This is a genomic window from Sanguibacter sp. Z41_6 (assembly GCF_059621145.1).
Genome location: NZ_JCAQIF010000003.1, coordinates 399,147 through 456,817 on the forward strand (window position 1 = coordinate 399,147; position 57,671 = coordinate 456,817).

Here is a 57,671-nt window from a genome sequence, read left to right on the forward strand (position 1 = left end):
ACGACGCCCCGGAGCCACGCCCCGATGCTCGCCTGCGTCTCGCGCTCGAGCCCCGGCAGGCCTGGCAGGACAGCACGTGCCACCTCGCCCAGGTGAGCGGCCGCCGACGGGGCGCCTGGCGGGGCGACGCCCTCGAGCAGCACCCCCGCACGGGAGGTGTCGACGCATCCGCACGACTCCCGGGTGACGAAGGTCGTCTCCGACAGGTGAGCACCGGAGCCCACGTCCTCACCCTCCAGACGGGCGAGCAGGAGGCTCGCTGCGAGCTCTCCGACCCGGTCGTGGTGCGGGTCGACGCTCGACAGACGCGGTCGCGCACGCGCACCCGCCTCGATGCGGTCGAACCCGATGACAGCGTGGTCGGCGGGCAACGACAACCCCTCAGCCCTGAGTCCACGGATGAACCCCAGGGCGTTGCGGTCGGTCGCGGCGATCGTCGCGGTCGTGGGAAAACCGCGGGCGCGGAGCGTCGCCACGGCCGCGGAACCGCTCGCCTCCTGGTTGTCGGCCGTGATGACGACCCAGTCCTCGGCGGGGTCGATCCCGTTCGCGACGAGCGCCGAGCGGTAGGCCTCGTACCTCTCCCGGATGTCCAGCTGCTCCGGGCTGCCGACGAAGCTGATGCGGGTGTGCCCGTGCCCGAGGAGGTGCTCGACCGCCGCCCGGACACCACCCCGGTTGTCGGGTGTGACGACCGGGGCGCGCAGGCCGGCCTCCTGCTCGCTGACGACGACGAGCGGCTTTCCCGAGGCATCGAGCTCGCGCAGGGTGTCCCGGTCGACGGCGGACGTGATGACGATGACGCCGTCCACCGCGTCGAGCCCGACCGTCGCGTCGTAGCGCGGGAGGTTCGGGAAGAGCTCGCGGTCGATGTCGGCCGCGTAGGTCTGCACAGCGACGACCTGGTGACCGCCGGAGCGCAGCGACCGCCCGACGCCCGCCAGGATCTTTCCGAAGTAGAAACCACCGACGACCGGCGAGAGGACGCCGACGGTGAAAGGCCCGGACCGCGCCCTCGGCGGGCTGCTCCCCGCGTGCATCGGCAGTGGTGTCATGGTGACCCAGCCTGGCCCTTCGTCGGGTCGAGGAGATGCGCGCACGCGCCCCGTCGAGCATGCTCTGGTCTCGTGGAATCCGAAACTTCCCCTGAATTTACGCAAGCATCTACGAAACGTCCAACAATCACCGACATCGCCCGGGCCGCCGGCGTCTCGATCGCTGTCGTCTCGTACGCGCTCAACGGGCGACCCGGGGTCTCCGCAGCGACGCGGGACCGCGTGATGCGGATCGCTGACGAGCACGGCTGGCGACCGAGCGCTGCCGCCCGGTCCTTGCGGACCACGTCCCGGTCGATCGGGCTCGCGCTCGTCCGGGGGGACACGGCGACGACCCACCCCGCGCTCTTCATGGACCTCCTCACCGCCGTCCAGGAGACGCTGGCCGCCCACGGGCTCGCCCTCGTGCTCCAGGTGGTGGAGGACCTCGACGCCGCCGTCTCCCTGTACCGGTCGTGGTGGGCGGAGCGGCGCTTCGACGCCTTCGTCGTCACCGACGTCCGCGCGGAGGACCCGCGGGTCGAGACACTGCGCTCCTTGCGCGCACCTGCCGTCGCCGTCGGGCACCCGGACGCGAGCCGCGGGCTCGCCTGCGTGCACGTCGACGACGAGGAGGCGTACGCCCGCATCGGGCGGTTCCTCGCCGGCCTGGGGCACCAGCACGTCGGCCTGGTGACCGGGTCGCCCGACCTCGACACGACCGCGCGGCAGGGGCGCGCCCTGCGGGAGGCCTGCGAGGAGAGCGGCGGCACTCTGCTCGTCGTCGACGGAGCCGCCGACCACGAGAGCGCAGCAGGCGCCACACGGCGCATCCTCCTGCCCGACGACGCCCCGTCGGCGCTCGTGCTCACCACCGACCTGGCGGCCGTCACCGCTCTCGACGTGGCCCGCAGGGTGCACAAGGACGTCCCCTGGGACGTCTCTGTCGTCGCTGGCAACGACTCCGCGTCGTGTCGGCTCGCGACGCCCTCGGTGACCGCCCTGCCCTACCCCGTCACGTTGCTCGGCGCCGCCGTCGGGCGGGCTGTCCTGGCAGTGCTGGACGGCGAGCGTGACGTGCGTTCCACCCTCCCGGTGGGACCGCTCACGGTCCGCGGGACGACCGCTCCGCGCTCGTCCCGCGCTCCCGCGTAGATCACGTTCTGGTAACGGAGCTTGGGCTAAACGTTTCACACCTGTGCCGATTCATACCGGGATGCGACGTTCTATCCCACCGGCGCTCCCGTGCCGGTCCGACCTCTCGCCCCGGCGCGGGGTCGGACGAGCCCGACCACCGGAGGATCCCGTGACCCGACCCCCTCAACGGCTGCGCAAAGGCGCGACAGCCGTCACCGTGGGAGCGCTCCTGGCAGCGCCGTTGATCCTCGCGTCCACGACCACAGCGGTCGGGGCCGAGGCCCACGTCGACAACCCGTACGCCGGAGCAGAGCAGTACGTGAACCCGCAGTGGACCGCGAAGGTCGAGGCCGAGGCTGCTGCCGTCGAGGCCAGCGACCCGGAGCTCGCAGCCCAGATGCGCGCCATCAAGAACGAACCGACCGCCGTGTGGATGGACCGGATCGGAGCGATCGGTGGGAACGTCGACGGCCCCGGCCTGAAGTTCCACCTCGACGAAGCGCTCGAGCAGAAGCAGGGCAGCACGCCCCTCGTGCTCAACCTCGTCATCTACGACCTGCCCGGGCGCGACTGCTTCGCGCTCGCCTCGAACGGCGAGCTCCCCGCGACCGACGCAGGGCTCGAGCGGTACAAGACCGAGTACATCGACGTCATCGCGGACCTCCTCGACAACCCGGAGTACGCCGGGATCCGCATCGCGGCGACCATCGAACCGGACTCCTTGCCGAACCTCACGACGAACATGTCCGACCCCAAGTGCCAGCAGTCTGCCCCCTACTACAAGGAAGGGGTCGCGTACGCGCTGGACCAGCTGCACGACATCCCGAACGTCTACACGTACGTCGACGCCGCCCACTCGGGCTGGCTCGGCTGGCCCGAGAACGCTGCAGGCTCGGTCGCGACGTTCGTCGAGGTCGCCCGGCTCACCGAGGACGGTTTCGCGTCGATCGACGGCTTCGTGACGAACACCGCCAACACCACCCCGCTCGTCGAGCCCTACCTGCCCAACCCGGCCCTGACGGTCGGCGGACAGCCGGTCCGGTCGTCCTCGTACTACGAGTGGAACTCGGACTTCGACGAGATCGACTGGACGGCGAACCTCTACTCACGCCTCGTGGCCGCCGGGTTCCCCTCGACCATCGGCATGCTCATCGACACGTCCCGCAACGGGTGGGGCGGGCCTGACCGCCCCACGGCACCCAGCACCTCGACGAACCTCGACACGTACGTCGACGAGTCGCGCATCGACCGTCGGACCCACCGCGGCGCATGGTGCAACCCGGCAGGCGCGGGCATCGGCGAGCGTCCGCAGGCGACCCCCGCCGGCTACGACGCGTCCCACCTGGACGCGTTCGTCTGGATCAAGCCTCCGGGCGAGTCGGACGGGTCCTCCTCGGAGATTCCGAACGACGAGGGCAAGGGCTTCGACCGGATGTGCGACCCGACCTACGCGTCGGACAAGCTCGGCGGGGAGCTCACCGGAGCGCTCGCCGGGGCTCCTGTCTCCGGCAAGTGGTTCTCGGCGCAGTTCCGCGAGCTCGTGGCGAACGCCTACCCGCTCATCCCCGCGACGGGCGAGCCGACGGACCCGACCGACCCGACGGACCCCACCGATCCGACGGACCCCACGGACCCCACCGATCCGACGGACCCGACTGATCCTACGGACCCCACCGATCCGACGGACCCGACTGATCCCACGGACACCACCTGCGACGTGACCTACACGGCCAACAGCTGGAACACCGGCTTCACCGCGTCGGTGAGGGTCACCAACACCGGCACGTCGGCGCTCAACGGCTGGGCACTGTCGTTCGCGTTCCCGACGGGTCAGCAGGTCACCCAGGCGTGGTCCGGCACGGCGAGCCAGTCGGGCGCCAACGTCTCGATCACGAACGCGTCCTGGAACGGCACGCTCGCACCGGGCGCTTCCGTCGACGTCGGCTTCAACGGTTCCCACTCCGGGACGAACACGGCACCCACCGCGTTCGCGCTCAACGGCGCCGCCTGCAGCTGACGGTCACCTCAGGCACGTCAGGCGCTCGAGGTCGCACACCTCGGGCGCCTGACGTGTGCGCCGCTCCGTGGCCGCTCGACAGGGCGCACCCTCGTCCTGGAGAGGCGTCAGAGCCCGACCCACTCCGCCACACCGTCGGTGAAGTGCTGACGCTTCCAGATCGGCACCTCGGCCTTGATCCGCTCCACGAGCTCGGCGCAGGCAGCGAACGCCTCGGCGCGGTGCCCGCTCGAGACCGCGGCGACGAGCGCGACGTCGCCCACCGCAAGCTCACCGATCCGGTGGACTGCCGCGACACGCAGCCCGGTCCGGGCTGCGACGTCGGCGCAGCACCGAGCGAGGAACTCCTGGGCTGCGGGATGCGCCTCGTAGTCGAGGCCCACCACTGCCCTGTCGCTGTCGTTGTCGCGCACGATCCCGCGGAACGTGACGACCGCGCCGCACTCGTCGGCCTCGACCGACGCCTCGATCGCCCGGACGGCCGCCTCGTCGATGCGGTCGCGGGTGACTGATCCTCGCCCGTCAGCGCCCACCACGGTCCCCCTCGTGGCGGCCGGCGCCACGCACCTGGTCGAGCACGTGCGTGAGCACGTCGTCGACGACGGCGAGACCGTCCCGGACGCCGCCCGGCGAGCCGGGAAGGTTGACGACGAACGTCGACCCCGCGATCCCCGCGAGCGCTCGGCTGAGCACCGCGGTCGCGGTCGCATCCGCACCCCGACGCCGGATCTCCTCCGTGATACCGGGGAGCTCCCGCGTGAGCAGCGCCCGGGTGGCCTCCGGCGTGACGTCCGTCGGAGAGACCCCCGTCCCCCCGGTCGAGATGAGCACGGCAGGACGAGCCAGGAGCTGCTCGCGCAGGGCCTCGGCGACCTGCGCGTCGGGCACGACGACGGGACCGGTGACATCGAAGTCCCGGGCGCGCAGCCATCCGACGATCGCGGGCCCTGTGGTGTCCGTACGATCCCCCGCGGCTCCCGAGGTGGACGCGACGACGACGCACGCGGTCCGACGTCCGGAGCTCGGCGCACCCTGCTCGACGACTGCCTGGGCCGCACCCGTGCGGGCGGTCGGGCGCTCCTCGTCGGCCCCCTCCTCCACACCTCCCGGGACGTCGTGGCGCGCCCAGTCCCCGCTCCTGCCTCCCGTCTTCGTCAGGAGCCGGACACCGTCGAGCGTCGCCGCGGGGTCCACGGCCTTGACCATGTCATGGAGCGTCAGACCCGCGACGGCGACCGCGGTGAGCGCCTCCATCTCGACGCCCGTCGGAGCCGTCGTCCGAGCCGAGACCTCGATGCGGATGGCGGACTCCTCGAGCTCGAACGCCACGTTCACCCCGGACAACGGGATCTGGTGACAGAGCGGGATGAGCTCCCACGTGTGCTTGGCCGCGCTGATCGCGGCGATCCGGGCCGTCGGCAGGACGTCGGCCTTCGGCAGTCCCTCAGCACGGACGAGAGCGACGACCTCTGCCGTCGTGCGCAACCGGCCTTCCGCGACCGCGGTGCGCGAGGTGACCGCCTTGCCACTCACGTCGACCATGCGCGCGCGTCCGTCGGGGTCGAGGTGGGTCAGCTCGCTCATGTCGCCTGCGCTCCGTCGATAGGTGTCGCCGCGCCGGAGGAACGTCGCGACCCGCCATGCTAACCCGGCCCCCGATCGCCCGAACCCGGGATGCGGCATCCCCCCAGATGCGGACCAAACGGACAGGCGGCAGGCTGAAAGGGTCCGGGTTCATCAATGCTCACCGCCAGCACGTGGAGGACGTCATGACCAGTTCCGCCGCCAGCACCTCGGCGGCCACGACCGGCCGGAGGCCGTACCAGTGGCTCGCTCTCGTGTTCGGGATCATCTACCTGCTCGTCGGGATCCTCGGGTTCTTCGTCACCGGGTTCGACGGGTTCGTCGCGCACGACCACGAGGAGGTCCTCGTCATCTTCGCGGTCAACCCGCTGCACAACATCGTGCACCTGATCATCGGCGTCCTGGGTGTGGCGCTGTGGAAGTCGCGCTCCGGAGCCCGGACCTTCGGCTGGATCCTCGCCGTGGTCTACGGCATCGTGTCGATCTACGGCCTCGTCGTCGCGGGCGAGATCGACGGCAACTTCCTCAACATCAACGGCGCCGACAACGGCCTGCACATCGCCACGACGATCGTCGGTTTGATCATCGCACTGTGGCCCGACAACGACACGGCCCGCACATCGCGAGCCTGACGGCCCTGAGGTCATGACCAGACGTGTCCCACGCGTGCGGTGACCGCCACCGCGGGCGGCCCGGCGCACTGCGCGACGAAGCCCGGCAGGATGCCCTGCCGGGCTTCGTCATGCAGCGGTGGTCCGGCCGGACCTGTGTGCGTCAGGAGACGCGGAAGCGCTCCACGAGCTCGTCCAGCACCGCGTCGAACTGCTCGTCGACGACACGCCGCTCCGGGTCGGCGAGGTACCACTCGACGATCTCCCGAGCGCCCTGCTCGAACGGGATCGTCGCGCGGAAGTCGGGGACGATGCCCCGGAGCTTCGAGTTGTCGAAGACCATCGAGTGCGCCTTGTCGCCGAGCAGGCCCGCACCCCAGGCGGGGTCGACCGCAGCGATCGCCTCGGAGGGCACATGCACGATCCGCGGCTCGACGCCCAGCGCGAGACCGAAGGCGCGGGCGATCTGGTCCCAGGTGAGGACATCGTCCGACGTGATGTGGAACGTGTCGCCCACGGCCCGCGGGTGACCCAGGAGTGGCACGAGCCCACGAGCGAAGTCGGCGTGGTGGGTGAGCGTCCACAAGGACGTCCCGTCGCCGTGGACGACGATCTCGGCGCCGCGCTGCATGCGGTCGAGGACGGTCCAGCCGCCGTCGAGCGGGATGGAGGTCTTGTCGTACGTGTGGGACGGACGCACGATCGTCATCGGGAAGCCGGTCTCGCGGTACGCGCGCACGAGCAGGTCCTCGCAGGCGATCTTGTTCCGCGAGTACTCCCAGTGGGGGTTGCGCAACGGGGTCGACTCGACGACCGGGAGACGCTCCGGAGGGGTCTGGTACGCGGATGCGGAGCTGATGAAGACGTACTGGCGGGTCCGGCCGGCGAGCAGGTCCATGCTCGCCTGCACGTGCTCGGGGGTGAACGCCACCCAGTCGACGACGGCGTCGAACTCGAGTCCGTCCAGGGCTGCGCGCGCCGAGGCAGGGTCGCGGATGTCACCGCGCAGACGGGTGACCGCGTCGGGCAGCGGACGCACGCTCGTCTCACCGCGATTGAGGACGTACAGGTCGATGCCGCTGTCGACCGCGAGCTGTGTGCTCGCGGAGCTGATGACGCCGCTGCCACCGATGAAGAGAACTTTGAGAGAGGCCATCACGCCACCCTAGTGCGCGGGGTCGTACCGAGCCGCTCGGCGGCCGCGCCGCAGGCCCTCTGCACGTCGGGGTCCTCGTCGACCCGCGCCGGCCGGGCGTCGAACGCGCGGACATAGGAACTCGCGGACATACAGAGACGGCCCCCGCACTACGTTTCCGTAGTGCGGGGCCCGTCATTCGTAGCGGGGACAGGATTTGAACCTGCGACCTCTGGGTTATGAGCCCAGCGAGCTACCGAGCTGCTCCACCCCGCGTCGATGTCTTTACTCTACGTCAGCGACGCGGATAAGGACAACCGGACAGGGTGTGAGGGCCGTCACTGGCGGCCGTGGACCACCTCGGCGCCGAAGGAGAACGTCCGGGCCGTGCCTGCCGGCAGGCGGACCTCAGCCTCCCGGTCGGGGCGGTTGAACGCGTCCGTGATCGACTCCAGCGGCTCGATGGCGACCGACTCCCGCGGACGGTCGAGCGTCTCGCCGGTGAACACCAGGACGGTGCCGTGCTGCTGCCACACGGCCACGCCGTCGCCCGTGCGCGGGTCGCTGAGGACCGTCCGCACGCGACCGTCGGTCTCCGGCACGAGACGCACCCATGCGTGGTCGTACGCGACCCCCTCGAGCGTCTCGTGGACGAGGTCCGAGTCCCGCTCCTCGTACGCCGCCCCACCCGCGAGCGGGATGAGCCCGTCGTCCATGACGATCGCCGCACGGGCCGGCACGCGCAGCGCGAGCCCGTCGATCGTCGCGTGCCCGGGGATCTGGAAGTACGGGTGCCACCCCGCTGCCACCGGAGCATCCCGGTCCCCGACGTTGCGCACCTCGAGGTGCACGTCGACGGAGCTCGCGGTGAGCTCGAACCGCACGGTCACGTCGAGGGAGAACGGGTAGCTGTCCTCGGGACGGATCGCGCAGGACAGCGTGAGCACGGTCGCGCGCTCGTCGCTCGCGTCCTCGCTGACGACCACCCAGTCGGTCATCCGCACGTTCCCGTGGATGACCTCCTTGTCGACGGGGTACTGCAGACCGACCTCGTGGGTCACCCCGTCGAACGTGTACCGGTCGTCCCGCAACCGGTTCGCGAACGGAAGGAGGATCGCGCTGCGCCCCCCGTGCTGGCGCTCGAAGTCCGCCTGGTCGCGGTACCCGTCGATGAGCTCAGCCGTCCCGTCGCCACCCCACGGAGCACGCCAGGACAGGAGCGTCGCGCCGCGCAGCAGGATCTCCGCCTCGGAACCGCTCGGGCCGTGCCGCAGGATCTTCGTCGGCAGGCTCCCGAAGGTGCCGTCGGTGATCGTGCTCGTTCCTGTCGTCATGCTCGTCCCCATCAGCCGATCTCCGTGTCTGCCGCGATCGCTTCTTCGATCGCGGTCTCCAACCGTGCCTGCGCCTCGCCGTAGGCGGCGAAGTCACCTGCCTCGAGCGCAGTCCTGCTGTCCTGCAACGCCTGGCTGGCGTCAGCCAGAGCCGCGTCCAGACGTGCCTGCGGCGTGTCACCGGTGGCTGGTGGCGTCGGCACGGTCGGGTCCGTCGTCGGCTCGTCCGCGGGTTCCGTCGTCGGGTCCTGCGTCGGCTCGTCCGACGGGGTGTCGGTCGGCTCGTCCACGGGGACGTCGTCGATCGGCACGTCACCGTCGTCGATGGTGCTCGCGTCGCCGGCAACGGCACCCGAGTCACCCTCGAACACCTGGTCGAGGGCCTCGTCCAGGGTGTCCGCGAAGCCGACCTCGTCACCGAAGGCCACGAGGACCTTGCGCAGCAGCGGGAACTGCGTTCCGCTGCTCGACTGGACGTAGACCGGCTGCACGTACAGCAGGCCGCCACCCATGGGCAGGGTCAGGAGGTTGCCGTTGAGCACCGTGGAGTTCCCGGTGCGCAGCAGGTTGAGGGTCGTGGCGATGTTGGAGTCCGAGTCGAACGCGTTCTGCACCTGGCCCGGTCCGGGCACGGTGGAGCCTCGTGGGAGCTCCAACAGACGCAGCTGGCCGTAGTCCTCAGCCGGTTTCCCGGCTGTGTCGCCCGCCTCCGCGTTGACCGCGAGGTACCCCGTGAGCACGTTGCGGTCGCTCGTCCCCCCCGTGATGAACGACGACGAGAGGGAGAATGTCGGCTCGTCCTGGCCCGGCATCTGGAGCGTCTGGTAGTACGGCGGCTGCATCGGCTTGTTGTCACCGGGTGCGGTCGGGTCCTCCGGGTTGCGCCAGAAGTCCTGGCCCGAGAAGAACTCCGACGCCGTGTCCACGTGGTACTGGGTGAGGAGCGTGCGCTGGACCTTGAACATGTCCTCCGGGTACCGGATGTGGCTCATGAGGTCGGCGCTGATCTCGGAGATCGGCTCGATCGTCCCCGGGAACACGCTCTGCCACGCCTGGAGGATGGGGTCCTCGGTGTCCCACGCGTACAGCGTCACCGAGCCGTCGTAGGCGTCGACGGTCGCCTTCACCGAGTTGCGGATGTAGTTGACCTCTTGCGGCTGGAGCGCCGCGACGCTGCCAGCCATCGTCAGCGTGTCGGCCGTGGCGTCCTCGAGGGACTCCGACGCCGAGTACGGGTACTCGTTCGACGTGGTGTACCCGTCGACGATCCACTTGACGCGCCCGTCGACGACGGCCGGGTAGACCCTGCCGTCGAGCGTGAGGTACGGCGCGACCTTCTCGACACGCTCGCGCGGGTCGCGGTCGTACACGATCTGCGACTCGGGCGTGACGCGGTCGGAGAAGAGGATCTCCTCCGCCTGGAACTTCAGCGCGTAGAGCAGCTTGTTGGCGAACGAGCCGACGTCCGGACCGATCGTGACGTCCCTCGTCGGGAAGGTCGTGTCGACCTGCCCGCCCTCGTCGTCGGTCGGGTAGTCAAGCTCCCACGGGTCCGTGCCCTCGGGTGCGCCCACGATCGAGTACGAGGGCGAACGCGGGCTGAAGTAGATGCGCGGCTCGTAGCCGTCAGGCCCCGACTGCTCGGTGAGTCCACCGACGGACGGGATGCCGCCCTCGTAGAACGCGGGGCGCCCGTCGGGACCGATCTGGTTGCCGTAGGCGGCCACCACGCCGAAGCCGTGGGTGTACACGGTGTGGTCGTTCACCCAGTTGCGCTGGTCCGCACCGAGGCCGTCGAGGTCGAGCTCCCGGACCGCGATGAGCGTGTCCCGGCTCTCGCCGTCGATCTCGTAGCGGTCGACGGAAAGGGCATCGGTGAAGTTGTAGTAGCCACGGTTCTGCTGCAGCTGCCGGAACGAGGGGCTGACGATCGTCGGGTCGAGGAGCCTGATGGACGCCGTCGTCTCCGCGTCCTCACGCAGCGCACCAGCCGTCGCATCGGTCTCCGCGTTGTAGGACTCGACCTCCATGCCGTCGAGGCCGAACGCCGTCCGCGTCGCATCGATGTTGCGCTGGATGAACTCGGCCTCGAGCTGCTGCGCGTTCGGCGTGACCTGGAAGCGCTGGACGACGGCCGGGTAGATCCCTCCGACGGCGATGGCGGCGACGACCATGAGACCGACCCCGATGATCGGCAGACGCCACGTCCCGCGGAACGCCGTGACGATGAACAGCGCGGCGACGAGCAGCGCGACCCCCGCGAGGATCGCCTTCGCCGGGATCACCGCGTTGACGTCGGAGAACGACGCCCCTGCGAACTTGTCCCCGCCGGTCTTGAGGATCGTGTACCGGTCCAACCAGTAGTTGGCGCCGATGAGGATCATGAGGACGGCCGCGATCACCGCGAGCTGGATCTGCGCGGCGCGCGTCGTGCGCGCTCCGCCACCGCCGACCTGCAGGCCCCCGTAGAGGTAGAGCGTCGCGATCGTCCCGACGCCGGCGATGACGACGACGGCCATGAGGAAGCTCACGATGAACCGGACGGCCGGCAGCGTGAAGACGTAGAACGAGAGGTCGATCTGGTGCTGCGGGTCCACCGTGCCGAAGGGCACGGAGTTGATCCACAGGAGGAACGTCGTCCACTGCGACGACGCTGCGATCCCGGCGAACAGTCCGAGGAGCGCCGGCGCTCCGATCATCACCACGCGCCGCAGCGGCTCGATGGCCTCGCGGTACTGGTCGAGGGTGGCCTGCTCGGGCGTCGAGGGCGCGTAGATCGGACGGTTCCGGTACGCGAGCTGCAGCGCGAGGAAGACGACCCCCGCCATGACGGCGAACCCGGCCACGAACAGGGCGGCACGTGTCCCCCACTCCGTCCACAGCACGCGGTCGAAGCCGAGCTGGCGGAACCACAGGACCTCGGTCCAGAACTGCGCGAGCAGGAAGACCGCGACGACGAGGGCGACCACCGCGCCGACGGTGATCGCCAACGGGCTCGGCCGTCTCCGCGACCTCCCCGGAGTCGGTGACGGACGGCGCGGATGTGCTGCAAAAGACACGACGGGAAGTCCTCGCTGTAGGTGACACTCTCTGGTGATGCAAACGCGTGCGAGCACCACAAGGTTCCCACAGGTGCACGTCGGGGGCGGCATGGTCGCAGCCGCGGCGATCTGTCATTCTTGCTCCATGACCACCTCAGCCGGAGCCGGCATCCCACCCGCTCAGCGCGCCCTCGCCGACGCCGTCGTCGAGATCGAACGGCACGTCGCGTCGTTCGGGTGGGACGCACCCGCACGGGTGTTCGCCCTCGTCTCGACCCAGGCCGCGCTCCGCGCCGAGCCGGGCCTCGCCGCCCAGCTGCCGGAATCGACCGTTCGCACCGCGCTCGAGGACGCCTCGCACCTGACCTCCGTGGAGCAGGACGACCTGCCGGCCACCGAGTCGCTCGAGGACCTTCTCGCGTCGATCATCTGGCCGGACGCGGTGACGGGAGCCGCCGTCGTCGTCGAGCGCGTCGTGCTGCCCCCGTCGGCCGAGGACGAGCTTCCCGAGGACCCCACGGCTGCACTGGCATACCTGCAGGACCACCCGGACCGGCAGGACGTGCGGCTGGCCGCCGGGGCGCTGCGGGACGGGACCACGTGGTGCGCGCTGCGGAGCCGGTCGAACGACACCGACGACGCCGTCGGTGTGGGACCCGACCTCGTGCCGGGGCTGACCCAGGCGCTGCTCTCGACGTTCGAGTGAGTCCGCGGCGCGGCCGCACTCAGCGTCGCTGCGCGCCCGGCCGCTAGCCGTCCGCGTTCTCGACGTCGGCCGCTGTGCAGGTGGGGAGGTCCGCGCCGGTCCCGGCACCGATGGCGACCATCGCCTCGCGCGCCTCCGCGATCGTCGCGACCTTGACGACCCGCAACCCGACCGGGACGTTCCCGAAGACCTCCCCGCAGTTGTCTGCCGGAGCGAGGAACCACGTGGCGCCGTCACGCAGGGCGCCGTGGAGCTTCTGCCGGATGCCGCCGATCGCCCCGACCTCGCCGTCCATCGACATCGTCCCGGTCCCAGCGATGACCTGTCCGCCCACCTCGTCCTCGGGGGTGAGGAGATCGATGATCCCGAGCGAGAACATCGTGCCGGCGCTCGGTCCGCCGATGTCGTCGATCGCGATGCCGACGTCGACCGGCAGGTCGAACGTGCTGCTCACGAGGACTCCCAGCCGCGACCCCGTCACCTCGGGGCCTTCCGTCGGGCCCTGCTCCGGCGCGGTCGTGGTCACGACCTGCTCGACGACGTCCTCGCCGCGGCGGACCACGACAGGAAGCTCCGTGCCGACGGGGGTGCCGTCCAGGACGTCGAAGAGCGTCCCCTGGTCCGTGACGGGCGTCCCTCCGATGGACAGGACCACGTCCTCAGGCTCCAGGAGCCCCGTGGCGGGCGAACCGTCCGCGAGTCCCTGGACGACGACCTCGACGGGGATGTCGTAGCCGAGCTCGACGAGCGCGGCGTACGCCGCGCTCTGCTGGGACTCCTGCATCTGCTGGTTCGAGCGTTGGTCCGCCTCCTCCTGCGTGATGCCGACGGGGAACGCGGTCTCCGCGGGCGCGACGGCGTCCACCGGGTCGATCCACCCACGGACGGCGTGGACGATGGTGAGCGGGTAGCCCGGACCTCCGGTGACGCCCACGGTCGTCAGCCGCAGCTGGCCGGACGAGTCGTACGTCGGTGCACCCTCGATCGTGATGAGCGGTTCGCCGTCGGCCTCGCCCAGCGTGTCGACGGTCGGCCCCGGGGACTTCACCACGTACGGGCTCGGGACGACGGCGAGACCGCACACGAGCAGGACGGTCGCGAGGAAGGACACCCCGAGCGTGATCCCGCGAGCGGTGACCGCGGGCCGCTCGTCGACGTCGATCACCGGGCGCGGGACGTCCTGGCGCTCATCGACGGGACGTGGGGTGTACGGGTTGGTCGTATCGCTCGGCACTCTCAGGAGTATCCCTGACCCACCTGGATGAACCCTGACGCAGCGGTCACCCGCGTCCGCGCGCCTGTCGCCACAGGGCTGCTGTCCCGAGCAGGGCCACCGCCGCACCAGCGGCACCGAGCGCCGCCGCGTCCCGGCCCCCCACCCTGCGTCCGGCGACCCCGGAACGTCCACGCACCTGATCGAGGAGCACGCGCAGGCACTCCTCGCTCGAGTACGTCGACGTCCAGCCCGCGTCCCGGAGGGTCGCGGCACCCACGGTCCAGGGATAGACCGCGAACGCCATCTCGCTCGCCGGCGAGGGGAGCACTCCGACGCGGTGCAACCGCTCGGCCGTCCCGAACGCGGAGCGCGCCGGCAGGTCGATCGCGCGCATACCGGCGATGCGGGCCACCTCAGCGGGCGCGAGCACGTCCGGCAGCCCGTCACGCAGTGCGCCGACCGTGAGCCGACCCACGAGCTCGCTGTCGACGACCACCTCGACCGCGCTCGCCAGGTCGTCGAGGTGCACGAACTGCCAGTCCCGGACCGCGCCACGGATGGTGAGGATCCGGGGCGCCTCGAAGTGGCGCGTGATGAGGGTGTCGACCTCGGGACCCACGACGGCCGCGGGTCGCAGCATCGTCACCCTGGCCCCGCTCCCGAGCGACAGGCCGACCTGGACGACCGTCTCCTCGAAGGCCTGGAGGTCACCCACGAGACCGTCGTCGGTGACGAGCGCGGCTCCCTCGTCGTCCTCGATGACACCGCGACCCGGGCTCGCACCGTTGACGACGGCCGAGCTCACGGCGACGAGGTGCTCGACGCCGGCGACGATCGCGTCGAGCACGTCGCGGGTCGTCTCGGCGACGAGGTCGCCGCGACGCTCCGCAGCATGTCGGGTGCTCGTGCGCGTGAAGTCCCCCTGGTGCCCGACGACGACGACGGCGCGGGCTCCGGCGAACCGGTCGGGGCCCTCGGTCCCCTGGTCAGGGCTGCGAGCGCCGAGCGCCGCCCGCAGGCCTCGCCCCACCGGCCCGCCGTCGAGCACGACGATGTCCGGCCGGGTGCGCCCAGAGCGAACCGGTCTCCTCGTCATGGCAGACCGGCCTCCTGGGCAGCGTTTTGTGGTTACCGTGGACGGACCTGTTGCTCGCCCCGCAGACATCGTCCCAGGAGACCACATGAGTAGCGACTCGTCCGACACCTCCGGAACGCCCGACCCCGACCCCTCCCCCTGGGAGGACCTCCTGCGCTCCCTGTTCAACGGGGACAACGAGGAGGCGATGCGACAGATGCGCGCGAGCGGGCTCGACCCCCAGGCGCTCGCCGCCGCCTCCGGGATGGTCAACGACCCGAAGATGCTGGAGCAGGTCCTCGCGCAGGTGCAGCGGCTCCTCGCGGCCTCCGGCGGCGCGCCGGTGAACAGCGACGTGGCGCACGACGTCGCCCGGCAGGCCGCGGTCGCGGGCGGTGACCCGTCCGTCGGCCAGCCGGAGACTCGCGCCGTGACGGGCGCCCTGTCCGTCGCCGAGCTCTGGCTCGATGCGGCGACGGACTTTCCGCCGGCTGGTGGGCCGACCTACGCCTGGAGCCGCTCGGAGTGGGTCGAGCACACGCTGCCCGCGTGGAACTCCCTCGCGGAGCCTGTGGCCGCATCCGTCGCCGACGCCCTGTCGTCGGTGCTCCGGGACCAGCTGCCCGACCTCGGCGAGGCGACCGGTCTCCCCGGCGGCCTCCCACCGGGTCTCTTCGGCCCCGGCGCCGGTCTCGATCCCACCCAGATGGTGCGCCAGCTCGGCGCCGCCGTCTTCGGCATGCAGGTGGGGGCGGCGGCGGGCACCCTCTCCCGGGAGGTGTTCGGCGCGACCGACATCGGCGTCCCCCTCCTGTCCGGGGCTGCCACCGTGCTGGTGCCCGCGAACATCGCCGTGTTCGCCGAAGGGCTCGACGCCCCCGCCGAGGAGGTCCGGCTGTTCCTCGCCCTGCGGGAGGCCGCCCACGCGCGGCTCTTCACGCACGTGACGTGGCTGCGCTCGCACCTCCTGGGGCTCGTCAGCGCCTATGCCCGGGGCATCACGATCGACATGGACGCTCTCGAGGGCTCGCTCCGCGAGATCGACCCGACCGACGCAGAAGCACTGCGCGGGGCGTTGTCGGGTGGCGTCTTCGGCATCGAGTCCACCGAGGAGCAGCGGGCCACGCTCCTGCGCCTGGAGACCGTGCTCGCGCTCGTGGAGGGCTGGGTCGACGAGGTCGTCGCCCGCGCCGCACTCCCCCACCTGCCCCACGCGGCGGGGCTGCGCGAGATGATCCGGCGACGCCGGGCGGCGGGCGGCCCTGCCGAGCAGACGTTCGCGTCCCTCGTCGGGCTCGAGCTGCGCCCCCGGCGCTCGCGCGACGCTGCGACGTTCTGGGCGAAGGTCGAGCAGGAGCTCGGCGCCACCGGTCGAGACGGCGTGTGGGACCACCCCGACCTCCTCCCGACCGGTGCCGACCTCGACGATCCCGCCGGGTTCCTCGCGCGGCGGGCTGCGCCGTCAGCCGAGGACACGGACCTCGACCGGGCACTCGCGGAGATCCTCAGGTCGGATGACGAGGCCCAGGATGCCGGCGCCACCGACGAGGGCACACCGGACGCCCCCGACCGCTCCTGAGCGGGCGCCGGCGGACCGGCGGACCGCGTCAGGCCGAGGGCACCTCGGGGTCCTCCTCGAGGTGCGCTCCGCGGTCCTCCGCGAAGGACACACCCTCGAGGAAGCCCCGCGCACGCTCGGTCCGCGGGTAGGTGACGAGGAGCTCCCAGAACTCCGGGCCGTGCCCGGAGTGGAGGATGTGCGCGAGCTCGTGCAGCAGGACGTAGTCGAGGACCCACTCGGGCATACCACGCACCCGGGTGGAGATCCGGATGGAGCGTTCCGGCAGGCTGCACGAGCCCCAGCGCCGGCCCTGCCGACCGGACCAGCGCACGGAGGACGGGACGGCGCGCCCTCCCAGGTACTTGTCCGAGAGCTCCGTGGCCCGCGTCGCCAGCCCTTCGTCCGAGGGGCGTCGGCGGCGCTCCTTGTCAGCGAGCCGGCCGAGCATCCGTTGGACCCACTCGCGTTCCTGGGCCCGGGAGAACCTGGCGGGGATGGACACGATCGTCACGTCTCCGTCGCGGTACGCGCTCACCGTGCTCGTGCGACGACGGCTCCGGCGCACCTCGATGCGGGTGCTCGGGGGTCCATCGGCGGCGGTGGGCACGGCACGACCGTAGTGCCTGCCCGCCTGCTGGGGTAGATGCCCCGCCGAACATCGTTGCTCGGACCAGCCTGTGGACAACACCGTGGAGCTGCACCGACGTGCCACGCTCGTCCGCATGAAGCTCAGAGCAGGCCTCCGGATCCTCGACCGCGGGGCCGACGGCCTGCAGGTCGGCGCCGACCCCCGGTGGGCCATGCTGCTGCCGCAGGTCTCCCCCGACGCAGCCACGGCACTGCGCGCGTCGGCTGCGTCGCGACCGAGCCGCCCCCGTCGTCCCGCGGCCGGACAGGCCGCCGCGGAGCTTCCCGAGGAGCTCGAACCCCTCGCCCGCTCGGGGCTGCTCGTCCCGGACACGGCACCACCGTGCGTGCCGTCCGCACGCACGGACGACCTCGCTGCGATCGACCACGTGACTCAGGGGGCGGGTGGTTCGCTGGCGCTGGACCGCCGTGCCGCAGGCACGGTCGGCATCGTCGGGCTGGGTCGGATCGGGATGGTGATCGCCGGTTCGCTGGCGTCCGCCGGCGTCGGGACGCTGCTGCTCGACGACTCCCGCCCCGTCCGCACCGCCGACGTCGGTGTCGGTGGTCTGCGAGAGCCGCACGTCGGACGAGCGCGCCGACGCGCCGCAGCAGAGGTTCTCGCCGAGAGCTCTCGAAGCACGCGCATCGGCAGCGAGCGTGACGCCCCCGACGTCGTGGTCCTCGTGTTCGACGAGGTGGCCGACCCCATCGCCACGGCACGGCTCGTGGCCGAAGAGGTCGCGCACCTGGCAGTCGTCGTCCGGGAGGGCGACGTCGTCGTGGGGCCCTTCGTCATCCCGGGCGACTCGCCGTGCCTGCACTGCCTCGACCTGCACCGCGCGGAGCACGACGCCAGCTGGTCGGCACTGGCGTCGCAGCTGCGGGCCGCAGCACGCGACCTGCCCGCCGCGCAGGAGACCTGCGTCTCCGGGGTCGCGGGCGCGCTGGCCGCCGCGCAGGTGCTCGCACACATCGACGGGCACCGTCCCGCGACGTGCGGCGAGACCGTCGAGCTGTCCCTGCCGGACGTCCTGCCCCGGGTACGGTCGTGGGCACCGCACCCGGGGTGCGGGTGCGGTGCCGCCTAGGCCGCCGCGTCCTTGCGAGGACGGCCGCGGCCGCGCTTGCGAGCGACCACGACGCCGTCGACGAACACCTCGCCGCCCCACACCCCCCAGGGCTCCGCGCGTTCGATCGCGCCGGCGAGGCAGCTGCTGACGAGCGGGCAGCCGCGGCACAGCGCCTTGGCCTCCTCCACCCTGTCGCTCTGCTCGGCGAACCACAGCTCAGGGTCGTTCCAGCGGCACGGCGCCAGGCCGGCGACGACGTCGTCGAACTCCCGGTCCTCGCGTGCGCGCCGCACCGCGTCCGTCAGGGCGTCGCCCCCGACGGTCGACGGCGGACAGGTCGTGTCCTGTGTCGGTCGTGTCGTCTCGAGCAGCAGTGTGCGCCGCACGGTGTCCTCCTGGTATCCCTGGTACGTCTCGTCGATGGAGCGTGAGGGATACGCGGCGGCGTCCGCCTCGCCCGCCGTGAGCGGAGGGGCGTGGAGAGGACGAAGGCCGCGGATCCCTGATGGACTCCGCGGCCTGGGCTGTGATCGTCCCGGTGCTACAGGGGACGACGGCCTGGAGCGGAGTCGTGGGTGGCGATACGGGCGGTACGGGCCCGATGGCGCGCAAGGGCGCTCTCGTTGCCGGACCATGTGACCTGCGTGGTCACCATCTCGTTCTTCATCGCTGCACCCACCTCCTCTCATCGCGAGCCCCCGCCTCTCGGCGGGCCGCTCTCCTCCAGGGACTCGTGAACACTATTCCCGCCCCTGCGCCGCGTGCAACCTATTTATCGTCGGCGTTCTTCAGGTGCTCGGCGACGACAGCGAGGACCGCTTCCCCGTAGGCGTCCACCTTGCTCGGTCCGACGCCGTTGATGCGCACGAGCTCGGGCACCGAACGGGGCCGCAGCTCCGCGATCGCCTCGAGCACGGCGTTGGACAGCACGACGAACGCGGGACGGTCGATGGCCTTCGCCTGCTGGGACCGCCACCGGCTGAGCGCCTCGAGCAGCGCGGGATCGTAGGTGCCGGTGAGCGCCACCGCGCTCTGCCCGGTCGCGGCGCGCTCCCGCCGTCGCGCCTGCCCGGCCGGTGCCTCGCCCGGCCACAGTCCGTCAAGGAAACGGGAGCGACGTCGCGACGCACGCCCTCCGGGGTTGCGTGCCCGCGCGAACGACAGCTCGAGGTGCACCCGTGCCCGGGTGACACCGACGTAGAGCAGCCGCCGTTCCTCGGCGACGGCCTCGTCCGTCTCCGCGAGCGAGATCGGCATGAGCCCCTCGCTCGCACCGACGAGGAAGACCGCGTCCCACTCCAGCCCCTTGGCGGCATGGAGGGACGCGAGCGTGACGCCTTCCACCGTCGGCGCGTGCTGCGCCGCCGAGCGCTCCTGGAGCTCAGCGACCACGTCCGCGAGCGTCACCTCACGGGTCGCCGCAAGGTCGTCGGTGAGTGCGACGAGAGCCTGCAGGGAGCCCCAGCGTTCCCGCGCCGCACCCCGGGCAGCGGGCGGCTCGGCGGACCAGCCCGCCGACGACAGGACGTCGCGCACCGTCTCGGTGACGGGGACGTCGGGCTCGGCCGAACGCGCAGCACCACGCAGGAGGACGATCGCGTCACGGACCTCCTTGCGCTGGAAGAAGCGCTCTCCGCCACGCACGAGGTAGCCGATCCCCGCGTCCGCGAGGGCCTGCTCGAACACCTCCGACTGCGCGTTCGTGCGGTAGAGCACCGCAATCTCGCTGGCAGGAGTCCCGCCGGCGACGAGCCGGCCCACCTTGGCCGCGACGCCGGACGCCTCCGCCTCGTCGTCGTCGTAGGTCGTGAACGCCACCGGCGGTCCTGACGGCCGCTGAGCGATGAGCTCGAGCGCAGGGTGCGTCCCCGCCCGCGGGCGCCCACGTACGGACAGCAGGTCGTTCGCGAGTCGAACCACCTGCGGCGTCGAGCGGTAGTCGCGCACCAGACGCACGACGCGCGCGGTGGGATGAGCCTTGGTGAACGTCAGGAGGTGGTGCGGCGTCGCACCCGTGAACGAGTAGATGGTCTGGCTCGGGTCACCGACGACGCAGAGCTCCTCCCGGCCGCCGAGCCACTGGTCGAGGACGAACTGCTGGAGGGGCGACACGTCCTGGTACTCGTCGACGACGAAGTGCCGGTACTGGCGCCGGACCTGCTCGGCCACCGACTGCTGGGAGGCGAGCATGTCACCGAGCATGAGCAGGACGTCTTCGAAGTCGATGACGGAGCGCTCCGTCTTCACCTCCTCGTAGCCCGCGATGAGCCGGGCGACGGTCCGGTGGTCGAAGCCCGCGGGAGCGGGGCGGGCGATCGCGGTGCACGCGCGCTCGTAGTCCTCCGCCGTGACGAGCGAAACCTTCGCCCACTCGACCTCCGACGACAGGTCCCGGACCGCCACCCGGTCGACGGACAGTCCGAGGCGACGCGCCGCCTCCCCGACGGCCGGGGCCTTGTGCTCGAGGATGCGCGGGGGTGGTCCACCGACGACCTGCGGCCAGAAGAAGCTCAGCTGGCGCAGGGCGGCCGCGTGGAACGTCCGGGCCTGCACACCCACCACGGATAGGTCGCGCAAGCGGGTCCGCATCTCCCCCGCTGCCCGTGCCGTGAACGTCACTGCGAGGACGGTCGTCGGCGTGTAGACGCCCGTGCGGACGCCGTACGCGATGCGGTGCGTGATGGCGCGGGTCTTGCCCGTCCCGGCGCCCGCGAGGACGCAGACGGGTCCGGTGAGCGTCTCGGCGACCGCACGCTGGTCCGGGTCGAGAGCGTCGAGGATCGCGTCCGCCGAGAGAGGGCGCGGGACGGAGGAGGCGGGGTGACCGGCAGGAGCAGAGGCGTGTGACATCACCCCCATCATCCCAGCCCGAGGTGCCCGCCCGCACGGCTGGGACATACTGGTGCGACGGTCCTCACAGGGCCGGCAGGAGCACCCCCGAGTGAAGGAACCACGCGATGAGTGAGCAGGCAGCGGTCTCCCCGACGATCCCGGACCCCGGGTCGATCGTCATGTACAGCACGTCCTGGTGCGGCTACTGCCGCAGGCTCAAGACGCAGCTCGACTCTGCCGGGATCGGCTACACGGAGATCAACATCGAGGAGGTTCCCGGCACCGCCGAGTTCGTCCAGGAGGTCAACGGTGGGAACCAGACGGTCCCCACGGTGGTCTTCCCCGACGGGTCGTCGGCGACCAACCCCTCCCTCGCGGACGTCAAGGCCCGCCTCGCGGCCTGACACCGCCCACCTTTCGGTGCACGGCGGCTGACCGGACGTTCCCGGTCAGCCGCCGTGCCCGTTCCACGCCCCGGGGAGGGGCTCGCCGTACCACTCCTCGATGAGGGCCCGGGCGATCGAGGTGCGGCTCGGCAGGAGCACGCCCCCGGTCGCCACGGCCTCCTCGAGCTCCTCGCGGGTGAACCACCGGGCGTCCGCGATCTCCTCACCGTCGACGGTGACGTCGGTGGACGACGCGTGCGCGACGAACGCGAGCATGAGGGACGCGGGGAACGGCCACGGCTGGCTCCCTCGGTACTCGACGGCCGAGATGACGACACCGACCTCCTCCATCACCTCGCGCCGTACCGCAGCCTCGACGGGCTCGCCGGGCTCGACGTACCCCGCGAGCGTCGAGTAGCGGCCCACGGGCCACCGCGCAGAGCGCCCGAGGAGGAGGCGGTCCCCGGCGTCGACGACCGCCATGATCACCGCCGCGTCCGTCCGCGGATAGTGCTCGGTGCCGTCGTTGGTGCACCGACGGACCCATCCGCCCTGCACGGCCTCGGTCGGCTCCCCGCACCGCGGGCACCGAGGGTGCGACGCGTGCCAGGCGGCCAGTGCGACGGTCGCGGTGGCAAGGCCTGCATCGAGTGCGGGCAGAGTCTCGCCCACGTCACGCAGGGACGCCCACCGGTGCTCCTCGACGAGCTCGTCGCACGGGTCCAGGGCGGCCACGCCCGAGATGTCCACCTCGTCGGACCCCGCCTCGTCAGGCAGCACGAACGCCAGGTAGGAGCGCAGCCCGGCAGCCTGGCGCTCTGGCGCCCCGTCGGCTCGACCGACGGTCTCGGGGCCTCTCGTCGCCCGGTCCTCGTCCGCGCCGAGGTACAGCCAGTCACCGCGCCGCTCGGCTCCGTCGGACGAGCTGCTGGGACCGAGCGCCTCGCGCAGGCGCGCGGCGGGGACGCGCGCGAGCGACCGACCGTCCGTCTCGACAGCGAGGCGGCCCCGATGGACGAGGACCACCTCGGTGCCCTCCTCGTCCAGCACGGACGCGACGAGGTCGGGCTCTGTCCGCCTCTCCGCGTACCGGGAGGTCGCTGAGCGGGAGAGCGGCAGGGATGTCCAGTCGACGAGTGCCATGTTCACACCGTAGGTGCGTCGTGACGTTCGTCGCAGCCGCCATGACCGTGCGGGCGCCAGGGGCCCGGGCTCAGGCATCCTCGCGCCGAGCCGACTACCGTGGCTGTGTGCAACGCTCTCCCCTCGCCCTCGCCGCCATGTCGACCCTCGCCGTCCCGGGACTCGACGTCCACCACGTCGTACCGGTGACCGCTCCGCACGGTTTCGACTGCGCCGTGGCCATCGACGCGGAGCGCCGGCGGTGGATGGTGCGCGCGCCGCACTCCACCGCTGCGGGCGCTGCGCTCGAGGCGGAGGCGGCATTCCTGTCGGGCCTGGTGGCTCACGTCGACTCGGGTGCGTTGCCGTTCCTCGTGCCGCGGGCTGCGGGGTTCGTCTCGCTGCCCGAGGGAGGACGAGCGATCGTCCACCCCGACCTTCCCGGTCATCCGCTCGACGTCTCGCGTCTGACGCCCGGACCTGGTCTGGCGGCGAGCGTCGGGCGCGCGATCGCTGCGCTGCACGAGCTGCCGGTGTCGCTCGTCGAGTCGTCCGGCCACCCGGTCTACACGGCGGAGGAGTACCGGGGACGGCGGTTGTCCGAGGTGGACGAGGCGGCCCGCACCGGGAAGGTCCCGGCGACGCTGCTGCGTCGATGGGAACGGATGCTCGAGGACGTGTCGCTGTGGCGGTTCCGCGCGGTCGTGACGCACAGCGCTCTCAGCTCGGACAACGTCCTCGTCCAGGCCGGGCAGGTCAGTGCGGTCACCGACTTCTTCGAGGTGCAGGTCGCGGACCCGGCGGACGACCTCGCGTGGTTGCTCGCGTCCGCTCCTCACGAGGCGGTGGACTCGCTCATGGAGGCCTACCAGCTGCGCCGGACCGAGCTCATCGATCCGCGGATCGTCGAGCGCGCGCTCCTCGCCAGCGAGCTCGCCCTCGCCCGCTGGCTCCTGCACGGCGTCCGCAACGGTTTGGACGACGTCGTCGCCGACGCCGTGGGCATGCTGCACGACCTCGATGTCGAGGCTGCCGAGTCGGAGCGGTCCGGGAATCCCATTCAGCGCCCCGCCCGGATCCCCGACTACGAGAAGTCGGCCCCCCGGCCCTACGCGAACGTCGAGACGACGAACTACGCCGTCCTCCGGGACGCCGGCGGGCGCGCGGGTCGGGGTGCGAGCGGCGCGAGGGCGCCCGAGACCGGCGCCCGACCCTGACCGACCGTCATGTTCCGGGGAGCTCCACCTCGCCGCGGACGAGCCTCTCGAGGTCGGACCTGCTGGCGAGGGACGCGGGCCTGACGGTCGTGTCGTCTGCCACGTAGTAGAAGGCGGCGGCGACGTCCTCGAGCGGAAGACCGGACCACTGCGACCAGGCGAGCCGGTACACAGCGAGCTGGACCTCCCGTGCCCGGCGGGCATCGGCGTCGCGGGGTTCGCGTCCGGTCTTCCAGTCCACGACGACGACGCCGCCACCCGGGCTCGTCGCGGTGCCGGGCGGGCGTTGCGGGTCGCGGAAGACGGCATCGATGCGAGTCCGGGTGACCACACCTGCGATGACGGTATCGATGGCCACCTCGACCTCCAGCGGGACGAGCCGCGCCCACGCGGACCCCTCGAAGGTGCGTCGCAGCTGCACGAGCTCGAGGTCAGGGTCGATCCTGTCGTCGTCGGCGCCAGGGAGGTCGTCCACGTCGAACAGCGCGGTGGACCCGTAGTACTGCTCGACCCACAGGTGGAACGCGGTCCCCCGACGAGAGTGCACGGAGGGCTGGCGCGGCACCGGGCGGCGCAGAGACAGCGCGTACGCGTCACGGTCGCGAGCGATCTCGACGAGTCCCGAGGCTGAGACGTGCGCCGGGAACGGCACCGACTCCGCGCGGGACCGGCTCGCATGACGCTCCGCGAGAAGAATCTCCGTGAGCGCGACGAGGTCCGTGCCGTCCTGCGCGAGCAGGAGGGGTCGGGGAGGCGACGCAGTGTGGGACGGCTCGGTGCGGGACGGCTCAGTGCTGGACGACTCAGTGCGAGACGCCGCAGTGCGGGACGGCTCAGTGCGGGACGCCGCAGTGCGGGACGGCTCAGTGCCCTGCGGCAGCGTCGTGTCTGCAGCACGCTCCAGCGCGTCGAGCACGAGATCCCGTGAGCGACGGACGAGCTCGAGCGGAGACGGGTGCCCGGTCAGGTCGCCGGCCTCCCGGCTCGGGGCGGCGGTGTCCCCGGTCCCGTGCCTGGGGGCTCCTCCCTCTCCCGAGCCGCTGTCGTCAGGCGGCCACGTCGCCGTCCTGGGCTCTGCGTCCCGGGGGTTCGCCGCGCCCTCCTCGGGCGGGTCCGCCACGGTGGACTCGGCCAGCAGACCGGCGTCCTGGAGCTCGGTGAGGAAGATCGACGGAGTCGTCGGTTTCACGGCCGTCCGCCACCATGCTCCCGTGAGCAGGAGGTCCGAGCGCGCTCGGGTGAACGCGACGTAGGCGAGCCGGCGCTCCTCGAGCACCTCGTGGGCACCGCACCGCGCGGTGAAGTCCTTGAGCCGCTGGTTGAGCTCCGCGGAGTCGTCCGAGCCCGCGAGCGCAAGCTCCGGCAGGTCGCCGGCATCACCTCGGAGGGGGAAGGGGAGCGCTCCGAGGGACGTGAGCCACCCGGTGGAGCGGGCCACGGTGTCTCCGGCGCACCTGGTCGACGGGAATGCGCCGTCGACCAGCCCGGGCACGGCCACGACGTCCCACTCCAGACCTTTCGACGCGTGGACGGTGATGAGCTGCACCGCGTCGGGGTCGGGCGTGCTGCCCGGCCGTTCGAGCCCGCGCTCACGCTTCTGGGCGGAGGTGAGCCACGCGAGGAACGCGCCGAGGGTGGTGAGGTCCGAGCTGTCTGCGAACGCTGCAGCAACCTCACGGAACGCGTCGAGGTGCGCACGTCCGCGAGGATCAGCACCCGGCCGTGGCTGCCCGGCGTGCAGCCTGGCGGCGCCGAACGCGAGCTCGATGTCCAGCCCGAGCGCGCGCTCCGCCCGGTCCACGAGCTCCGGCAGCGACAGGTACGTGAGGGACCGCAGCTCACGGAGGGTCTGGGCGAGGCTCCTGAGCCGTGCCCAGCCGGCGGCTGTGAAGCTGCGGCCGTCCGGACCGCTCCAGGATGCCGGGGGGAGGTCGTCGAGCGCGTCGACGATCGAGCGTTCGTCCGCTGGGTCGCCCTCGGCGCCTGCCGCGGTGGGACGCCGCCGCCGGAGCTCCTTGGCGCGGGCTCCGAGGGCGTGGAGGTCGGCCGCACCGAGGTTCGTCCGTGGGCCCGTGAGCAGCCGAGCGAGCGAGTCCCCCCGCGACGGGTCGTGGACGACCTGGAGGAGCGCGACGAGGTCCACGACCTCAGGGGTGTCGAGGAGCCCACCCAGCCCCACGACCTCGACGGGCAGGCCGCGGACCCGCAGCGCTGCCTCGATGGCCGGGAACTGGCTCCTCGCCCGGCACAGCACGGCAGCGGTGGCCTCTCCTGGTGCCCATCTCTTGGCGATGAACTCGGCGACGGCCGCCGCTTCCTCCTCCGTCGTCGCTGCATAGACGGCGTGCACGGACCCGAGGCCGGCGGCGGGACGTGCGCCGAGGGTCGGCAACGAGCTCGTGCCGGCTGCTGCACGCAAGGGCGCGGCGGTAGCGTTCGCGACGTCGAGGATCGCCAGGTCGTTGCGCCACGACGTGCTCAGGTGGTGGACGGGCGCGCGTTGGCCGGTCGCTGTCCTGAACTGCTCGGGAAACCTCGCCGGTCCCGCGGCGCTCGCCCCGCGCCAGCCGTAGATCGACTGGTTGGGGTCACCCACGGCCGTGACAGGGTGCCCCTCGCCGAACAGTGCTGACAGGAGCCGGATCTGCGCGTACGAGGTGTCCTGGTACTCGTCGAGGAGCACCACGCGGTACCTGCCTCGCTCGCTGCTCCCGACGGCGGGCACCTCCTCGGCGAGCTGGGCCGCGAGAGCCACCTGGTCACCGAAGTCCACGGCCTCCATCGCCCGCTTGCGCTCCTGGAAGGCTTCGACGACGTCGAGGAGACGGTGGCGCTCGGCGAGCGACGCCGCGAGCTTTGCCACGTCTGCGTGGTAGCTGTGACGTCTGCCTCCGAACGGGGTGCTCGTGATGTCCGCCAGGAGCCTGGAGATCCCCTCGCGGGCATCGCTCACGCTCAGGAGGTGCTCGCTGAGGGCGTTCGACAGGTCGAGCACCGCGGAGACGACGGTCGAGACGGCGGCGTCTGTCCCGAGGTCGCCGTGCCAGCGCTCCACGACCTGGCTGGCGAGCTGCCAGAGGCTCGCCTCGGAGAGCAGGCGTGCGCCGGGCTCGCGTCCGACGCGCAACCCGTGATCGGCGACGAGCGAGGCTGCGTAGGCGTTGTACGTCGAGATCGTCGGGCGGTCGAGCGCGTCCAGGACGTGCGCCGTCGAGCCGGGCAGCGCCCTGCGCAGCTGCCGCAGGCGCACGGTGACGCGCTCGGACAGCTCCCCCGCCGCTTTGCGCGTGAACGTCAGTCCGAGCACCTCGTGCGGCTCGACGAGCTCGTTGGCGATGAGCCACACGACACGTGCCGCCATGGTCTCCGTCTTGCCCGACCCCGCGCCGGCAACGACGAGCATCGGGCTCAGCGGTGCCTCGATGACGGCTGCCTGCTCCTGGGTCGGGAGGTGCTGGCCGAGGAGCGTTGCGATCCGCGCGGCGCTCAACCGCGCACCCGCCGTGGGGTGCGTGCTCATGGGCGCTGCTCCTCGTCCTGGGTCCTCGTGTGGTCCATCCGCTCGTCGACCCCCGCACCGGGCGTGCGGCCCGCCGCCGCACCCGCCGCGGCCCCGGGCTGGTCCGTCGTCGCGGTGAGGTGGGCGAGCACCCTGCCCTCGGGTTGGAGCGGGCATGCGCGGCGGACGCCGCACATCGCGCAGAGGGGGTTCTCGACCGCGGCGAACCGGGCGCCCGCCATCGTCTCGGCCGCGTCCTGCACGAGGGCCCGCGCCCAGTCGGTGCGGTCCTCCGCGAGCGCGGGCTGGGCCCGGCGCGTGCCGGTCGCCCCGTCGCTGACGAAGACGAGCTGGGCGCCCACGCTCCTGGTCCCCTCCGGGAGCGCCGCGAAGGCACCACCGTCCACGGCGAGCTGGTACGAGCCGAGCTGCGCATTCGTCGTGGTCTCCGCCGCGCTCGGCACCGAACGGCCGGTCTTGAGGTCCGTGACCCGAACTCCGCCGTCGACCGTCTCGAGTCGGTCGACGGAGCCGCGCAGCACGGCACGCCCCACGGCGAGCTCGAAGGTCTCCTCGACGAGGACCTCCCCCGGCACGCTCGTGTAGTACTCGGCGAGCCGCCGGATCATCGCGTCGGCGCGGCGCCGCTGCTGCACGGATGGCCACCCGTCGGCGAGACCCAGCTCGGACCAGCGTGCATCGAGCCGCGCCGCGAGCTCGGCGTGCCCCGCGGAGGGAAGCTCTCGGGCGATGTCGTGGATGAGGGTCCCGACGGACTGCGAGACCGCGTCGGCGGCGGTGGCACCGGCGCTCTCCAGGGCCCACCGCAAGGAGCACCGGTGCACCTGCTCGACCTTGGACGGTGAGACGACGACGAGCTCGTCGTCGCGCCGCAGCGGCGCGGTCGAGGAGACATCTCCCGACCCGTACCAGCTCCGGGGGTCGGCGTCCGGTATCCCCGCGGTCGCGAGGCGCGCAAGGAGCGCGGCCAAGGATTCCGCTCGCGGCCCGGGCTCCCCGACGCGAACCGGTGCGACGGGCCCCCCGGTCACCGCCCTTCCGTCCGGCCCGGCCCCGACCTCGGTCACCCCGGGCTCGGCCAGCTCCGCCGCGAGCTCCGTCCGCAGGGTCGCAACGATGCCGCGGAGGTCGAGAGGAGCCGACCCCGCGTCCGTCACCGGAGTCGACGGACGAGCAGCCGCGGCTCTGGCGTCGCCCGTCCCCGGCTCCCCGGCATCTCCGGCTGCACGGTCGGGCGAGGGCACGAGGAGGTCGAGGAACACCGACGGCGCAGAGTCCGCATCGCTCGTCGCTGTCACCACGAGCCGTCGACGCGCCCGGGAGACCGCCACCGCGAACGCCCGGAGCTCGTCGGCGAGCACGGCGCGGCGCGCCTCGCGTGCGACGACGTTCGCGTCCGCGGTGCCGTCGGCCCGCCCACTGAGCACCTCGACGAGCGCCTGCGAACCGAGCAGGGAGTCGCGCAGGCGCAGGTCGGGCCACGTCCCGTCCTGCACCCCGGCGACGACGACGACGTCCCACTCGCCCCCGGCAGCACCGGCAGGGGTGAGCAGCTGGACGGTCTCGGTCGTCGCTGCACGTGCCGCGAGGTTGTCCGCCGGCAGATCCTGGGCCTCGAGGTGATCGACGAATGCCCGCGGTGTCGCGTGCGGCACCCGGTCGACGAACTGCTCCGCTGCGCGGAAGAGCGCCATGACGGCGTCGAGGTCGCGGTCTGCTCGCGCCGCTCCCGGGCCGCCGTTGACGGCGATGGCCCGCCAGGTCTCGGCGAGGTCGGCCGCGGCCCACAACGCCCACAGGACAGTCTGGGCCGTGGCTCCTGGCTCCCCGACGGCTGCCCGCCCGGCGACGAGCATGCGTGCGACCCGGAGCGGGGCGCGGGCGACGTCGGACGGCAGGGAGGCGACGCGCGCGGGGTCGCCGAGCATCTCGACGAGCAGCGCGTCGGACGACCGGCCTCCTCCAGCATCAAGCTCCTCAGAGCGCAGATGCCGGCGCAGGCGCCGAAGCGCCACGGCGTCGATCCCGCCGAGCGGCGAGGTCAGCAGCTCGACGACGCTGTCGATCTCGAGCTCGTCCGCGAGGACCGCGCGCACCGCCGCCAGGAGCGGGCGCACGGCTGGCTCGTCACGCAGCGGCACGTCGCTCCCGAGGATGGCCACAGGCACCCCGCTGGACGTCAGTGCCCGACGCAGGCGCACGAGCATGGTCCCGGACCGGGCGACCACGGCCATCCGGGACCATGGCGTGCCTGCCAGGATGTGCTCGCCGCGCAGCACCCGCGCCACGTGCGCCTCCTCGAGCGCCGACGACGCGAGGACCGCTGTCTCGACCGAGTCCGTCGTCGCGGAGCCGGCACCCGCACGGCGGTGCTCGACCGCACCGACCGAGCCGATCTCCTGCGTCACGGCACGCGTCGCCTCCCGCACGGCCGGTCCGTTGCGCCATGCCGTCGTCAGGACGAACACCTCGGCGCCGAGCTCCCCGACGCTGCCGCTCGATCCCGGCGCGGAGCCCGCCGCGGGCGGCCGTCCCGCTGCAGCACGGCCCACGAGGGACGGGCTGGCCCCGCGGAACGCCTGGACCGAGGAGTCCGGGTCGGCGAGCAGCACGAGGCGTGCCCCGTCGGCGGCCAGGAGATGGAGCAGCCGCGCCGTCGCCGCCGTGGCTTCCTGGTAGTCGTCGACGACGACGAGCTGCCAGGACGGCTTGTGCTCGCCGTGCCACCGCTCGAGGACGCGCGCCGCCTCGTCGACGACCACGGCCGGGTCGAACCGCGCCCCGGCGTCCGGGGTGAGCTCACGCAGCGCCATGACTGACAGGTACTCGTCGTACATCCGCCCCGCGGCGACCCACTCGGGACGTGCATGCTGCCTGCCCAGCTCAGACAGGTCCTCGGGTCCGAGCCCCCTCTCGGCGGCACGCATGAGAAGGTCGCGCAGCTCCTGGCGAAAACCCCGGAGGCCCAGCGTCTCCTCCGGGATCGTCCCGGGCCACCCCACGTCGACGCCCTCGGAGCGAGCGTGCCCCGCGAGGAGCTCGGCCAGCACGAGGTCCTGCTCCGGACCCGTGATGAGCGTCGGTGGTGGCTCGCCGGCCACCGACGCGCTGCGCGCGAGCACGGAGAACGCGGCCGACGCGGCGGTGCGGACCACAGCACCTCGGGTGGCTGCTGCCAGCCGACCCGCGAGCGCGTCCCGGAGGTCACCGGCTCCCCGGCGGGTCGCCGCCAGCACGAGGACGTCCTCGGGCCGCAGGCCTCTGTCGACCGCTGCCACGACGATCTCCTGGGCGACCACGGACTTCCCGGTGCCCGGCGCACCGAGGACGATCGAGACCCGCTCCTCGAGCGCCCCCCGGAGGGCGCGCTGCTGCGACGCGTCGAGCAGCCTGCGCCCAGCATCACCGGCGGTGCCGGTCATGCCGGTCGTCAGCGTGACGGGTTCAGGGGCGAGGAGCTTCACGGGACGATGGGACCACGAGCCACCGACAGCGAGGACCAGGACCGCCGGGACGGGACGTATGTCACAGGACCGGCGGAGCGGTCGGCCGCTACGGCCGTGGCCACCCGTTCGGGACGCAGGAGATCGCCTCGCCGCTCTGCTGGACCATGACGTCGGCAAGGGCGCCAGGTCCGCCGCACTGCTTGTGGCGGTTGCCGAGCACGTGCCCGACCTCGTGGTTGACGAGGTACTGCCGGTAGGCCACCCGGTCCTCGCCGTAGACGCCGGAGCCGCCGGCCCAACGCATGTAGTTGAGCACCGCGTTGCGGTACTGACCGCACGACCAGATGCCCACGGTGTCCATCGGGGCGCAGAGCGCGTCCGTCGTGTCCGGGCTGGCGAGGGTCACGGTGAACGACGCCTCTCCCGCGGTCCGGGCGAACGTCTGCGAGCCGTCCCCACCCCAGCTCCGCGGATCGTTGAGCGTCGCCATGACAAGGGCAGCGACCTTCTCACCGTCGACCGGGAGCCCGTGCTCCACCTCGACGCGGACGGTCTTGACCTCACCTCCGCCCGGAGCGGGTACCTCCCCCGGCACCACGTGGAAGGTACCTCCCGCGAACTCAGGGACGTCGGTGGAGAGCATGCCCGCGGCGAAGTCGGACTCCGTGACACCAGCGGGCAGGACGGGCGCCGGCGGCTCGACGAGCACCGGCGGCTCGACGGGAGCGACGTCGACCGCGGGAGCCTGGGCGTCCGGCAGCACGGCGGGCGCATCAGAGACCGCCTCCCCGTCCGGGACCCCTGTCCCGGTGGGCAGCGGGTCGCGGGCTCCGCCACGGCTGGCCGGCGCACGGTCGGTCGAGTGCGCGTCCGTGCCCGCCGTCGGCGCGGTCCCGTCGGAGCGGGCGCCCGAGAGCGCCGGGCCGCCGAGCACCGACCTCACGCCGTCGCCCGAGGCCGCTCCGGTGGCGACCCCACCCAGCAGGCCCACGACGGCGAGCGCCAGGGCCGGGAGAGCGCGCATCCGGCGTCCGGGCCGACGCACGTCGGTGTCACGCACCACCGGTCGGCGGGCAGAGGTTTGCGGGGTCACCCACCCATGGTGCCAGAATCCGGGCGAGTAGCCCTACGCTGGACAGGTGCAGAGCAACCCACCTGCCCCCGCGGAGCGCCGCACGAGGCCTCGCATGCCCAAGAGCGAGCGCGTCGCGCAGCTCCTCGCGATCGCACAGGAGCTCTTCGCCGAGCACGGGTTCCATCACATCTCCATGGATGACATCGCTGAGCGCGCCGAGGTGTCGAAGCCCATCCTCTACCGACACTTCCCCTCGAAGCTCGACCTCTACCTCGCCGTCATCGACAACCGTGGGAGCGCTCTCGTCGATGCCGTGTCGTCTGCGCTCGTCCCCGTCGAGGAGGCGATCGACGCACCGGACACCGCACCCGGTGGGTACGACGTCGTCCACGCGGTGGTGCGCGCGTACGTGGAGTTCGCGGAGGGGTCCGGGGTCGCGGCGTCGCTGCTGTTCGAGTCCGACGTGACCCGCGACGCCACCGTCCGGGACCGGGTCGAGGGACCGAACCGGCGTAACGCCGAGGTCATCGCCCGGGTGCTCGCGCAGATCACCGACCTCACTCCGGCACAGGCGCTCGTCGTCGCGCGGACGTCGACCGCGGTCGCCCGCGTCGCGGCGGCAGAGGCGCTGCTCAAGCAGCTGCCGCAGACCGATCTGACGTCCTCCACCCCGACCGAGGAGACGACCGACCTCATCGCGCAGTTCGCTTGGCGCGGAATACACGGGATGCTCCGGCGTGACGGCGCCCCCGACGCCGATACGTCCGCCTAGGATCAGAGCGTACGGCTGGTCACCAGCCCTCGGAGCAACGGAAAGTGGGACCCGTGGACATCACGATCGGCGTTCAGAACCAGGCACGCGAGCTCGTCGTCGAGACCGACGCGACGGCCGACGAGGTCACCAAGGCGGTCACGGACGCACTCACCGGCGGAGCGGTCCTCGAGCTCACGGACACCCGTGGGCGGCGCGTGCTCGTGCCGTCCGCGACGATCGGGTACGTGGAGATCGGCAGCGAGGCCCAGCGCCGCGTCGGGTTCGCCTCCATCTGAGGCGGCCCGCCCGGGAGGCCTGGCGTCGCCCTCGGGCACGCCCCTCGCTCCGGCCCCGCCTGGCCGTCCCCCGCGCGGTGGACGGCCGGGCGGCGAGGCCCTAGGCCGCCAGCCCCAGCCGGCCCATGCGACGGGTGTGCTCCGCGGTGAGCTGGGCGAACAACCACGACTGGTCGGCGACGACGTCGCCAGCCATCTGCGCCGCACCGCTGACGACGAGCCTGCCCAGGCTCGGCCGTTCGCTCAGCAGGTGCCCGACGAGGCCGAGGGCCTCGCCGACGAGACGCCGCCCCCACAGGGCCAGGCGCGATGCCAGCACGGCGTCACCCCGCGCCGCGTCACCGAGGATCTCCACCGACAGCTCGGCCGTGCGGTTCTCGTCGAGCACCTCCATGACGACTGCTCGCGTGCGGGGCTCGAGCCCCTGCGCCGCGATGCGGCAGAAGTCGTCAGCCACGCCACTCCCGACATACCCCTTGAGGACGCCCTCCCACCAGGTGCCGGGCTCGGTGCGCGCGTCGTAGTCGTCGAACGTGCCGAAGAAGGTCAGCATGTGCGGGTCGGGCTCTTCGCCGAGGTCGGCGATGTGCGCAAGGATGCGCTCCTGCCGCTGGAGGGCGGCCCCGGCCAGCCTGACGAGGCGCAGCTGCTGGTCGACGGTCGGCGCGCTGGCGGCGTCCGAGGCGAGCCTCGTGAACGACGCGAGCTCGGTGTAGGCGATGAGACCGAGGAGGTCGAGGGTGTCGGCGAGCTCCGTCGTGGCGCCACCCGGCCGGCCACGGTCGTGGGGTTGCGTCTCGCTCGCTGGGGGGTGGCTTGCGGTGGACCTCACGTCGCTCATCGGACAAGAGTACGTACCGACCCCGGTGGAGACGTGCGTCCGATACGCTATGGACGTACATCGGTTGCCCGGTCGTCTCGACCCTTGGGTCGGAGCGAAGCCCGCGAGAGCGGTCCGCCCCGGCGCGCATACCTGCGATCGGCTGCCGGCCACAGGCGCGCACGCCCGTCCTGACGTCTCAGCGCCGCGAGTCCTCGCGGAAGCTCCGGCCGACGACGTGCAGCGCCCACCAAGAGACACTTGAGGCGACGTGACCACCACTTCGAGCAGCGTCCAGGCTGCCAACCCCACCTTCAGCGACTTCGCCGTACGGCCGGAGATCGTCCAGTCGCTCGCGGACGCGGGCATCGTCACCCCGTTCCCGATCCAGGCGATGACCCTGCCCGTGGCCATGTCGGGACACGACATCATCGGCCAGGCGAAGACCGGGACGGGCAAGACGCTCGGCTTCGGCGTCCCGCTGCTGCACCGGGTGGTGGCACCCGGTGAAGAGGGCTACGACGAGCTCCCCGCGCCCGGCAAGCCCCAGGCCCTGGTCATCGTCCCCACCCGCGAGCTCGCGGTGCAGGTCGCCAAGGACCTCGAGGCAGCGTCCACGCGTCGGTCGGTCCGGATCGTCCAGCTGTACGGCGGGCGCGCGTACGAGCCGCAGGTCTCTGCCCTCGAGAAGGGGGTCGAGGTCGTCGTCGGGACCCCGGGGCGCATGATCGACCTGCTCAAGCAGGGGCACCTCGACCTCACCCGTGCGCAGTGCGTCGTGCTCGACGAGGCGGACGAGATGCTCGACCTCGGGTTCCTGCCCGACGTCGAACGCCTGCTGTCGCGGACGCCCGCGGTCCGGCACACGATGCTCTTCTCGGCGACCATGCCGGGCGCCGTCGTGACGATGGCGCGCAAGTACATGAAGCAGCCGACGCACATCCGGGCGAACGACCCCGACGACGGCGGCCAGACCGTGAAGAACATCAAGCAGGTCGTGTACCGCGCGCACGCGCTCGACAAGGTCGAGGTGCTCGCGCGACTCCTGCAGTCCAACGGGCGTGGTCTGTCGATCGTGTTCGCCCGCACCAAGCGCACGGCCGCCAAGGTCGCTGACGACCTGACGGAACGTGGCTTCGCTGCGGGAGCGATCCACGGCGACCTCGGCCAGGGTGCGCGCGAGCAGGCGTTGCGCGCGTTCCGGAACGGCAAGGTCGACGTGCTCGTCGCCACGGACGTCGCAGCACGCGGCATCGACGTCGACGAGGTCACCCACGTCGTCAACTACCAGTGCCCCGAGGACGAGAAGACGTACCTGCACCGCACCGGCCGCACGGGCCGCGCGGGACACAAGGGCACCGCGGTGACCTTCGTCGACTGGGACGACATGCCGCGTTGGTCGCTCATCAACAAGGCGCTGGACCTGGGCATCCCGGAGCCGGTGGAGACGTACTCGACGTCCCCGCACCTCTACTCCGACCTCGACATCCCCGAGGGGACGAAGGGCCGGCTCCCGCGGTCGGCGCAGACACGGGCAGGCCTGGCCGCCGAGACCCTCGAGGACCTCGGCGAGACGGGCAAGCGAGGCTCGGGCCGTGCGGCTCCAGCAGGCGCTGGCTCGGCGGGCGGCGGTCGCCGCGAGGGCGCTTCCCGGAGCGCGGCACCCCGCGACAAGGGCGCCCGCGACACGGCGCCGCGCGAGGGCGAGCGGCGTCCTCGGACCCGCGTCCGCGACGACAGCTCGCCGGCAGCGCAGAGCACAGCTGCGGACGCCGTGGCACCTGCGAGCGCCACGACGGGACCGTCGTCCACCGGGGCACAAGGATCGGGTGACGGCGAGAGCACCCGTCCCCGCCGGAACCGTAACCGGCGCCGGACCCGGTCCGGCGGACAGGAGAGCGGGAGCTCGACACCCGGCGAGGCGCCCGCCACCGCCTGACCTCTGTCCGCGGCGCGCCGCCCACGGTGGTCGGGTGGGAGCGCGCCGCGTCAGGCGGGCCGGACCACGTCCATGAGCCCCGCGGCCTCGATCTGCTCGAGGACCGCGGGGCTCGTCGTGTTCTCACCGAGCCGGTTGGGCTTGCCGTCACCGTGATAGTCGCTCGAGCCCGTGACGAACAGCCCGAGCGCTCGCGCGAGGTCGGTCAGGCGGCGGCGCTGCTCGGGGCTGTTGTCCCGGTGCTGCACCTCGAGCCCCATGAGCCCGGCCGCCGCCATCTCCTCGATCGCCGCGTCGGACACGATGCGGCCGCGCACGTCGGCGCCCGGGTGGGCGAACACCGCGACACCACCTGCTGATCGCACCGCGCGGATCGCATCCAGCGCGTCGGGCGCGTAGTGCGGGACGTAGTACGGGGTGTCCGTCGCGAGGATCGTCGAGAACGCTGCCGAGCGGTCCGGGACGTAGCCCGCGGTGACGAGTGCGTCGGCGATGTGCGGTCGGCCGATGGTCGTCCCCTCCTCCGTGTGGTCGAGGACGTCCTGCCAGGTGAGGGCGTAGTCGTGTCCCAGGCGCTCGACCATCGTCCGGGCCCGCTCGGTCCGCGCGGTGCGGACCAGCTCGTTCTGCGCGCGCAGCGCCTCGTGCTCCGGGTCGTGGAGATAGCTGAGGACGTGGACGCTCACGCCGGCGTGCTTGGCGGAGATCTCCGCCCCCCGGACGAGCGTGGCACCGGTGCGGCGGGCCGCGTCCGCGGCCTCGCCCCACCCGGACGTCGTGTCGTGGTCCGTCAGGGCGATGACGTCGATGCCTGCCTCCACCGCGCGCTCGACGACCGCGGCGGGCGCGTCCGTCCCGTCCGAGGCGTTCGAGTGGGCGTGCAGGTCGATGATGAGGTCGCGTGGCACGAGAGCCACTGTACTGAGGAGTGTGCGGACGTCCCCGCAGGAGTGCGAGCATGGAGGGATGACGTCCGACGCACTCTCCCCGACCGATCCCGCCCTCCCCTCGGAGTCGCTGACACCGACCCAGCCGTTGAGCGACCGCGGCAGCAACCGGTCGCAGCGGCCGTCCTCGGACGGATTTCGCGCGTTCATCGCGAGCGGGTGGGCTCCCCGACGGGGCGCGCGGGTCACCCCCGGCCGGGCGGCACCGTACACGTCGGCTCGTCGGGCGGCGATCTCCGCCCGGTTCCCCGGAGACCTGCTCGTCGTTCCCGCGGGATCCCTCAAGACGCGCTCCAACGACACGGACTACAGGTTCCGGCCGCATTCCGCGTTCGCGCACCTCACTGGTCTCGGTGCGGACCGCGAGCCGGACGCGGTGCTCGTGCTGCATCCCGTCGAGCGGCGCGACGGCACCGAGCGCCACGAGGCCGTCCTCTACGTCCGTCCCCTCGCGGACCGCGACACGGAGGAGTTCTACGCCGACGCCCGGTACGGCGAGTTCTGGGTCGGTGCACGTCCGTCCCTGGCCGACGTGACGATGCTCACCGGCATCCGGGCGGCGCACATCGACGACCTCCCGGCCCGCCTCTCCCACGACGTCGAGAGCAGCGGTGCGCAGGTGCGCGTGGTGCCGGGGTCCGACAGCGCGACTGAGATCCTCGTCGAGTCGCTCCGGCTGATGCACCCCACACCTCCCGAGCAGGGCACGGTGGCCGACGGAGCCGGCTCAGACGGCGCCACCCCGGACGAGGAGCTGGCCGAGGCGCTCTCCGAGCTGCGTCTGGTCAAGGACCCGTTCGAGATCGCCGAGATCCGCGAGGCCGTCGCGACGACGATCGACGGTTTCACCGCCGTCGTGCGGAATCTGCCGCGCGCCACCGCGCACCGGCGCGGGGAGCGCGTCGTCGAGACGACGTTCGATGCTCACGCCCGCCTGGAGGGGAACACCGTGGGCTACGAGACGATCGCCGCCGCCGGCGAGCACGCGACGACCCTGCACTGGATCCGCAACGACGGCACGGTGCGCGACGGCGACCTCCTGCTGCTCGACGCCGGGGTCGAGGTCGAGTCGCTCTACACCGCGGACATCACGCGGACCCTGCCCGTGAGCGGGACGTTCAGCGACGCCCAGCGGCGGGTGTACACCGCCGTGCTGGACGCCGCGGACGCCGCGTTCGCTGCCGCGCGACCGGGTGCGAAGTTCTCGGACGTGCACGCGGCCGCGATGGAGGTCATTGCGGCCCGCCTCGCCGAGTGGGGCCTCCTGCCCGGGACCGCTGCGGAGTCGCTGGCACCCGAGGGCCAGTTCCACCGGCGCTGGATGGTGCACGGCACGAGCCATCACCTGGGTCTTGACGTGCACGACTGCGCGCAGGCACGACGCGAGATGTACCTCGACGCGCAGCTCGAGCCGGGGATGGTGTTCACCATCGAGCCGGGCCTGTACTTCAAGAGCGACGACCTCACGGTCCCGGAGGAGCTGCGGGGCATCGGCGTGCGCATCGAGGACGACGTCCTCATCACGGCAGACGGGAACGAGAACCTCTCGGCGGCGCTGCCCCGCCGGCCGGAGGACGTCGAGGCCTGGATGGCGACACTGCGGTCGTGAGGGCGCGCGCGCCGGGGTCGATCAGGGAGCCGTCGGATCGCTCTCGGGCCGTACCGGCGTCGTGTCCGCGATCCGTACGCCGTAGCGGGGCTCGCCGTCCTTCGTGAGCGGCGACGGGCCGACGGGACCGGTGGCTGGTCCGGTGGGTGTGAAGGCGGCCGCCGGACCAGCGCCTGCGTCCTGCACCGGCGGGGTGGCGACCGGGCGGGCCCATCCGGCGACCTGGTTCTCCCGCAGGATGCGGGTCGCCTCGTGCGAGCGGGTGGAGTCGCAGAGGACCGCGTAGGACGTCGCGACGATCTGGCTCGAGGACGTGAAGTCACGCTTCCCGCGCGTCATCGAGTAGGAGAGGACGGAGAACAGCAGTCCGAAGCCTGCACCGATGGCGACGGCCGCAAGGATCGAGAGCGCGGCCCCTTCGCCTCCGAACATGGAGAGCAGGAGGCCGACGAACAAGCCGAACCAGGCGCCTGACGCGAGCCCGGCGAGCGCGACGCGTGAGTACGTCAGACGTCCGGTCACTCGTTCGACCATCTTGAGGTCGGTGCCCACGATGGTGACGGACTCGACCGGGAACCCCGCGTCCGAGAGGACGTCGACGGCCTTCTGCGCCTCGAGGTAGGTCCCGTAGGAGGAGATCTCTTCGCCGCGGGGCTGGGTCGGCAGGTTGGGTGCTTGGCTCAGGCTCATAGCTCAGTGTCTCGCACGCCTGAGTATCGCGCTAGCGGTCTGTCCTGGTTTAGGAGGTTTGTACGCACCGCGAACACTGACACTCCGGGGCGGTCGCGCGAGAAGTGCGTAGGCTTGCGTCCGTGAGCAGCGTCGGAACACAGGTCTTCGTCGCGCGCCTGGCCGGCACCATGGTCTTCGACCCGATCGGGGACCAGGTGGGTCGTGTGCGCGACGTCGTCGTCCTCATCCGGCCCAAGGGCGCCCCGCGCGCCGTCGGACTCGTCGTCGAGGTGCCCGGACGCCGTCGGGTCTTCCTCCCGCTCACCCGGGTGACGAGCATCGACGCCGGCCAGGTGATCAGCACCGGCCTGCTCAACATGCGCCGCTTCGAGCAGCGCGCGGTCGAGAGCCTCGCGGTCGGGGAGCTGCTCGACCGCACCGTGGAGTTCGTCGACGGCTCCGGCACCGCGACGATCGAGGACCTTGCGATCGAGCAGCAGCGCACCGGTGACTGGCTCGTGAACAAGCTGTTCGTCCGACGCCCGGGCACCGGCAAGGGTGCGCTCGGTCTGCGGCGCCGCGGTCACACGCAGCTCGTCGACGTGGAGTCCGTCACAGGGCTCGCCGACAGCTCGTCGACCCAGGGGGCCGCCCTCCTGCTGGCCGCCTACGACGACCTCAAGCCCGCGGATCTCGCCGACGTGCTGCACGAGCTCGGCACCACCCGCCGCGTCGAGGTGGCCACCGCCCTCGACAACGAACGCCTCGCCGACGTCCTCGAGGAGCTCCCCGGCGACGACCAGGTGTCGATCCTCTCCTCGCTCGACAACGACCGCGCAGCCGACGTCCTCGAGGCGATGCAGCCGGACGACGCGGCCGACCTCCTCCACGAGCTCCCCGACGCACAAGCCGCAGAGCTCCTCGAGCTCATGGAGCCCGACGAGGCCAGGGACGTGCGACGGCTGCTGGCGTACGACGAGAACACCGCCGGCGGCATGATGACGACCGAGCCCGTCGTCCTCTCCCCGGAGACGTCGATCGCCGCCGCGATGGCGCGCATCCGGCGCGCCGACCTCTCCCCCGCACTGGCCTCGATGGTGTTCGTCGTGCGCCCTCCCCTCGAGACACCGACAGGCCGGTTCCTCGGGGTCGTGCACTTCCAGAAGATGCTCCGGGAGCCGCCGCACGAGCCCGTGGGCTCGGTCCTCGACTCCGACATCGAGCACGTCTCGACGGATGCGCCCCTCGGGCGCGTCACGCGCCTGCTTGCCGCGTACAACCTGCTCGCCCTTCCGGTGCTCGACTCCGAGCGGAGGCTTCTCGGCGTCGTGAGCGTCGACGACGCCCTCGACCACATGCTTCCGGCAGACTGGCGGGAGAGCGACGAGAGCGAGGCGCTCGACCGCACCGGCACGCGCCTCGAGTCACCGCCCCGCGCCTCGCGCAGCGGACGGACAGGAAGCCGTGGAGGTCGCCGTGGCTGACCGGCTCGACACCCCGAAGGAGTCGCGACGGACCCTCCTGCCGAGGTTCCGTTTCAGGCAGGACGCGTTCGGCCGGGTCGCCGAGGGTACCGCCAGGTTCATGGGGACCCCGCGCTTCCTCATGTACATGACGGTCTTCTGCATCGCGTGGCTCGCATGGAACGTGTGGGGACCGGAGAACCTGCAGTTCGACTCCGCAGCGCTGGGGTTCACCGCGCTCACGCTCATGCTCTCGTTGCAGGCCTCGTACTCCGCGCCCCTCATCCTCCTCGCGCAGAACCGGCAGACCGACCGCGACCGCGTGACCGCCGAGCAGGACCGTCAGCTCGGCGAGCGCAACCTCGCCGACACGGAGTACCTCGCACGCGAGATGGCGGCGCTGCGCATCGCGCTCAACGAGGTCGCGACCCGCGACTTCGTCCGTTCCGAGCTGCGCAACCTCCTCGAGGACATCACCGCCAAGGACGACGAGCGTGACTCCGAGCGGCAGGCCCGCGAGGGCGACGAGCCCGGGCGGCCCGACCTCGTCGACCGGTTGGGCGACCACCGGCCCTGACCTCGTCCACCCGGACCGGACCACGGCGGACCGCTGCGTAGGATGGCAGCATGCCCCTCTCCAGCGCCACCGCTGACCTCGAGGCAGCCGTCCGGGCCGCCCTCTCGCGCGTGATCGACCCGGAGATCCGCCGCCCGATCACCGAGCTCGGCATGGTGCGGTCCGTCGTCGTCCAGCCGGGCCCCGGCGCCGGTGCCCGTGCCGTCGTCGGGCTGGACCTCACCACGGCGGGGTGCCCGATGAAGAGCACGCTGACGGCGGAGTCGAGCGCGGCGGCACTCGCGGTCGAGGGCATCACCGACGTGGCGATCGAGCTCGGGGTGATGAGCAGCGAACAGCGGGCCGGGCTCCGCTCCATGCTGCGCGGGGGCGACGGAGACCCCCGCATCCCCTTCGCGGAACCCGGATCGCTGACGAAGGTCTACGCGATCGCCTCCGGCAAGGGCGGGGTCGGCAAGTCCACCGTCACGGCGAACCTCGCGGCCTCGATGGCCGCCGACGGGCTCAAGGTCGGTGTCATCGACGCAGACATCTACGGGTTCTCCGTCCCGCGGCTCCTCGGCGTCACGGCGCAGCCGACGCGGGTCGACTCCATGCTCCTGCCGCCCATCGCACACGAGGTCAAGGTCGTCTCGATCGGCATGTTCGTCCCGGCCGGGCAGCCTGTCGTCTGGCGCGGACCGATGCTGCACCGCGCGCTCGAGCAGTTCTTGTCCGACGTCTTCTGGGGTGACCTCGACGTCCTCCTCCTCGACCTCCCGCCCGGTACGGGTGACATCGCGATCTCCGTGGCCCAGCTCCTGCCGAACAGCGAGATCGTCGTGGTGACGACGCCGCAGGTCGCCGCGGCCGAGGTCGCCGAGCGGGCCGGGTCGGTCGCGACCCAGACGAACCAGGGCCTCGTCGGCGTCGTGGAGAACATGTCGTGGCTGGAGCAGCCTGACGGCTCCCGTCTCGAGCTCTTCGGTGCCGGTGGCGGCGCCCGGGTGGCGGAGAACCTCTCGACGCTCACCGGGACCTCGGTGCCGCTCCTCGGGCACGTCCCGCTCGACATCGCGCTGCGCGAGTCCGGCGATGACGGCGTCCCTGTCGTGCTCAGCCACCCGGAGACGCCGGCTGCGCGCGCGCTGCAGTCGATCGCGCGCTCGCTCGCCGCACGCTCGCGCGGGCTCGCAGGACGACATCTGGGACTCTCGCCCGTCTGAGCCATGGACCGGCTGTCCGGACAGCGCTCCCCGCTTGCGGCGACGTGCCCTGCGCCCCCGACCTGCCTCCGTACCCGATGAGTGTCGGGGAAGGATCATCCCGCGGGTGGATATGTCCCGACCGTCCCGCGCTCTAGAGTCGTACGGGCCGCACAGGCCACTCGTCTCCACGTCACCGACGGGACGGGCGTCCGTTCCCGGCGACATCTTCCTCACGCCCGCCGCCCGGTGCGCCATTCGTCGGCTATCGACACAGCAGCCGGCCCAGGAAGGTTTGCCCGACCATGAAGACCGCTGCGACACACCATCGAGCCGTCGTCGCCGCGGCAGCAGCCGTCCTGCTGCTCGGCGCATGCTCGAGCACCACCTCCCCGGAGACGGACCCCGTGCCGACGTACGAGGACAGCCCGCTCTCCGTGTACCTGGGCAGCATCTGGGACCGCGACCCGGAGGCCGCGGCGGCGGCGCAGGTCGAGCTCGAGGAGAAGGTCGCGCAGTGCATGGCCGACCAGGGGTTCGAGTACACGGTCTCTGCAGGCGCACCGGACGGCGCAGCGGACGTCGGCGCGGACGAGTGGAACACCGAGTCGTGGATCGCGGCGAACGGGTTCGGTGCCGCGTCGCTCTACGGTGATGCGCCGGAGGTGCCCGACGCACCCACCGACCCCAACGGGGACTATGTCGCGTCGCTGTCCGAGGCGTCGAGGCAGGAGTACTTCAGGGCTCTCCACGGCGAGGAGGCGGGCAGCGTGACGGCGGAGGAGCTGGGAGGATCCGCGCCACCAGCCGACGGGCTGGGCTGCTACGGGGCGAGTCAGGAGGGAGCGACCTCCGCCGAGATCTTCGCCGACCCCGCGAACCGGGAGCTCTACGACAAGATCTTCGAGCTCACGCAGACCATCCTCGAGGATCCCGCGGTCCTCGCCGCCGACGTGGAGTGGTCGGACTGCATGGCCGACGCCGGCCACGCCGGGTATGCGTCCCAGGGCGAGCTGTTGGAAGAGGTGTACACCTCCTTCGACGAGCTCTACGGATGGGTCGACGGCATCCCCCCCGACAGCGACATCAGCCCTGACCCCCAGGCGGTCGCACAGCTGCGGGAGTGGGAGATCAGCATGGCGCTCGCCGACCGCGCGTGCCGGGAAGAGGTCGGTTGGGACGCCGCCTACATCGCTGCTCAGCACAGGACCGAGGAGCAGTTCATCTCTGATCACAAGAGCGAGCTCGACGCGCTCATCGCCGAGTACGGCGGTTGATCGGCAACCTGCACAGATCACCCGGGAGCTCGCTGGGCACGGCCCGGGCTGGCACGGCCTGACGGCCCAGAGTCATCCCGTGGGGGGATGGGAGGGCTCGCGGATCGGTCGTAGCCTTCTCGATGTCCCGCCGTGGCGATTCGTCACCTTCGACACCGTTGCCCGTCTCGAGAGGTTCTCCGCATCATGAAGCGCACTGCCACCTCCGGTCACCCGCTGATCGCCTTCGCGGCGGTGGCCCTGCTCCTCGCCGCATGCTCGGACGGGGCGCCGTCGACGAAGGGGCCCGGCCCTCGGTACGGAGAGAGCCCGCTGGCGGAGTACCTGGGGAGCGCCTGGGGCTACGACGACGATGCGGCGCAGGTCGCGGCCGATGAAGCGGTGGCCCAGTGCATGGCAGACCAGGGTTTCGAGTACACGGTGCGCGACGCCGGGTCGACGGACGAGTCCCAGGCCGACTACGACCCGGACGAGATGAACTCCGAGTCGTGGGTCGCGGCGAACGGGTTCCACGTCTGGTCGATGTACGAGGAGGCCGCCCCTGCGCCCGACGCCAACGCGGAGTATGTCGCGTCCCTGTCCGAGGCCTCGCGCGCTGAGTACGACGCGGCACTCTACGGGGAGTACGGAGAAGGCATGACGGAAGAGGAGCTGCAGAGCTACGTGCCGTCGCCGGAGGAGCAGGGCTGCTTCACGCTCAGCGCGCAGGCCGCTCCCGCCACGAGCTTCCTCGACGACCCGAAGTACAGCAGGATCTCCGAGCAGATGGGCGCCCTGCACCAGGCCTCGCTCAAGGATCCCGCCGTCCTCGCCGCGGTCGAGGAGTGGTCCGGATGCATGGCCGACGCGGGGCACGCCGGGTACACGTCCCAGGACGAGATGCTGTCCGAGCTGTTCGCGGAGTATGAGGACCTGTACGGATGGACGGCCGGCGAGGCCACCGTCACCCCGGCACCCCAGGAGGTGACCGAGATGCGTGAGCGGGAGGTCACCCTGGCGCTCGCCGACCTCACCTGCCGCGAGGAGGTCGGCTACGACGACGTCTTCCTCACGACCCTGCACGCCGCCCAGGAGCAGTTCATCGCCGACAACAAGAGCGAGCTCGACGAGATCGTCGCCGAGTACGGCAGCTAGTCGTTGTCGTCACGCCCGCCACTGTTGCCCGACCCGAGAGGACCTTCTCACCATGAAGCCCACTGCCGTCTCCCGCCGCCCGCTGGTTGCCGTCGCGGCGATCGTCCTGCTCCTCGGAGCATGCTCGAACGAGGAGTCCACGCCGACAGACGACGACCTGCGCTACGGGGAGAGCCCTCTCTCGGAGTACCTGGGCAGCGCCTGGGACTACGACCCTGAGACAGAGGCCGCAGCGCAGGTGGAGCTCGAAGAGGCCGTCGCTCAGTGCATGGCGGACCAAGGATTCGAGTACACGGTGCCCGATGCCGGGTCCGACGACACGTTCTCGTCCGTCGATCCTGACGAGATGAACACCGAGGCGTGGATCGCGGCGAACGGGTTCGGCGCCTCGTCGGTCTACGACGACCTCGGCGCCGAGGCGCCCGCAGACGCCAATGCAGAGTATGTCGCCTCCCTGTCCGAGGCCTCCGCCGCCGAGTACTACGCGGCGCTCTATGGCTCGTACGGCGAGGGCATGACTGAGGAAGAGCTGCAGAGCTACGTGCCGTCACCGGAGGAGCAGGGCTGCTACGGGACGGGTCTGCAGGCAGCCCCCGCCTCGAACGTGTTCTCCGACCCGGAGCACAGCGAGCTCTTCGAGAAGATCGGCGCCATCAGGACGACCGCCCTCGAGGATCCCACCGTCGTCGCCGTGACCAAGGAGTGGTCGGACTGCCTGGCCGACGCGGGGTTCTCCGGGTACGCGTCCCAGAGCGAGCTGATGGACACGGTCTTCGCGGAGTACGACGTCCTGTACGGATGGGTCGACAACGTTCCACCCGAGACCGCCGTCACCCCCGAACCCCAGGCGTTGACCGAGATGCGTGAACGGGAGATCTCCATGGCGCTCGCCGACTTCACGTGCCGCGAGGAGGTCGACTACGACGACGTCTTTCTCACGACCCTCTATGCCGCTGAGGAGCAGTTCATCACCGACCACAAGAGCGAGCTCGACGAGATCGTCACCGAGTACGGCAGCTAGCCACGGAGCCTGATGTCGGCCGACAGTCCGGCGGACACGGCGGATACGCGACCCAGGAGGAGCTGCTGGACGCGCCGAACACACGATCTTCACAGGTCCCCGAGGTCACGGGCTGCACAGATCGGCGTCGGGCGGCGTTCTAAGGAGGCACACCTATCCGCCCCAGCGCGTCCGACACGGACGCCCCACCACGCAGCGTCACGCTGCCGGGAGCGCACCCATGACACATCCGGCCCTCCACCGCGCCGTCCTCCTCGGAACAGCGGGACTCCTTCTCGTCAGCGCCTGCTCCGACGGGGGTGGGACGACACCGGAGGCGAGCTCGCCCGCCGAGGGCGCCGAGGCGGAACCGACCCCGGTGGCCTCTCCGATCGAGGAGTACCTGGGGGTCCTGGCGGCCCCCGACGAGAGCGACGCGGTGGCCTCGGCGCTCGCTGTCGAGGAGTTCATCGCCCAGTGCATGGCCGACGAGGGCTTCCAGTACACCGTGGTCGACGTCGCGTCGTGGTACTCGGACGACCTCCATGGCTCCGACGACGGCGGGGGCACGCGCGAGTACGTCACCGCGAACGGGTACGGGATCACGGAGAAGCCCGGTGAGGTCGAGGAGGCCGAGAAGGCCGTGGAGGACCTGGGACCCGAGCCGAACATGGCGTACGTCGAGACCCTCTCGGACGCGTCGGCCGCCGCGTACCAGCAGGCCCTGAGCGGCGTATGGGCCGGCGCTGGCACGAACGGCCTCAGCGAGACCGAGATGGCGGCCGCCCCTCCGGAGGACCAGGGGTGCAAGGGGCAGGCCGACGCCGCGGTCTACGACGAGGGCCCGTGGCAGAGCCCGGAGTTCGAGGCTCTCAAGGACGCGCGCAACGCGCTCTACGATGGGCTCGCGAACAGTCCGGAGACCGCCGACGCGGACGCGGCGTGGGCCGACTGCATGGCCGACGCGGGTTATCCCGGGTTGGCCAAGCAGCCTGACGCGGCGGAGAGCATCAAGGCCGCCCAGGACGAGGTGTGGGCTGCGGTGGACGTGAGCACCGACCCCGCGGCGCGACCCGAACCGACCGTCCAGGCCGAGCTCAACGCCCTCGAGATCGCGACGGCCCTCGCCGACCTCACCTGCCGCGAGGAGGTCGGGTACGACGCCACCGTCGATGCCGTCCGCATCGCCGCGGAGGAGCAGTTCGTCGTCGACCACAAGAGCGAGCTGGACGCGCTCATCGCAGCAACCGAAGAGGCCGACCGAGAGTGACGGACCGGCGACCCCGGACGGTGCGGCACCCCTCCCGCGAGCGGTGTGCCGCACCGACGAAGGTCGCAGGAGGCGGCCGATCATGGCGTCCGACGGCCGATGCCTCCCGCCGGGGGCGACCCGTAGCGTCGACGGCAGCGAGGGCCAGCGGTCCTCGACCCGACGTGTCGTCACCCCAAGGAGCTGCTCCCATGACTGTGCCCACCGGCCCGCGCCCCCACCCCACCACCAGAGCTGCGCGGAGCACCTGTTCCGGCCACCCTTCCGCCCGCCGCGCGGTCGTCGCCACGGGGCTCGTCGCGGTCCTGCTCACCGCCTCCTGCTCGGCGGAGGACACCACCGCGAAGACGGGTGCCGCGGACGGGTCGAGCGGCGTGACGCTCGCCGACAGCCCGCTGGCGGAGTACATGGGCGACCTCTGGACGATCGACACGGCGTCGATCGTCGCCGAGCAGCGCGAGATCGAGGAGCGCGTCGCCCAGTGCATGGCTGACGAGGGCTTCGAGTACACCGTGGCGGACGTCGAGCAGCAGCTCGGGCCCCTCGCGTCGCTGGACCTCGCCGAGGTCGGCACACGCGAGTGGATCTCCCAGCACGGGTACGACGTCGCGACGTCCGTGGGCACGACCGACGACGTCACGACAGAGGTCGTCGACCCGAACGTCGCGTACGTCGAGACGCTGTCCGCGGCGTCCAGGGCGGAGTACGACCTCGCGCTGTACGGCGACCTCTTCCCCCCGGAGGACCTCGCGCCCGAGGAGGTCGCGGACTGGGAGCCGCAGCACCCCGGGTGCACCTCGACCGCACGTGACGAGGTCTCCGGGCCGGCGATCTACGCCGATACCCAGTACCAGGAACTCATGGCCAAGACGTTCGAGCTCGAGGAGGCCGCCCTCGAGGACCCTGCCGTCGTGACGGCGAACGACGCCTGGGCGGACTGCATGGCCGACGCGGGATACCCGGGCCTCGCGTCGCCGGCGGACGCCCGGGACACCATCACGGCCGCGCTGGACGACCTGTGGGCGACCGTGGAGGGGGACTCCCCGACGTCCGAGGATCTCGATCCTGCCGCTCTCGCCGATCTCAGGGAGCGCGAGATCGAGACGGCCCTCGCGGACGACACGTGCCAGGCGGGGTCCGGCTACCGGGACGCGCTCCTGAGGAGCGTCTTCGCGGCGGAGGAGCAGTTCATCGTCGACCACCAGAGCGAGCTCGACGCGCTCAAGGAGGCGTACGGGCGATGACCCTGCCATCGCCCGGGCGGAGACGCCGGACGCACGAGTCATCCCTTGGGTGGATAGTCCCCCCACCCCGCTCGCGCATAGTCTTCTCGCGTCGCCCTTCGCGATACATCCATATTCTTCGCTTCCATCCTGAAGCGTCCGCCCGCAGGGGGTTCGTCCACACATGAAGCAATCTGTCCTCCGCCGTGCCACCGGCGTCACCGGGTTGGCCCTCGTCCTTCTGACGAGCGCCTGCTCCGACGACGCCGGGTCCACCACCCCCTCCTCCGGCGCCGAGCTCACGGCGGAGGAGTCGCCGCTGCTCGTCTACCTCGGCGACATCATCGGGTTCGACTCCGAGTCCTTCATCGCCGAGCAGATCGTCGTCGAGGAGTTCATCGCGCAGTGCATGTCGGACGAGGGGTTCGAGTACGTCGTCCAGGACGTCAAGGCGATGTACTCGGACCTGTCCGACGTCTCCAGCGACATGAACTCCGAGGAGTGGGTCATCAAGAACGGCTACGGCTACGGCGCCGTCGAGGAGGACAGCGAGACCCCCGAGCCACCCACCGACCCCAACGCCGAGTACACGGAATCACTCTCCGAAGCGAGCCGCGTGGCGTACGAGGAGGCGCTCTGGGGGACCTACACCATGCCCGAGGGCCTCTCCGAGGAGGAGCAGATGGAGTGGACGCAGCCTCTCGAGGAGCAGGGCTGCTACGGCGCGGCGCAGCAGGAGGCCGGCAGCACACAGCTGTGGGACGACCCAGAGTTCCAGGCCATGAACGACCAGGTCACCGCCCTCTACGAGGACATCCTCAAGGACCCGAAGGTCGCCGAGGCCGATGCGGCATGGGCCGACTGCATGGCCGATGCCGGCTACTCCGGGTTCTCGAAGCAGGAGGACGCGAGGCAGTCCATCTCCGACGCCGACACCGCGTTGTGGAGCGACGCCGAGGCCCTCGGCCCCGACGGCGCTCCCCGCTCGGACGCCGTCGCGGAGCTCCGCGAGCTCGAGCTCGCCACCGCGCTCGCCGACTTCACCTGCAAGCAGGAGGTCGACTACGACACGACGGTCCTCACGGTGCAGTTCGCCGCCCAGGAGCAGTTCATCGCCGACCACAAGAGCGAGCTCGACGCGCTGCTCGCCGCCCACGCCGAGGGGTGAGGTCGCCGATGCCGCACCACGCACGACCATGACCACTGCACGACACACGAAGGAGCACCCCATGGGCGACGCAGCACCTGCGCGAGGCCTGCACGGACACCGCATCATCTGGTTGATCGCGGTGGTCGCGGTCCTGTCCCTCGTCGCGGGGATGCTCCTCAGCCGGCTCATCGTGTCCCCCAACGACGCGGCCGCCCAGGCCGAGCCCCCGACCGGCGGGCCCATCACGGTGCCCGTCGAGAGCCGACTCATCCAGAACGACGTCGTCCTGCGCGCCGACGTGCTGTACGACGAGGCCGTGGACGTCCGCATCGACACGTCGGAGTTCAGCGGGGCGGCCGTCGTCACCGGGGCGATCCCCGAGGTCGGTGCCGTCATCGAGAACGCCGCCGTCATGCTCGAGATCGCCGGCCGGCCCGTCATCGCTCTGCCGGGGGCCCTGCCCGCCTACCGCACCCTCCGTGCCGGCGTGTCCGGCCCGGACGTCATCCAGCTCAAGCAGGCGCTCGTGGCCCTCGGAATCGATCCCGGCGACGCCGAGTCGGACCTCTACGACGCCGCGACCGCGGCGGCGGTGGACAAGCTCTACGTCGCCGTCGGGTACGAGTCACCGCAGAGCAGCGACGAGGCGACAGCCGCCGTCGATGCCGCCCGCGACGCGCTCACCATCGCGAAGTCGAGCCTCGTCTCGGCCGAGGCGGCCCTCCTCAAGGCCCGCGCGGGGGCGACGCAGGTCGCGCGGATCGAGGCCGACAACGCGGTCAACGCCGCGTGGCGGGCGCGGCAGAACCCCGAGGAGGGAGCCGACGTCGCCACGCTCGACGAGACCCTCGCCGTCGCCGTCGCCCAGCGGGACGCCCTCCTGGCTCCCGTCGACACGAGCGAGGAGACAGCGACGCGCGACGCCGCGAGCCAGGCCGTCACCACGGCCCAGACCGACCTCGACGAGGCGCTCGAGGACACCCTCACGCACCTCCCGGCGAGCGAGGTCACGTTCTTCTCCGACCTCCCGCGGCGCGTCAACGCCGTGCAGGTCGCGCGCGGTGACGCCGTCGAGGCGTCCACGCCCGTGCTCAGCGTCTCCGGCGCGACACTCGTGGTCCAGGGGACGGTGAGTGCCACCGAGGCGCCCCTGCTCAGCGCAGGGCTCGTCGGGAGCTTCGAGCTCCCGGACGGGACACCGGCCAACGCGACGATCCTCGAGCTGACCAAGGGCGGTCCGAGCCCGACCGGCGCAGCCGGGGGTGAGGGCGATGACGCAGCAGCAAGCAGCGGCACGCAGGACGGGCTCTTCACGGTGACCTTCACCCCGGACGCCCTCACCCCTGAGCAGATCGCGCTGCTGCAGGGCACCAACGTCCGCATCGTCGTCCCCGTGAGCTCCACCAACGGCGAGGTGCTCGCCGTACCGTCCGCGGCGCTCACAGCCGGCCCGAGCGGTGAGTCCCGCGTCGAGCGCCGGACCGAGGGGGACGCCAGCGAGCTCGTCACCGTCGAGACAGGTCTCGCCGCGGACGGGTACGTCGAGATCGTCTCCTCCGAGGTCCCCCTGGCCGCCGACGACCTCGTGGTGGTCGGCGGATGACCCTCACCGAGGAGATCCCGCTCACGCCACCCGACCCCACGCCCGCGGTCGTGGAGCTCCGGGCACTCGGCCGCTCCTTCCCCGGCGTGGACGCCCTCCGTGAGGTCGACCTCACGGTGACTCCGGGAGACTACGTGTCGATCATCGGACCGTCGGGCTCAGGCAAGTCGACGCTGCTCCACATCCTCGGGCTGCTCGACCGTCCCACCTCGGGCGAGTACCTCATCGACGGCATGGCGACGGGGAAGGCGTCCGAGCACGACCGTGCCGCCCTGCGCGGCGGACGCATCGGCTTCGTGTTCCAGTCCTTCCACCTGCTCCCGCAGCGCACCGTCCTCGACAACGTCCTGCTCGCCTGCCTGTACAGCGGCGTGCCGCGCGGCGAGCGCGTGGAACGGGCACGGACCGCGCTCGCGCGGGTGCACATGGACCACCGCATGAACTTCACGCCCGTCACCCTCTCCGGTGGTGAGCGGCAACGTGTGGCGATCGCGCGCGCGGTCGTCGCCAACCCGAAGCTGCTGCTCGCCGACGAGCCCACCGGCAACCTCGACACGACGAACTCGGCGGGGATCATGGACCTGTTCGACGAGCTCCACGCGGACGGTCTCACGCTCGTCGTCATCACCCACGATCCCGCGGTCTCGGCCCGGGCGACCCGACGCGTCCGCATCACCGACGGACGACTGGCGGAGGTCGCATGAGGTCGCCACTGGCCGCACTGGCCGCACGCAGCGCCGAGACGTCAGCGGCGCCCGCCCTCCCGGACACCACCGAGTCCACCGACACGGTGGGAACGACGCCCGCGGCGGAGACCGGTCCCGCGGGTCCGGCTCGCGCGGCCCGGTTCCGGGCCCTCGTGGGACGTCGCCCACGCTGGCCCGAGCGGTGGCGACGCGGGCAGCGGACCTCTCGTCTGCACCTCAGCTCCCGCCGCGACCGCTTCTCGGTGCGTGACCTCTTCGCGGAAGCAGCGCACGGCATCGGCGCCCGCCCCGGCCGGCTCCTGCTCACCATCCTCGGGACCGTCCTCGGCATCGGGTCCGTCGTCGTCACCGTGGGCCTCGCCCAGACCGCGGCCGGTCAGATCAGCGCCGAGTTCGACGCCGTCGCCGCCACCCAGGTGGTCATCGAGCCCGAGACCTCCGGCGGCGCGCTCGGTGGGCAGGAGCGCGCCCTGACGATGCTTCCGTGGGACGCACCGGAGCGAGTCCTGCGGCTCAACGGTGTCGAGCGCGCCGGGCTCGTCGGCGCGGTCGACGTGAAGGGCCAGACCGTGACGGCCGTCCCGGTGAACGACCCGTCCGTCGCTGCCCTCTCGAGCCCACCCGTCCTCGCATCGAGCGGCGGCTTCCTCGAGGCGGTGCGCGGCGACGTCGTCGCCGGCCGCTACTTCGACGACGGCCACTCCGAGCGTGCGGACCGGGTCGTGGTACTCGGTGAGCGCGCTGCGACGAAGCTCGGCGTCAACCGCCTCGAGAGCCAACCGTCCATCTTCATCGGGGAGACCAACTACACCGTCATCGGGATCGTCAACGGGATGGACCGCCGCAGCGACGTGCTCGACGCGGTCGTCCTGCCGATCGGTACGGCGCGTGCGGACTACCAGCTCCCCGCCGCGGAAGAGCTGCACGTGCGCATCGCCACGGGGGCGGGGCCGCTCGTCAAGGAGCAGGCACCCGTCGCGCTCGACCCCAACGCCCCGGAGACGTTCTCCGTGGCCGCTCCGCGCAGCGGCTCCGACCTGCGCGAGAACGTCCAGGCGAGCGTCGACGCGATCTTCCTCGCGCTCGGCGGCGTCGCCCTGCTCGTCGGGGGCGTCGGCATCGCGAACGTCACCCTCCTGTCGGTCATGGAGCGCCGTGGGGAGATCGGGCTGCGCCGGGCCCTGGGGGCCACGAAGCGCAACATCGCCGGTCAGTTCGTCGTCGAGTCCGTCGTCATCGGGTTGCTCGGCGGGCTCATCGGGGCCGCCCTCGGGGTGTTCATCGTCGTCGGCGTGTCCGTCGTGCGGGAGTGGACACCGATCCTCGACATCCGGATGGCGGGCGGCGCCGCGCTGCTCGGTGGGGTCATCGGGCTCCTCGCGGGCCTCTACCCCGCCATGAAGGCGGCGGCCGTCGAGCCGATCGCCGCGCTGCGCGGCGGAGCCTGAGCTCCGCCGCCAGCGTCAGAAGGCGTACTCGACGACGAGCGGGGCGTGATCGCTCCAGCGCTCGTCGTGCGCCGCGGCACGGTCCACCTCGGCCGTCGACGCGAGCTCGCCGAGGGCGGGCGTGGCGAGCTGGTAGTCGATCCGCCAGCCGGAGTCGTTGTCGAACGCCCGCCCCCGGTTGGACCACCACGTGTACGGCCCGGGGCCCGGACCGCCGAGCCGGCGCCCGAGGTCGTCCCAGCCCGCCGCGAACCACCGGTCGAGGTAGGCCCGCTCCTCGGGAAGGAACCCGGCCTGCTTGAGGTTGCCCTTCCAGTTCCGGATGTCGTCGTTCGTGTGCGCGATGTTGAGGTCGCCCGCGACGAGCACGAACCGCGCGTCCGCGAGCTCCTCGAGGCGCGCGGTCACCTTGTCGAGGTAGGCGTACTTCTCGTCCATCTTCGGGGTGCCGACGCTGCCGGAGTGGATGTACGCCGAGACGACCGTGAGCAGGTCCCCGGACGGCAGCCGCAGGTCGGCCTCCACCCAGCGGCCGGTGTCCACCGGCACCTCGGTCTCGCCCGCGCCGAGCCCCACCCGGACGGCCTCGAAGGGCAGCCGGCTCGCGACCGCGACACCCGCGCGGCCCTTGATGTCGCACGCCTGGTGCACGCTGTGCCAGCCCGGCCCGAGGAGGTCCGCGAGGATCTCGTCGGTCGCCCGGACCTCTTGCAGGAGGAGCACCTGGGGGTCGCGTCGTGCGAGCCACTCCCCCATGCCCTTGCGGTACGCGGCACGGATCCCGTTGACATTGACGGTGGCGACGGTGAGCATCGGCCCCTACCTGCCGTTCTCGTCCGACGCGGCGGCGGCCTCGCGCTCCGCGGTCGCGACGACGTTCGCCAGGAGCATCGCCCGCGTCATCGGACCCACCCCGCCGGGGTTCGGTGAGATCCACCCCGCCACCTCGGCGACGGCCGGGTCGACGTCGCCCACGATGCGGGCCCTCCCCGTCGCCTCGTCGGTCACCCGGCTCACGCCGACGTCGACGACCACAGCGCCCGGCCGCACGTCCTGCGGCTTGACGATCCCCGGGACACCCGCCGCGGCGACGATGACGTCGGCGGTGCGCAGGTGGGCGGACAGGTCCCGGGTGCCCGTGTGCGTGAGGGTGACGGTCGCGTTGACCGCGCGACGGGTGAGCAGCAGGCCGATCGACCGGCCCACCGTCGTGCCACGGCCGACGACGACGACGTGCTTGCCTGCGAGATCGATACCGTTGCGGTCGAGGAGATCGATGATGCCCGCGGGCGTGCAGGGCAGCGGCGAGGTGATCGTCTCGTTCGTGCGCAGCACGAGGCGACCGAGGTTCGTGGGGTGCAGCCCGTCGGCGTCCTTGGCCGGGTCGACGAGCTCGAGGACGGCGTTCGTGTCGACGCCGCGCGGCAGGGGCAGCTGGACGATGAACCCCATGCATGCCGGGTCCTCGTTGAGGCGCCGGACAGCGGCTTCGATGTCCGCCTGGCTCGCGTCCGCGGGCAGGTCCTCACGGATCGACGCGATGCCCACCTCGGCGCAGTCGCTGTGCTTGCCGGCGACGTACTTCGTCGAGCCGGGGTCCTCACCCACGAGGAGCGTGCCGAGGCCGGGGGTGATCCCCCGCTCGCGGAGGGCGTCGACACGCACCGCGAGCTCGGACTTGATCTGCTTCGCTGCGGCCTTGCCGTCGAGAATCTGTGCGGTCATGAGGTCTCCTCCACCGGGAACGGGACGGACGGCGCGGGGCCCGCAGCGTGCTCGCTGGTGCCCCGCGCCGGGGTGAGGGTGCTGTCTGTGACGCTCGAGACTGTCTGTACAGCTCGAGGCCGTCAGTACTGCTCGAGGCCCGGGTACAGCGGGAAGTCACCCGTGAGCTTCTGGACGCGGGCGCGCAGGGAGTCGACGTCGGCGGCCGCGCCGGACACGAGTGCCGTCGCGATGATCTCGGCGACCTCGGCGAACTCGGCGTCGCCGAAGCCGCGGGAGGCGAGCGCCGGCGTGCCGATCCGCAGGCCCGACGTCACGCGCGGGGGGCGCGGGTCGAACGGGACCGCGTTGCGGTTGACCGTGATGCCGACCGCGTGCAGGAGGTCCTCGGCCTGCTGGCCGTCGAGCTCGGAGTGACGCAGGTCGACGAGCACGAGGTGCACGTCCGTCCCGCCCGTGAGGACCGAGACACCGGCACCCGCGACGTCGGGCGCGGTCAGGCGCTCCGCGATGATCCGGGCACCGTCCAGGACGCGCTGCTGGCGCTCCCGGAACTCGGCCGAACCGGCGATCTTGAACGCCACGGCCTTCGCGGCGATGACGTGCATGAGCGGGCCGCCCTGCTGCCCCGGGAACACCGCGGAGTCGATCTTCCTGGCGAACGCCTCGCGGGAGAGGATGAAGCCGGAGCGGGGTCCACCGATGGTCTTGTGCACGGTCGAGGACACGACGTCGGCGTACGGCACCGGGCTGGGGTGCAGGTCCGCGGCGACGAGCCCGGCGAAGTGCGCCATGTCGACCCACAGCTTGGCCCCGACCTCGTCGGCGATCGACCGGAAGGCCGCGAAGTCGAGCTGGCGCGAGTAGGCGGACCAGCCACCGATGATGACGTCCGGACGCTCGGCGAGCGCCGTCTCGCGGACCTTATCCATGTCCACGAGGTGCGTCTGCGGGTCGACGCCGTACGCGGCGACCTCGTAGAGCCTGCCCGAGAAGTTGATCTTCATGCCGTGCGTGAGGTGCCCGCCGTGCGCGAGCTCGAGGCCGAGGATCTTGTCACCCTTGTTGATGAGGGCGTGCAGGACGGCGGCGTTCGCCGTCGCACCGGAGTGCGGCTGGACGTTCGCGTGCTCGGCGCCGAAGAGCTCCTTCGCGCGCGCGATGGCGAGGACCTCGGCGACGTCGACCTGCTCGCAGCCGCCGTAGTACCGCTTGCCCGGGTACCCCTCGGCGTACTTGTTCGTCAGGACGGAGCCCTGGGCCTCGAGGACGGCGCGCGGGACGAAGTTCTCGGAGGCGATCATCTCGAGGGTGTCGCGCTGCCGCGCGAGCTCCCCGTCGAGGACCGCGGCGATCTCCGGGTCGACCTCGGCGAGGCCCTGGTTCATGACGGTGTGCTGGCTGTTTCCGGTCTGGGCGGTCATGCGTCTCCTTGCAGCGCGGGACGGCGGTCAGGCCCCGGCCGGGGACCTGCTCGCCTCGTGTACCTGCTGTGCGTGAGGGGCCCGGCCGTCGCGGCACCGCACACACGTGTGTGGTGACCGGGGCCCAGGCGAACGACCCGAAGTCTTCGAGAACACGTCACTCCCCGGTGGTCATCCACCATGCCCGCTGCCGACCGTGCGCACAGGGTCCTCAGACACCGTGCGGGACGGACGGGGTGCGGGACTGCGCCAGTCGCGACACCGCGATCCTACACGGGCGACCCGGAAGACTCCGACTCCGACTCCGCGGCATCCTCGGCCCCGGACTCGCCGAGGATGCGGCGCAGGTACGCATAGGTGAGGTCGCCCGCCACCCGGTCGTGCTGGTGCTCGTAGCCCTGCTTCTCGTAGAGCGCGAGGTTCTGCTTCGAGTCCTTGCCGGTGAAGACCCAGATCTCCGTGGTCTCCTCCGGCAGGTGCGGGAGGACAGCGAACATCATCTGCGTGCCGATCCCCTTGCCCTGGAGGTCGGGGGCGACGGCCAGACGCCCGAGCGTCGCCTTGCCCTCCTCGATCTCCACCCGCACAGAGCCGACGAGGCGGCTGCCGGCCCAGGCACCGAGCGTCACGACACCCTCCGCGGCGAGGTCGGCGCGCAGCTCACCGAGCGTCTGGGTCAGCGGCGGGATGTTCGGGTCCCCGTACAGCTGGGCCTCGGTGACGAACGCGGCACGGCGCAGCGTGAGCAGCTCTCCGGCGGCGTCGTCGGTGACCAGTCCGATGGTGATGTCCAGATCGCTCATGCACGTATCGTCTCAGACTCCGTGCGCACACCCCGCCGCCGCACCACCCCTCGGGCACTACCCTTGGCCGGGTGACATCTCCCGCCACCTCCTCCCCCGCGAACCTGCCCACGGCCGAGCAGACCGGCGCTCGGACGCACTGGGTCCTCTCCCTCTCCTGCCCCGACCGGCCCGGGATCGTGCACGCCGTCGCCGGCCTGCTGGCCGCGCACGGCGGGAACATCACGGAGTCCCAGCAGTTCGGCGACCCGGACACGAACCTCTTCTTCATGCGCGTGCAGGTGCAGTCGGCCGCGTCCCGGCAGGAGCTGGCGGACGCCGTCGAGGAGCTCGCGGCAGAGTTCTCGATGAGCTGGAACCTCGATGTCGTGGGGCGCCCGGTCCGGACGCTCGTCATGGTCAGCCGCGCCGCGCACTGCCTCAACGACCTGCTGTTCCGCCAGCGGTCGGAGGACCTGCCCCTCGACATCGTGGCCGTCGCCGGAAACCACAGGGACCTCGAGTCGCTCACCGAGTTCTATGGCAAGGAGTTCCACCACATCCCGGTCACGAAGGACACGAAGGCCGAGGCGGAGGCGCAGCTGCTCGCGCTCGTGCGGGAGCTCGACGTCGAGCTCGTCGTGCTCGCCCGGTACATGCAGGTGCTCTCGGACGACCTCTGCCGCGAGCTGCAGGGCCAGGTCATCAACATCCACCACTCGTTCCTGCCGAGCTTCAAGGGCGCCAAGCCCTACCACCAGGCGCACGACCGGGGCGTCAAGCTCATCGGCGCCACGTCGCACTTCGTCACCGGGGACCTCGACGAGGGTCCGATCATCGAGCAGGACGTCGAGCGGGTGGACCACTCCCGGACGACCGCCGAGCTCGTCGCGCTCGGCCAGGACGTCGAGCGGCGGG

At 71.7% G+C, this 57,671-nt stretch carries 47 protein-coding genes and 1 tRNA gene (2 of these 48 cut by a window edge); 25 read left to right on the top strand and 23 right to left on the bottom strand.

From position 1 onward, the window contains the following. Nucleotides 1-1,055 carry the beginning of a substrate-binding domain-containing protein gene (locus tag AC54T1_RS09495; protein WP_496911779.1) on the bottom strand. It extends 1,582 nt beyond the left edge of the window, so the window shows 1,055 of its 2,637 coding nt (coding positions 1-1,055); its start codon is at nt 1,053-1,055; its stop codon lies off the left edge, out of view. A 72-nt stretch (nt 1,056-1,127) separates the two neighbouring features. On the opposite strand from AC54T1_RS09495, the gene AC54T1_RS09500 reads away from it, so the two are divergent. Together AC54T1_RS09500 and AC54T1_RS09505 are read left to right on the top strand one after the other, a co-directional pair. After that, nucleotides 1,128-2,189, top strand: a complete 1,062-nt coding sequence (locus tag AC54T1_RS09500; RefSeq protein ID WP_496911780.1) for a LacI family DNA-binding transcriptional regulator — start codon at nt 1,128-1,130, stop codon at nt 2,187-2,189. Nucleotides 2,190-2,340: 151 nt separating this feature from the next. Beyond that, entirely contained in the window at nt 2,341-4,188 is a 1,848-nt protein-coding gene (locus AC54T1_RS09505; protein WP_496911781.1) for a glycoside hydrolase family 6 protein, read from the top strand. Between the two features lie 107 nt (nt 4,189-4,295). Here AC54T1_RS09505 and AC54T1_RS09510 read toward each other — a convergent pair whose 3' ends face one another. Both AC54T1_RS09510 and moaCB read right to left on the bottom strand, forming a co-directional pair. Then, a complete protein-coding gene (locus tag AC54T1_RS09510) occupies nt 4,296-4,724 on the bottom strand; it encodes a molybdenum cofactor biosynthesis protein MoaE (RefSeq protein WP_496911782.1) in 429 nt (142 codons plus the stop codon). Continuing rightward, complete coding sequence (gene moaCB, locus AC54T1_RS09515) at nt 4,711-5,772, bottom strand: bifunctional molybdenum cofactor biosynthesis protein MoaC/MoaB (protein ID WP_496911783.1); 1,062 nt, start codon at nt 5,770-5,772, stop codon at nt 4,711-4,713. Before moaCB ends, AC54T1_RS09510 begins: the two co-directional genes overlap by 14 nt. 185 nt (nt 5,773-5,957) lie before the next feature. Here moaCB and AC54T1_RS09520 point away from each other — a divergent pair, with 185 nt between their 5' ends. Then, nucleotides 5,958-6,404, top strand: coding sequence for a DUF4383 domain-containing protein (locus AC54T1_RS09520; protein WP_496911784.1), 447 nt, complete (start codon nt 5,958-5,960; stop codon nt 6,402-6,404). Between the two features lie 142 nt (nt 6,405-6,546). Here the strand turns inward: AC54T1_RS09520 and AC54T1_RS09525 are convergent, their stop codons facing one another. From AC54T1_RS09525 to AC54T1_RS09540, 4 genes are all read right to left on the bottom strand, one after another. Next, nucleotides 6,547-7,539 (bottom strand): NAD-dependent epimerase/dehydratase family protein, encoded by a 993-nt coding sequence (locus AC54T1_RS09525; protein ID WP_484345028.1) that lies wholly within the window; start codon nt 7,537-7,539, stop codon nt 6,547-6,549. Nucleotides 7,540-7,720: 181 nt separating this feature from the next. Further along, nucleotides 7,721-7,794, bottom strand: a tRNA-Met gene (locus AC54T1_RS09530). A 62-nt stretch (nt 7,795-7,856) separates the two neighbouring features. Beyond that, nucleotides 7,857-8,852, bottom strand: coding sequence for an aldose 1-epimerase (locus tag AC54T1_RS09535; protein WP_496911785.1), 996 nt, complete (start codon nt 8,850-8,852; stop codon nt 7,857-7,859). 11 nt (nt 8,853-8,863) lie between these two features. Next, nucleotides 8,864-11,911 (bottom strand): UPF0182 family membrane protein, encoded by a 3,048-nt coding sequence (locus AC54T1_RS09540; RefSeq protein WP_496911786.1) that lies wholly within the window; start codon nt 11,909-11,911, stop codon nt 8,864-8,866. Nucleotides 11,912-12,038: 127 nt separating this feature from the next. Here AC54T1_RS09540 and AC54T1_RS09545 point away from each other — a divergent pair, with 127 nt between their 5' ends. Next, the gene (locus AC54T1_RS09545) at nt 12,039-12,599 is read left to right on the top strand and encodes a PPA1309 family protein (RefSeq protein WP_496911787.1); all 561 of its coding nucleotides are present in this window, start codon (nt 12,039-12,041) and stop codon (nt 12,597-12,599) included. A gap of 43 nt (nt 12,600-12,642) precedes the next feature. Here AC54T1_RS09545 and AC54T1_RS09550 read toward each other — a convergent pair whose 3' ends face one another. After that, nucleotides 12,643-13,833, bottom strand: coding sequence for a YlbL family protein (locus AC54T1_RS09550; protein WP_496911788.1), 1,191 nt, complete (start codon nt 13,831-13,833; stop codon nt 12,643-12,645). 46 nt (nt 13,834-13,879) lie between these two features. Beyond that, nucleotides 13,880-14,911 carry a Rossmann-fold NAD(P)-binding domain-containing protein gene (locus tag AC54T1_RS09555; RefSeq protein ID WP_496911789.1) on the bottom strand — a complete coding sequence of 344 codons (1,032 nt, stop codon included), beginning with the start codon at nt 14,909-14,911 and terminating at the stop codon, nt 13,880-13,882. A gap of 85 nt (nt 14,912-14,996) precedes the next feature. Here AC54T1_RS09555 and AC54T1_RS09560 point away from each other — a divergent pair, with 85 nt between their 5' ends. After that, complete coding sequence (locus AC54T1_RS09560; RefSeq protein ID WP_496911790.1) at nt 14,997-16,469, top strand: zinc-dependent metalloprotease; 1,473 nt, start codon at nt 14,997-14,999, stop codon at nt 16,467-16,469. Between the two features lie 28 nt (nt 16,470-16,497). Here AC54T1_RS09560 and AC54T1_RS09565 read toward each other — a convergent pair whose 3' ends face one another. After that, on the bottom strand, nt 16,498-17,058 hold the full coding sequence (locus AC54T1_RS09565) for a M48 metallopeptidase family protein (RefSeq protein ID WP_496911791.1): 561 nt from the start codon (nt 17,056-17,058) through the stop codon (nt 16,498-16,500). 115 nt (nt 17,059-17,173) lie between these two features. Between AC54T1_RS09565 and AC54T1_RS09570 the strand changes: the two genes are divergently transcribed. Beyond that, nucleotides 17,174-18,169 (top strand): ThiF family adenylyltransferase, encoded by a 996-nt coding sequence (locus tag AC54T1_RS09570; protein WP_496911792.1) that lies wholly within the window; start codon nt 17,174-17,176, stop codon nt 18,167-18,169. Here AC54T1_RS09570 and AC54T1_RS09575 read toward each other — a convergent pair. Together AC54T1_RS09575 and AC54T1_RS09580 are read right to left on the bottom strand one after the other, a co-directional pair. Then, nucleotides 18,166-18,537 carry a WhiB family transcriptional regulator gene (locus AC54T1_RS09575; RefSeq protein WP_496911793.1) on the bottom strand — a complete coding sequence of 124 codons (372 nt, stop codon included), beginning with the start codon at nt 18,535-18,537 and terminating at the stop codon, nt 18,166-18,168. The two genes, AC54T1_RS09570 and AC54T1_RS09575, sit on opposite strands and share 4 nt — an antisense overlap. Nucleotides 18,538-18,919: 382 nt before the next feature. Further along, the gene (locus AC54T1_RS09580) at nt 18,920-21,001 is read right to left on the bottom strand and encodes an ATP-dependent helicase (RefSeq protein ID WP_496911794.1); all 2,082 of its coding nucleotides are present in this window, start codon (nt 20,999-21,001) and stop codon (nt 18,920-18,922) included. A 107-nt stretch (nt 21,002-21,108) separates the two neighbouring features. Between AC54T1_RS09580 and AC54T1_RS09585 the strand changes: the two genes are divergently transcribed. Further along, on the top strand, nt 21,109-21,387 hold the full coding sequence (locus AC54T1_RS09585) for a mycoredoxin (RefSeq protein ID WP_484345016.1): 279 nt from the start codon (nt 21,109-21,111) through the stop codon (nt 21,385-21,387). A gap of 45 nt (nt 21,388-21,432) precedes the next feature. On the opposite strand, the gene nudC is transcribed toward AC54T1_RS09585, so the two are convergent. Next, entirely contained in the window at nt 21,433-22,512 is a 1,080-nt protein-coding gene (gene nudC, locus AC54T1_RS09590; protein WP_496911795.1) for an NAD(+) diphosphatase, read from the bottom strand. A gap of 107 nt (nt 22,513-22,619) precedes the next feature. Here nudC and AC54T1_RS09595 point away from each other — a divergent pair, with 107 nt between their 5' ends. Then, entirely contained in the window at nt 22,620-23,708 is a 1,089-nt protein-coding gene (locus AC54T1_RS09595; protein ID WP_496911796.1) for a phosphotransferase, read from the top strand. Nucleotides 23,709-23,715: 7 nt separating this feature from the next. Here the strand turns inward: AC54T1_RS09595 and AC54T1_RS09600 are convergent, their stop codons facing one another. The 3 genes from AC54T1_RS09600 to AC54T1_RS09610 form a co-directional block, all read right to left on the bottom strand. After that, complete coding sequence (locus tag AC54T1_RS09600) at nt 23,716-27,228, bottom strand: ATP-dependent DNA helicase (protein ID WP_496911797.1); 3,513 nt, start codon at nt 27,226-27,228, stop codon at nt 23,716-23,718. After that, nucleotides 27,225-30,692, bottom strand: coding sequence for an ATP-dependent helicase (locus AC54T1_RS09605; protein ID WP_496911798.1), 3,468 nt, complete (start codon nt 30,690-30,692; stop codon nt 27,225-27,227). Before AC54T1_RS09605 ends, AC54T1_RS09600 begins: the two co-directional genes overlap by 4 nt. A gap of 88 nt (nt 30,693-30,780) precedes the next feature. Then, a complete protein-coding gene (locus AC54T1_RS09610; protein ID WP_484345011.1) occupies nt 30,781-31,767 on the bottom strand; it encodes a DUF3152 domain-containing protein in 987 nt (328 codons plus the stop codon). A 94-nt stretch (nt 31,768-31,861) separates the two neighbouring features. Between AC54T1_RS09610 and AC54T1_RS09615 the strand changes: the two genes are divergently transcribed. Together AC54T1_RS09615 and AC54T1_RS09620 are read left to right on the top strand one after the other, a co-directional pair. Continuing rightward, the gene (locus AC54T1_RS09615) at nt 31,862-32,521 is read left to right on the top strand and encodes a TetR/AcrR family transcriptional regulator (RefSeq protein ID WP_484345010.1); all 660 of its coding nucleotides are present in this window, start codon (nt 31,862-31,864) and stop codon (nt 32,519-32,521) included. 53 nt (nt 32,522-32,574) lie between these two features. After that, the gene (locus AC54T1_RS09620) at nt 32,575-32,799 is read left to right on the top strand and encodes a DUF3107 domain-containing protein (RefSeq protein WP_484345009.1); all 225 of its coding nucleotides are present in this window, start codon (nt 32,575-32,577) and stop codon (nt 32,797-32,799) included. Between the two features lie 100 nt (nt 32,800-32,899). Here the strand turns inward: AC54T1_RS09620 and AC54T1_RS09625 are convergent, their stop codons facing one another. After that, nucleotides 32,900-33,640 carry a ferritin-like fold-containing protein gene (locus tag AC54T1_RS09625; RefSeq protein WP_496911799.1) on the bottom strand — a complete coding sequence of 247 codons (741 nt, stop codon included), beginning with the start codon at nt 33,638-33,640 and terminating at the stop codon, nt 32,900-32,902. A 250-nt stretch (nt 33,641-33,890) separates the two neighbouring features. Here AC54T1_RS09625 and AC54T1_RS09630 point away from each other — a divergent pair, with 250 nt between their 5' ends. After that, entirely contained in the window at nt 33,891-35,558 is a 1,668-nt protein-coding gene (locus AC54T1_RS09630) for a DEAD/DEAH box helicase (RefSeq protein WP_496911800.1), read from the top strand. Nucleotides 35,559-35,608: 50 nt separating this feature from the next. Here the strand turns inward: AC54T1_RS09630 and AC54T1_RS09635 are convergent, their stop codons facing one another. Then, nucleotides 35,609-36,466, bottom strand: coding sequence for a PHP domain-containing protein (locus tag AC54T1_RS09635; RefSeq protein ID WP_496911801.1), 858 nt, complete (start codon nt 36,464-36,466; stop codon nt 35,609-35,611). 58 nt (nt 36,467-36,524) lie between these two features. Here AC54T1_RS09635 and AC54T1_RS09640 point away from each other — a divergent pair, with 58 nt between their 5' ends. Continuing rightward, the gene (locus AC54T1_RS09640) at nt 36,525-38,114 is read left to right on the top strand and encodes an aminopeptidase P family protein (RefSeq protein WP_484345005.1); all 1,590 of its coding nucleotides are present in this window, start codon (nt 36,525-36,527) and stop codon (nt 38,112-38,114) included. Nucleotides 38,115-38,135: 21 nt separating this feature from the next. Here AC54T1_RS09640 and AC54T1_RS09645 read toward each other — a convergent pair whose 3' ends face one another. Continuing rightward, nucleotides 38,136-38,804, bottom strand: coding sequence for a YflT domain-containing protein (locus AC54T1_RS09645; RefSeq protein WP_496911802.1), 669 nt, complete (start codon nt 38,802-38,804; stop codon nt 38,136-38,138). Nucleotides 38,805-38,926: 122 nt separating this feature from the next. Here AC54T1_RS09645 and AC54T1_RS09650 point away from each other — a divergent pair, with 122 nt between their 5' ends. The 12 genes from AC54T1_RS09650 (at nt 38,927) to AC54T1_RS09705 (ending at nt 52,822) form a co-directional block, all read left to right on the top strand. Beyond that, a complete protein-coding gene (locus AC54T1_RS09650; RefSeq protein ID WP_484345003.1) occupies nt 38,927-40,270 on the top strand; it encodes a magnesium transporter MgtE N-terminal domain-containing protein in 1,344 nt (447 codons plus the stop codon). Further along, nucleotides 40,263-40,826, top strand: coding sequence for a DUF1003 domain-containing protein (locus tag AC54T1_RS09655; RefSeq protein ID WP_484345002.1), 564 nt, complete (start codon nt 40,263-40,265; stop codon nt 40,824-40,826). Before AC54T1_RS09650 ends, AC54T1_RS09655 begins: the two co-directional genes overlap by 8 nt. 50 nt (nt 40,827-40,876) lie before the next feature. Beyond that, entirely contained in the window at nt 40,877-42,031 is a 1,155-nt protein-coding gene (locus AC54T1_RS09660; protein WP_496911803.1) for an Mrp/NBP35 family ATP-binding protein, read from the top strand. A 284-nt stretch (nt 42,032-42,315) separates the two neighbouring features. Further along, nucleotides 42,316-43,287: a hypothetical protein gene (locus tag AC54T1_RS09665; RefSeq protein WP_496911804.1), complete on the top strand. Its 972-nt coding sequence runs from the start codon at nt 42,316-42,318 to the stop codon at nt 43,285-43,287. Between the two features lie 186 nt (nt 43,288-43,473). Continuing rightward, nucleotides 43,474-44,421 (top strand): hypothetical protein, encoded by a 948-nt coding sequence (locus AC54T1_RS09670; RefSeq protein ID WP_496911805.1) that lies wholly within the window; start codon nt 43,474-43,476, stop codon nt 44,419-44,421. Nucleotides 44,422-44,473: 52 nt separating this feature from the next. Beyond that, on the top strand, nt 44,474-45,442 hold the full coding sequence (locus tag AC54T1_RS09675; protein WP_496911806.1) for a hypothetical protein: 969 nt from the start codon (nt 44,474-44,476) through the stop codon (nt 45,440-45,442). A 220-nt stretch (nt 45,443-45,662) separates the two neighbouring features. Continuing rightward, nucleotides 45,663-46,691, top strand: a complete 1,029-nt coding sequence (locus tag AC54T1_RS09680; RefSeq protein WP_496911807.1) for a hypothetical protein — start codon at nt 45,663-45,665, stop codon at nt 46,689-46,691. Nucleotides 46,692-46,882: 191 nt separating this feature from the next. After that, the gene (locus AC54T1_RS09685; protein ID WP_496911808.1) at nt 46,883-47,935 is read left to right on the top strand and encodes a hypothetical protein; all 1,053 of its coding nucleotides are present in this window, start codon (nt 46,883-46,885) and stop codon (nt 47,933-47,935) included. A gap of 163 nt (nt 47,936-48,098) precedes the next feature. Beyond that, complete coding sequence (locus AC54T1_RS09690) at nt 48,099-49,082, top strand: hypothetical protein (protein WP_496911809.1); 984 nt, start codon at nt 48,099-48,101, stop codon at nt 49,080-49,082. A gap of 61 nt (nt 49,083-49,143) precedes the next feature. Next, a complete protein-coding gene (locus AC54T1_RS09695; protein WP_484344994.1) occupies nt 49,144-50,667 on the top strand; it encodes an efflux RND transporter periplasmic adaptor subunit in 1,524 nt (507 codons plus the stop codon). Beyond that, nucleotides 50,664-51,371: an ABC transporter ATP-binding protein gene (locus tag AC54T1_RS09700; RefSeq protein WP_484344993.1), complete on the top strand. Its 708-nt coding sequence runs from the start codon at nt 50,664-50,666 to the stop codon at nt 51,369-51,371. The genes AC54T1_RS09695 and AC54T1_RS09700 overlap by 4 nt, the downstream gene beginning before the upstream one ends. Beyond that, nucleotides 51,368-52,822, top strand: coding sequence for an ABC transporter permease (locus tag AC54T1_RS09705; RefSeq protein WP_496911810.1), 1,455 nt, complete (start codon nt 51,368-51,370; stop codon nt 52,820-52,822). Before AC54T1_RS09700 ends, AC54T1_RS09705 begins: the two co-directional genes overlap by 4 nt. Before the next feature lie 15 nt (nt 52,823-52,837). On the opposite strand, the gene AC54T1_RS09710 is transcribed toward AC54T1_RS09705, so the two are convergent. From AC54T1_RS09710 to AC54T1_RS09725, 4 genes are all read right to left on the bottom strand, one after another. Continuing rightward, nucleotides 52,838-53,635 (bottom strand): exodeoxyribonuclease III, encoded by a 798-nt coding sequence (locus AC54T1_RS09710; protein WP_496911811.1) that lies wholly within the window; start codon nt 53,633-53,635, stop codon nt 52,838-52,840. A 6-nt stretch (nt 53,636-53,641) separates the two neighbouring features. Next, nucleotides 53,642-54,547, bottom strand: a complete 906-nt coding sequence (locus AC54T1_RS09715; RefSeq protein ID WP_496911812.1) for a bifunctional methylenetetrahydrofolate dehydrogenase/methenyltetrahydrofolate cyclohydrolase — start codon at nt 54,545-54,547, stop codon at nt 53,642-53,644. A 122-nt stretch (nt 54,548-54,669) separates the two neighbouring features. Further along, nucleotides 54,670-55,971, bottom strand: coding sequence for a serine hydroxymethyltransferase (gene glyA, locus AC54T1_RS09720; protein WP_484344989.1), 1,302 nt, complete (start codon nt 55,969-55,971; stop codon nt 54,670-54,672). 269 nt (nt 55,972-56,240) lie between these two features. Then, nucleotides 56,241-56,774, bottom strand: a complete 534-nt coding sequence (locus AC54T1_RS09725; protein WP_484344988.1) for a GNAT family N-acetyltransferase — start codon at nt 56,772-56,774, stop codon at nt 56,241-56,243. A 104-nt stretch (nt 56,775-56,878) separates the two neighbouring features. Between AC54T1_RS09725 and purU the strand changes: the two genes are divergently transcribed. Next, on the top strand, nt 56,879-57,671 hold the 5' portion of the coding sequence (gene purU, locus AC54T1_RS09730) for a formyltetrahydrofolate deformylase (RefSeq protein ID WP_484345398.1). Its footprint extends 77 nt past the window's final position; 793 of the gene's 870 nt are visible here — the first part of the coding sequence; it begins with the start codon at nt 56,879-56,881; the stop codon falls past the right edge of the window.

What these genes read in the sequence shown, in the direction of transcription:
- moaCB (WP_496911783.1), bottom strand. Translation starts at nt 5,772, where the DNA reads ATGAGCGAGCTGACCCACCTCGACCCCGACGGACGCGCGCGCATGGTC.
- AC54T1_RS09520 (WP_496911784.1), top strand. Translation starts at nt 5,958, where the DNA reads ATGACCAGTTCCGCCGCCAGCACCTCGGCGGCCACGACCGGCCGGAGG.
- AC54T1_RS09525 (WP_484345028.1), bottom strand. Translation starts at nt 7,539, where the DNA reads ATGGCCTCTCTCAAAGTTCTCTTCATCGGTGGCAGCGGCGTCATCAGC.
- AC54T1_RS09535 (WP_496911785.1), bottom strand. Translation starts at nt 8,852, where the DNA reads ATGACGACAGGAACGAGCACGATCACCGACGGCACCTTCGGGAGCCTG.
- AC54T1_RS09545 (WP_496911787.1), top strand. Translation starts at nt 12,039, where the DNA reads ATGACCACCTCAGCCGGAGCCGGCATCCCACCCGCTCAGCGCGCCCTC.
- AC54T1_RS09555 (WP_496911789.1), bottom strand. Translation starts at nt 14,911, where the DNA reads ATGACGAGGAGACCGGTTCGCTCTGGGCGCACCCGGCCGGACATCGTC.
- AC54T1_RS09560 (WP_496911790.1), top strand. Translation starts at nt 14,997, where the DNA reads ATGAGTAGCGACTCGTCCGACACCTCCGGAACGCCCGACCCCGACCCC.
- AC54T1_RS09570 (WP_496911792.1), top strand. Translation starts at nt 17,174, where the DNA reads ATGAAGCTCAGAGCAGGCCTCCGGATCCTCGACCGCGGGGCCGACGGC.
- AC54T1_RS09580 (WP_496911794.1), bottom strand. Translation starts at nt 21,001, where the DNA reads ATGTCACACGCCTCTGCTCCTGCCGGTCACCCCGCCTCCTCCGTCCCG.
- AC54T1_RS09585 (WP_484345016.1), top strand. Translation starts at nt 21,109, where the DNA reads ATGAGTGAGCAGGCAGCGGTCTCCCCGACGATCCCGGACCCCGGGTCG.
- nudC (WP_496911795.1), bottom strand. Translation starts at nt 22,512, where the DNA reads ATGGCACTCGTCGACTGGACATCCCTGCCGCTCTCCCGCTCAGCGACC.
- AC54T1_RS09600 (WP_496911797.1), bottom strand. Translation starts at nt 27,228, where the DNA reads ATGAGCACGCACCCCACGGCGGGTGCGCGGTTGAGCGCCGCGCGGATC.
- AC54T1_RS09615 (WP_484345010.1), top strand. Translation starts at nt 31,862, where the DNA reads ATGCCCAAGAGCGAGCGCGTCGCGCAGCTCCTCGCGATCGCACAGGAG.
- AC54T1_RS09625 (WP_496911799.1), bottom strand. Translation starts at nt 33,640, where the DNA reads ATGAGCGACGTGAGGTCCACCGCAAGCCACCCCCCAGCGAGCGAGACG.
- AC54T1_RS09640 (WP_484345005.1), top strand. Translation starts at nt 36,525, where the DNA reads ATGACGTCCGACGCACTCTCCCCGACCGATCCCGCCCTCCCCTCGGAG.
- AC54T1_RS09645 (WP_496911802.1), bottom strand. Translation starts at nt 38,804, where the DNA reads ATGAGCCTGAGCCAAGCACCCAACCTGCCGACCCAGCCCCGCGGCGAA.
- AC54T1_RS09660 (WP_496911803.1), top strand. Translation starts at nt 40,877, where the DNA reads ATGCCCCTCTCCAGCGCCACCGCTGACCTCGAGGCAGCCGTCCGGGCC.
- AC54T1_RS09665 (WP_496911804.1), top strand. Translation starts at nt 42,316, where the DNA reads ATGAAGACCGCTGCGACACACCATCGAGCCGTCGTCGCCGCGGCAGCA.
- AC54T1_RS09670 (WP_496911805.1), top strand. Translation starts at nt 43,474, where the DNA reads ATGAAGCGCACTGCCACCTCCGGTCACCCGCTGATCGCCTTCGCGGCG.
- AC54T1_RS09675 (WP_496911806.1), top strand. Translation starts at nt 44,474, where the DNA reads ATGAAGCCCACTGCCGTCTCCCGCCGCCCGCTGGTTGCCGTCGCGGCG.
- AC54T1_RS09680 (WP_496911807.1), top strand. Translation starts at nt 45,663, where the DNA reads ATGACACATCCGGCCCTCCACCGCGCCGTCCTCCTCGGAACAGCGGGA.
- AC54T1_RS09685 (WP_496911808.1), top strand. Translation starts at nt 46,883, where the DNA reads ATGACTGTGCCCACCGGCCCGCGCCCCCACCCCACCACCAGAGCTGCG.
- AC54T1_RS09690 (WP_496911809.1), top strand. Translation starts at nt 48,099, where the DNA reads ATGAAGCAATCTGTCCTCCGCCGTGCCACCGGCGTCACCGGGTTGGCC.
- AC54T1_RS09695 (WP_484344994.1), top strand. Translation starts at nt 49,144, where the DNA reads ATGGGCGACGCAGCACCTGCGCGAGGCCTGCACGGACACCGCATCATC.
- AC54T1_RS09700 (WP_484344993.1), top strand. Translation starts at nt 50,664, where the DNA reads ATGACCCTCACCGAGGAGATCCCGCTCACGCCACCCGACCCCACGCCC.
- AC54T1_RS09705 (WP_496911810.1), top strand. Translation starts at nt 51,368, where the DNA reads ATGAGGTCGCCACTGGCCGCACTGGCCGCACGCAGCGCCGAGACGTCA.
- AC54T1_RS09710 (WP_496911811.1), bottom strand. Translation starts at nt 53,635, where the DNA reads ATGCTCACCGTCGCCACCGTCAATGTCAACGGGATCCGTGCCGCGTAC.
- AC54T1_RS09715 (WP_496911812.1), bottom strand. Translation starts at nt 54,547, where the DNA reads ATGACCGCACAGATTCTCGACGGCAAGGCCGCAGCGAAGCAGATCAAG.
- glyA (WP_484344989.1), bottom strand. Translation starts at nt 55,971, where the DNA reads ATGACCGCCCAGACCGGAAACAGCCAGCACACCGTCATGAACCAGGGC.
- AC54T1_RS09725 (WP_484344988.1), bottom strand. Translation starts at nt 56,774, where the DNA reads ATGAGCGATCTGGACATCACCATCGGACTGGTCACCGACGACGCCGCC.